The sequence below is a fragment of the Pontibacillus yanchengensis Y32 genome, assembly GCF_000770635.1.
GTDB lineage: Bacteria > Bacillota > Bacilli > Bacillales > BH030062 > Pontibacillus > Pontibacillus yanchengensis.
This window is the reverse complement of the sequence record NZ_AVBF01000013.1, coordinates 1-57,671: the sequence shown is the minus strand read 5'-3', so window position 1 is coordinate 57,671 and position 57,671 is coordinate 1. Positions and strand designations below refer to the sequence as shown.

The window sequence follows — 57,671 nt, the reverse complement described above, 5'->3', positions numbered from 1 at the left end:
TTGCTGTCTTTGATTCCAATAGCTGATTTCTCTATATGACCAAGTGATATTTGTTCGGGATTTTGTTCCTGAGTAACATTGAGATAAATGTTTATCTCAAGTGGTCCATCATAAGATGTTTTATCCTTGCGTTTACATGTTGAATGTTTGTTGCAATATTTTGGTTCTTTGTCTACATTTACATGTAGCGGAATATTTGGTGCTTCCTCGTCCTTAGTTTCTAGAATTTCTTCTTTTAATTCTTTCAAAAGCTCTTTCTTAAGTTTACACTTCAATTTCTTTTTTTTATATTTTTCTTCCTTATCTCTGCACATTTTACTTATCCAACCTTTCTTCATTCTAATAAAAAGACGATATCCCCACAAAAATGTGGGGATCCAAGGGAAGGACTATTCTTCTTCTTTTTTGTTTTTAGCTTTACTATCTTCTTGAGCAACTGCGCTATTATAAGGATTATCCGAAGCATTGCTTTCGTCTTGAGAAACTGCACTATTATAAGGATTATCAGAGGCATTGCTCTTATCTTGAGAAACCGCGCTATTATAAGGATTATCGGAAGCGTTACTATCCTTAATAGCGATTGCACCGTTATCTACATATCCAAGAGAAATTTGTACTGGATATTGAGTTTGTAGGCAACCATGCTTTTTGCCTTTAGAGTCATCATGTTTCTTATATTCGTAATCATAGTCAAATTCGTTATCAAACTCTTTTTTCTTACATCTTTTTCGATCGCGTTTACCCATAATTTTGTCTCCACCTTTATTTTATTTGTACCAGTATCAGAAGATTTTTTTGTCTGACACTTAATACAAGTTATGTTATTTAAATTGTAAAGGTTGGATGGATATAATGTTTGTAGAATAAATGATGCATTACTCTATTACTCATTTTTTAAGAATAGAGTTAGAAGTCTAGCTTATTGTAAGGGATTAATAAAGAGATAGTAACGTTTATAGAATGAATAATATTCCTATTCTAAAAATAAAGGGCATGATTATAACATAAAAACTGCCATAAATCCTTGATGAATAAAGTTTACAGAGAAAAGGGAATTAGATCTCTACTTCATAAAAGAATAGCGTTAAAACCTTTTCCAAATAATAAAAACACTGGATAGGTTGGTTTACTTGTCATAAGGTATAGATATGGAATAAAATAAAATTATGTATTCAATGTGAAATATTTCACAAAAGCTTGCCTAGAAACCTATATTTATTAAGGTTTGTATAAGGGGAATGTCTTATGAATGATTTAAAAAAGTTAGCTAAAGAGCAGAAAGGGTCACGGATATGGCTAATTGTAAGCTCTAGTGGATTAGCCTTGAGTGTCATTGCTCAAGCTTATTTGATAGTTAGAATCGTGGATTTCGTTTTTTTACAACAAGCTTCATTTGAAGTGATTATACCATTGGCCATTTGGCTTGCGATTGCTCTTTTAGCAAGAGTTGGGTTTACCTATCTTAATGGATGGATAGGCGTAAAGATGGCGACGACTATGAAAAGGAAGTTTAGAGAAAAATTGTTTGAGAAATTCTCATCTAATCCTTTACAAGCTTCCATTGCAGGGCAATCTGGTCATAAAGTTAGTGTAACCATGGATTCGGTTGATGAATTGGATAGCTATTTCAGCAAGTATGCTCCTCAAGTAATCCAATCTACAATAGTACCTTTAAGTATTTTAATTGTGGTAGCCATTCAGCATTTTCCATCTGCCGTTATTATGATGGTCACTGCGCCTTTTATACCTCTGTTCTATGCCATCATAGGCATTATGACAAAGAAAAAATCAGAGGAGCAAATGGATAAAATGGCAATATTCTCGGGCCATTTTTTAGATACGTTACAAGGTCTTACAACGTTAAAGCTATTCGGAAGAAGTAACCAAAAAAAAGAGTCTATAGAACAAAGTAGCTTAGACTTCAGGGATGCCACAATGGAAGTCTTAAAAGTGGCCTTCGTTTCTTCCTTAATGCTTGAGCTAATATCTATGCTAAGTATCGGTATTATTGCTTTAGAGATTGGATTGCAGTTAGTTGTGTTTGAAACTATTACGTTTGTCCCTGCATTCTTTATTTTGGTACTAGCTCCAGAATTTTATTTAGCTCTTAAGGATCTAGGAAGTGCATTTCATACGGGTAGAGGAAGTATGGGAGCAGCTAATAAAGTTAATGAAGAATTGCAACAGGACATTCAGCCTGTGCATTGGGGAGATAAGACCCTTCGTCACTTAACAGAACCACCTCATATCATGCTCGATCATGTTGGTTATCAGTACGAGGAAGATGGCTTTGAGTTACTTCCTGTTACGGCTGAAATTCCAGCCTTCAAACAAATAGCGATAGTTGGAAAAACGGGGGCTGGGAAAACAACCCTGTTACACCTATTGGCAGGATTGCTCCCTCCAACCTCAGGTGAATTAAAAGTGAATGATGCCTCATTGAATGAGTATCAAGAAGAAGAGTGGTTAGGGCAAATCAGCTATATATCACAGCATCCCTATATTTTCTCTGGAACATTAGCAGAAAATATAGCGTTAGGTAGTAGAAAAGATGTTACCAGAAATGAAATAGAAGAAGCAGGTCAACAGGCTGGGATTTCAGGGTTTGTGAATGGTCTCGCTCAAGGGTATGACACCATCGTTGGTGAAGGAGGCAGAGGACTCTCGGGTGGAGAGAAACAGAGAGTCGCTTTAGCAAGAGCTTTTTTAAAGAAGCCGTCCTTTATCATATTTGATGAACCTACAACAGGACTTGACCTCTTTACGGAACAGATCTTGCAGCAGTCTATCCAAACCTTATCTAAGCAAGCAACGATGATTACAGTTGCACATCGTCTGCATACGATCCGCCAAGCAGATGAAATTTGGGTAATGGAACAAGGAACTATTGTTGCTAAAGGCACACATGAGGAGCTACTACAAACAACAAGCGTGTATCAAGATATGGTGAATGTGCAAAAGAGGAGCGTAACGCTATGAAGGATTTACAATATGTCATCAAAGAGATTGTGACAGAGAAAAGAGATGTTATTCTTTCTGTGCTATTTGGAGTTATTGCAGGATTGACAGCAGTTGCTCTGTTTGCAGCCAGTGGATATCTGATTTCAAAAGCAGCGCTGAAACCACCTTTCTATACGCTTTCTTTAATGATCGCCTTTTTAAAGTTATCCGGGTTTATGAGAGCATTTGGGCGATATTTGGAGCGGTACTTTTCCCATCGAGCTACTTTTACGATTTTAAGTAAATTGCGCGTGAAGTTTTTTGAGAGAATCGAGCCATTGGCTCCTTCCATCTTGCAGAGGCAACAGAGTGGGGAGTTGTTAGCACGAGTTGTTGGAGATATTGACCGGCTTCAATATTTCTTTTTAAGAGTGTTTTATCCACCTATTCTACTTGTTCTGGTATTTGTAAGTACGATTTTATTTACCACCTTTTATTCTCTATCAATCGCTCTCATTTTGTTAGTAGGATTGATGATAACAGGCGTGGTTATTCCTGCGTTATTTGCATGGAAGCAGCGTAGGATAGAGAGTACGATAAGAGAAAAGAGAGGGAAGTTATCGACCGATGTAACGGAATTTCTCTATGGCTTCCGTGATTTAAAAATTCATCAAAAGCTACCGGAAAAATTGGATCATTTACAGCACAAATCCTCAGACTACCTTAGGGAACAGGAACGAGAAGGAATCGTCGAGAGATTAAATCTATCCCTGCATACGGGGGTTTCTTTACTCATTTCTTGGTTCGTTATTGTAGTGGGGGCTTATTTGGTTACAACGAATCAATTGGACGGTATTTTCCTAGCGATGCTTGTGATGATTTCGTTAACCGTATTTGAAAATGCGACGCCTATGGCTGTGCTACCAGGATATTTGGAGGATAGTCGCAGGGCTGCTACTAGATTGCAGGATGTCGAAGAGGAAGACAGTAGCGAAGAACAGGAGAACAAATGGCATCTTCCTGAGACGGAAGCATTTGATATAAAGGCAAACAATATCTCCTTTGCTTTTCCCGAAGAAGCCCGTTCTTCTATTCATTCGTTTTCCATCCATCTTCCCCCAGGCTCTAAAACGGCAATTGTTGGACCGAGTGGTTCAGGTAAATCTACTCTCTTGCAATTGCTCTTAAAATTTCACTTGCCAGTTGAGGGAGAGGTTTTACTGGGAGGAAACGATATCAAACACGTTGCTCAAGAAGATATTTGGGCCCATACGAATGTGGTCTTGCAAGAAAATCATTTCTTTTACGGAACCATTCGGGACAACCTGTTGCTTGCTAAAACAGAGGCAACAGATGAAGAAATGAAAGCAGCCTTGCAACAGGTGCATTTAGATCAATTCTCTCTAGATCAAAAGGTTCTCGAAAAAGGAGAAAACTTATCTGGTGGAGAAAAACAACGCCTTGCTATTGCAAGGACCTTTCTCAAACAAGCATCCGTATGGTTATTGGATGAACCGACCTCTTCTGTGGATGTCGTTACGGAACACTCCATCTTCCAACATATTTTACGCTTGGCGGAACAAGATACGCTATTGTTGATTAGCCATCGATTGAATGGTTTAGAACAAATGGATCACATCATCGTCATGGACCAAGGTGAAATCGTTGAAGAGGGGACTTATCAGGAGTTAGTGAATCAACAAGGATATTTCTATGAAATGAAACAGATTGAGGATAGTGTGCTTATGCAATAATTCTAGCTTAGAGCTAACCTCTTATTTGGATGTTAAAGGAGGCTGCCTATAACGTTTGGGCAGTCTTTTTTTATTAAGGTTATATGGAATTTATGTTTAGCTGTCATTCATTTCTTGTACATATTAAATTGTTAGTAAGCTTCTTATAATAGAGGAATAGAATACGTGTTCGTCGAACTAATAAAAAAGATGCTTACTTTATGAAGTAAGCATCTAAAGATTATTAGAGAACGTTTGCCAAAGTACGTGATTAATAGATTTTATCGCCATTGAAAATTGAATTTTTCACAACCACATAATCAACATGGCGAATAGCTTCTAGGTTAGAACCTCCGGCGTAAGATATTGCAGATTGTAGGTCTTGTTCCATTTCATTTAACGTATCTTGTAAATATCCTTTGTGTTCCACGAACATTTTCTTACCTTCTACGTTTTTCTTTTCACCTTTTTGAAATTCTGAAGCGGAACCAAAGTACTCTTTATACAGTTTGCCATCTTTCTCTGTTGTTTCGCCTGGAGATTCTTCATGACCTGCGAATAAAGAGCCGATCATTACAAACGTTGCGCCAAACCGAATAGATTTTGCGACATCTCCATGTGTACGAATGCCACCATCTGCAATAATTGGTTTTGTTGCTGCTTTTGCACACCAACGAAGCGCTGCTAGCTGCCATCCTCCTGTGCCGAATCCTGTTTTAATCTTAGTTATGCATACTTTACCAGGGCCGATCCCTACTTTGGTCGCATCTGCACCTGCGTGTTCCAATTCTCTAACAGCCTCAGGTGTTCCAACATTACCAGCAATAACAAAGGTCTCTGGCAGTTGCTGCTTAATATGTTGAATCATTTCAATCACAGCATTGGAGTGTCCGTGAGCGATATCAATTGTTATATAATCAGGCATTGCATTTTCTTCAGAAAGTTGCTTCACAAAACCATATTCTTCTTCCTTGACACCAACACTGATCGATGTAATTAAACCACGGGATTTCATATCATGTATAAAAGCGATTCGTTTCTCGGGTTCGAAACGGTGCATCACATAGAAATAACCTTTTTCAGCGAGGGTGATGGCAATGGTTTCGTCTATAATCGTTTGCATGTTTGCTGGTACAACAGGTAACTTGAATGAATGTTTCCCCAATGTAACGGATGTATCACATTCTGAACGACTATTTACTACACATTTAGCGGGAATCAATTGAATATCTTCGTAATCAAATACATTTTCCATGACTTTCACTCCTAAAAAACGAATGTTAAATTATCGTTTATGTAAATTGTTCGTATATTGTGTAATTTACATCAATTTTTGAAAAATGTCAAAGTATTTATTAATGATTGAGGAGGGGTTATATGTCAGTAGAACAACTATTGCCAATCGTTTTGTTGATTTTGGTGTCCTTTGTGTTACTCATTGTTGTTGCTGCTATTGTTTTTGGCGTGAAGTATCTTAAATCACATCGTCTTAATAGGGAAAATATTAATTCTAGGTTGGAGAAAGTAGAAGAGGAGATAAACCATTTAAAAACAGACCATAATCAATAAGGTGTTATGGTACTTAATGAACTTTTTTATATGTAAATTATGAAAAGTTCAGAAGGTGTATGTTGCCTCATGATAGAAATATATAATATGGAAGTCACTACTAAATGGATAAGAAAGGAAGGTCAATATGAACAACCAGCAATCATTTGTCTACACAACGTACATTTTAACGACTCCTGAAAAACTATGGGAAGCTCTTACATCTGGTGAGCATACAAGCAAGTATTTCTTCGGCAGAGAAATCCAATCTAATTGGAAAGAAGGCTCTAATGTCCAATTTATAACAAAAGAAGGGGAATTAGATGTAGAAGGGAAAGTTCTTCAGGTAGAGAATAATGAACTTCTTTCCTATACATGGCATCATGTAGATGATAAACAAAGAGAAGTACCATTGGTTGTAACATTCAAACTTAGACAAATGAATGAGGTTGTCAAATTGACTCTGGTTCATGAAAATCTTGACTATGATGATTTTAGTAATGAAGAAAATACATTTGGTGGTTTGAATAATGGATGGCCAGCTATACTTAGCAACTTGAAAACATTATTGGAAACAGGGAAAACCTTATCTCCTATGGATATTTGAGCTTTTTGTTAACCTAAAATGCTTATTCAATAACCTTTTAAACCGTTTCTTATTAGAAACGGTTTTTTGTATGATATGTTTTCTGTTAGATAGGGTTAACTTAAAGCAGGGCAGTTGAATAAAGTATAAGAGATGGATGATTTGAGGAAGAGAACTCGTTTAATTTTTAAAGAATGACATGAAACGAAGCGGGTTTATCATACACTATTTTTGGGGTGAAAAGAATGCCTAGAGTAAAATATACAAGTAAGGACGTAGACCTAATGGCGAGGTTAATGAGAGCTGAAGCCGTAGGTGAAGGAAAACAAGGCATGTTATATGTGGGAAATGTAGTAGTTAATCGTGCCAAAGCAGATTGTTTAGATTTTAAAGATCTAAGAACCATTTCAGAAGTTATCTATCAAGTGCAAGGAGGAAATTATTCTTTTGAAGCTGTTCAAAAGGGGAACCTGTTTTACAACAGAGCCAGAGATGCTGAGAGAAGGTTAGCAGAGAAAAATTTAAAATTTTGGAGAGATCACCCAGCTAAATATTCCCTGTGGTATTTTAATCCAGAGGGGCAATGTCCTTCATCATGGTACGGCCAACCGTTTACTGGTCAATTTAAGAACCATTGTTATTACGAACCACAAGCTGGAACGTGTGCAAGTGTTTATGGGGGATAACATAAAATATGAAGTAACTCTAAGGAGCTTGTTAAATCAAGCTTCTTTTTTACTATTGAAACTCCACAATAGTTCTATTATCTTGAAGACTTGGGAACTCGGCCAGTGCTCTGCACTCGACAAAATCGCGGTCGCTCCTATTTTTCAAAAGTTGCTCCTATATCTCAATTCTCGCTCCAATATCTCGAAAGTTGCTCCTGTTTTTCGAATCTCGCTCCGAAAGCAGGAAAAGTCGCTCCAGAGGGCATCTTTACCCTCACCCAATCATCGGAAACACCCCTCTAACTTAAATTGGTGTCGAATCCAAGTCTTCAAAATTACAGCTCGAAAGTTAAATAAGCTTCCCTCAAATTCTGTATCTTTAAAAACAACATTAGATTAGGTTACATAACCTCCAAAAAAATTACAAAATCATCTATTGACTAATGAGTCAACAAGGAGTAATCTTAAGTTGACTCTTTAGTCAATTTAAGATTTGTAAAGGGGGAAGGTCAACGTGAAAGCTGTAGAAATGAATGATTTAACAAAGTACTATAAAAAAAGCCGAGGTATTGAGAACGTTTCTTTATCCATTGAGGAGGGGGAAATATTCGGCTTTATTGGTCCAAATGGGGCTGGTAAGAGTACCGCAATTAGAACGTTATTGAATTTCATCCATCCCACAAATGGAACTGCTGCTATTTTCGGAAAGGATATTGTCTCTGATTCCAAGGAGATTAAAAAACTAGTCGGTTATCTTCCATCAGAAGTACACTATTATGATGACATGAAAGCTATAGATTTGTTACAGTACTCTGCTAAATTTCATGAATATAAAAACACAAACCGCATTCACCAATTAGCAGAAAGGCTTCAACTTGATCTTCATAAAAAAATAGAAGACTTATCGTTTGGAAACAGAAAGAAAGTCGGTATCATTCAGGCGCTTCTTCACGAGCCTAAGTTGTTAATCTTAGATGAGCCTACTGGAGGATTGGATCCTCTTATGCAAAATATATTTTTCGAGTTGTTAACAGAGGAGCGTAATAAAGGAGCTACGATTTTCTTTTCTTCTCATATCTTAAGTGAAGTTCAAAAAATGTGTGATCGAGTAGCTATCATTAAAGAAGGAAAACTTGTAACAGTCGAAAAGGTCGAAACGTTAATTAAGAACAATCTAAAGAAGGTAAGTCTAATCTCGGAAGATAGCCAGATAGCTGATTTTGATCTTGACGGGGTATTAAACAAGGAAACGAATGGAGATCATATTACGTTTCTATATAGCGGTGAAATCAAACCATTATTAAATCAGTTAACAGCATTGGACATGAAAGACTTACTCATTCAAGAGCCATCATTAGAAGAAGTCTTTATGCACTACTATGAGTAGGGAAGGGGAGGTTAAATGATGTTAATCTACAATCGGGAGATAAGAAAAAATGCGAAGGCGTTATTCATTTGGGGGATTATCTTAGGTGGAATTATATTAATGACGCTTAGTATCTATCCTCAATTCACTCAAGATCAAGAAACTATGAATGATTTGTTAAGTGCCTATCCTGACTCGTTTAAACAAGCGTTTGGAATGGACCGATTGGACATTGGTACATTACTAGGCTTTTATGGCATGCAAGTGCATTTTATGACCACTCTAATAGGGAGTATTTATGCTGTTATGCTAGCCTCTAACATGATTGCAAAAGAAGAGAATGAAAAAACTATCGAATTTTTGTTATCTAAACCTATTACAAGAACAAGGATTATGACAGAGAAATCGTTAGCTGTATTAACCAACATTCTCCTTCTAAATGCTATCAATGTAATCGTTTGTCTCATAGGTTTTCAATTTGCAGACGAAGGTATTCCAATGAAAACGTTTATGGTTCTTATATTTGGCACCATATTATTACACATAACATTTGCGGCAGTAGCTTTTCTTCTTTCTGTCATGATGAAGAAATCAAGAACCATTACCTCTGTCTCATTAGGCCTTGTGCTTATATCCTATTTCTTTGGTGTTGTATCTGGTATTACTGAAGAAATGGAAGTATTAAAGTATGCTAGTTTATTTAAATATGTGGATGCTGCTGATATTATCTCTGAAGGAGCAATTGATATACTTTACCTTAGTATTATGATCGGCATTACCATCATTAGTACATGGTTATCTTACGCTTTTTACCTTAAGAAAGATATAGCAACTTAATAACGGAGGTTACTACAGTGTATGCAAACTTTGAAAAATTACCGGAAGAAAAGAAGCAAGCGATTCTCTCAGTATGTATAGAAGAATTTTCAGATACCGGGTTTGAGAAAACGTCTACGGATAGGATTACTTCGCGTGCTGGGATTTCAAAAGGTATATTGTTTCACTACTTCAAGAATAAGAAGAATCTATTTTTGTATATAGTTGATTACTGTCGCCAGCAAATCGGTGATCAAATTATGAAAGAGATAAAAGAAGTGCGTACAGAAGATTTCTTTGAACGAGTAAAGGAAGTTATCTTAATTAAACAACGTGTGCAAATAGAATATTATAGAGAAACGCAATTGGTAACTTATGCCGTACTCCACCCACCTGCTGGAATGGAAGAAGAAATGAAACATTTACTTCAAAAAAACGTGGATTATTATAGTGAAGAATATCTAAACAAATTACTCGACAAGGATTTACTGCAGGAACATGCATCTCCTGAAAAAGTAGTCAACTTAACCATGATGGCGTTAGAACAAATAACAAACAAATACGTTCAAGAATATCAAGCGAATACCATTTCATTAGCTGAGATTCAGCAAAAAGCAAGTCTGGAAATTGATGAGTATTTGAAACTGATCAAATATGGGTGTATGCAAAGTGACACGTAAGCACGTTTTTCGAAACGTGCTTTTTCTATGGTATGATTTAAAGAACATACGTATAGCAAAGGAGAGTTATTATTGGATTTTTTATCTGAAGATATAACGAAATACATAACTGTAAAAGATATCATAGAAGAGTATAAACGTTTTCATAGTCAAAGGGATAAGCAGGGAATGATTAACCCAGATCGGATGCATGTAGAAGATGACGCTAGGACCGCTTTATTAATGCCTGCCTTCTATGAGAATTATTATGCTGTGAAACTAGTGGGAGTTTCCCCATCAAACAATGAGATAGGTAAACCAATGGTTCATTCCACGATGACTTTGTATAAAAGAGATACAATGGAGCCATTGATCACGTTTGATGGAAATAAACTTACAGGAATAAGAACAGCGGCAATTGGAGGTCTAGGAATGAAGTATCTAGCTCCTGAAAATGCTACTACATTAGGAATAGTAGGGACAGGCGTTCAAGCATGGACTCATTTGGAAGCTGCATTGGCGGTACGAGATATCCATACTTTATTTGTGTACAGTAGAAAGGAGGAGAAAGTAGCTGCTTTTTCTGAGAAAGTTCAGGAGTATTTTCCGCATTTGAAAGTAGAAACGCCAAACCTTACAGACCTAATTCATAACGCAGAAATCATAGTTACAGCCACTGGCTCTTCTACACCTGTTCTTCCGGAAGTCGACCCATCCCAATGGGAAGCCAAGCACATTACGGCAGTAGGGTCGTTTAATCCAACCATGCAGGAAATTCCAGACTCTATTTTGGAAGGAATACCTTCTATATATGTCGATCAACCTACTGCACTTAAAGAATCTGGAGATATGATAAAAGCAAGTGAACTTCGTGGTGAAACAGAGTTTACAACTATCGAAGAAGTGGTGCAAAAAGGTAGCATGGAGATTGACCAAGTGAATTTGTTTAAATGCGTAGGGTCATCCATATATGACTTGTTGGCAACGAAGAAGCTTTATGAAACATTACCAAGGTAAATAGAAATAGTAGGGGAGGAATTTATATTAAAAGAAATTATTTTTATGTTTTCATGTTTATTAGTTTATTTTCTCTTTCCATATACTTGTTGCATTCACAGAGTATGGACTTATATGAAATGATAACGAATGTGAAGTGGATGGCACTTATTCCAGCATCTTTTCTCATGGCGTCTGTCCCAGGAGCGAATCAAATCCTTTCCTTGCGTAATGGGCTGAGAAGGGGGACGAAGACAGCTATTATTGCTGTAACTGGTCGGTTTACTGCTTTCGCTATCATGGTTATTGGTGTATCTCTTGGTCTAGGAGCCATTCTTCAAGCATCAACATTCCTATTTAATAGTATTAAATGGATTGGGGTGGTGTATTTAGGCTGGCTAGGATTGAAAACCATCCTATCTAGCTCTTCTGCGTATAAAGATGAAGATGACATAAATGGTGAAGACACCTTCAAAGATGATTCACAAACACCATGGGATTTTGCCAAACAAGAATTCATAGTAGCAGCAGCGAATCCGAAAGCTTTACTATTGTTCACCGTTTTTCTTCCGCAGTTTATCACATCAAACACAGCTTCAGTAGGTGGACAAATTTTAATCGTTGGCGCTGTTTATATAGTGATTGAATTTTGTTGTGCGACTGTCTATGCTTTCATTGGCGGTCAATTGAAAGGTATTGGATTGAGTGCAAGGGTTAAACGGAATCTCGATAGGATTACTGGTGGGATTATGATCAGTTTAGCCGCATGGCTCTCCACACAAAGCAGTAAATAAGAAAGAGCAACGAATTTTATTTCGTTGCTCTTTCTCTTTGAAGTTCTTGCTCGCTCTTAGCAGTGTGTAGAACCCCTATTGTGCTGAAAATTTCACCTCAGCTACTTTCTCTTCAGTAGAAAGATTCATAGCTTCCATTCTATCTTCCGAGAATGTAATTTTTTCTATACTTTAAGAGATAAGGGGAGGAGTATGATATCCTATTATTAGTTTTCACTGTGCTCACGAGAGGAGGAAGTAAATGATAGAACGTAAATCTACACAATGGATTTTATTTTGTACGGCAATAATTGGGGTTGTAGCTATCCCCTTCTTTTATACCATTTACTATCTAACGTTATATGGTTTACTTGTTCTATTTACAGTTCCATTAACTGTAATTCGTATAATCTGGGATGATAAATGTGAGGCTAGGTTTTATAGAAGGTGGTATAAAGCAAGAAAGAGAGGGTTCTGGAGAAATGTTTGCTTAGAGGGGATGAGGATACTTACTTATAATAGTAATAGTGGTAGGCATGACGCAATTTATTGCCTATGGACCTAATCGCTTCAACGGTTGGTTAAACTTGTCTGGATTCTGGTTTTTATGGATCTAAATCTTCCTTATATTCATTATTTTTTTGATAGGTATTGCTTCTTGGTATGAAAACGAAAAAAAGTACGAGCGTATCTATTACAACAAAAATTTCAAATCCTCCCTAATGTAAAATGAGTAACTACCATGATTTATTGAATAAAATCTCTCACTCTAGGGTAATCAAAAATAATATAGCCTATAGATAATGATGAGTGGAGGAATCAATGATGCAAAAAATGAATCGGGGTATGGTAACAGCGTTATCAGCAATCGGAATTGCCCAAGGTTTGAAAATACTTACCAATAAAAAGGTGTCAGGGAAATGGGACTGGAAGCAAGTTGCTACTACAGGTGGGATGCCAAGTTCTCATTCGGCTGGGGTTTCCGCTTTGGCAACCTATTTAGCTGCACATAAAGGAAGTCGTCATACAGAAACAGCTCTAGCAGTAGTGTTTGGTGTCATTGTGATGTATGATGCGCAAGGAATTCGTCGTCATACAGGAGAGATTGCTAAGCTTGTTAATGATTTAGAAGACACATTTGCTAAGCTTTCTAATGATTTTCCAAGCTTTGAATTCGTGGAGAGAGAAAAGGAATTGAAGGAGCTATTAGGTCACCAACCAGCTGAGGTATTAGGTGGAGCGATGTTTGGAAGTTTACTAGGCTTTTTTTCTGCTAAGTTTGAGAATAGACAACGTACAGAAGTGCTATCAGATCAGTCATAAATGAGAGGTTATAGCTTAAATAAGGATAGAATTATAAGACGAAATCTTAAGGATTTCGTCTTTTTTACATTCTTCAACAAAATAGCGCTGAGCTTTTTTAGAGTTGATTCTAAACCCATTTACTGGTGAGGAGGAAGGCTAAGCATTGTTCCTAAACTAGTCACATTTTGTATTACCATTGTGGAAAAATATGTTTTATTATTATATATATATAAAAGAATAGATTATGTTTTTATACTAATCATGAGTGTCTTTAAATGTTCACAACCAGGGCGAAAATATGTGATAAAAATCACATAATGAATGTGGTAATGGAAGATAAACTAGAATTAAAGATAAAAGAAAAAAGTGAAAATGCATATGTGAAATATTGAGCAAACTTCTAGTTGTACATGTGAAATAGTGAACAATGTTAATGGAGGGATCATTATGTCGAAGAAACGGCTTGTGATGATTGGGAATGGTATGGCGGGGATACGAACAATTGAGGAAATATTGAAGCTAGGTCCAGAGATGTTTGAGATTACGATTTTCGGGTCAGAACCCCATCCAAACTACAATCGTATCCAGCTTTCAACAGTTCTGCAGGGAGATGCTGAGGTATCCGACATTATCTTAAACGACTGGAACTGGTATGAGGAGAATAAGATTACTCTTTATACTGGAGAAACCATAGTGAAGGTGGACACCAAGAACCAGAGAGTCATATCTAATGAAGGAAGAATCACTCCTTATGATGAGTTAATTTTTGCAACTGGATCCTCCTCGTTAATGCTTCCATTGCCGGGTGTTGATAAAAAAGGCGTTACAGGTTTTAGAGATATTCAAGATACAGAAACGATGATGGAAGCGGCAAGACAGTATAAGAAAGCGGTCGTAATAGGTGGCGGGTTGCTTGGTCTTGAGGCAGCTCGGGGATTATTGAACCTGGGAATGAAAGTTGATGTTGTTCATTTGGTGGGTCATTTGATGGAACGTCAGCTCGACCCTATTGCAGGTGAGATGTTGAAGCAAGAGCTTGAGAACCAGGGTATGAACTTCCTATTGGAAAAGAAAACAACTGAAATCTTCGGTGATGAGCGAGTAAGAGGGCTTCGTTTTACAGATGGTACAGAAGTGGAGGCTGACCTTGTCGTGATGGCAATAGGAATTGTTCCAAATGCCTTGCTAGCTAGTGAATCTGGAGTACGTGTGAACCGTGGTATTGTCGTTAATGACCTGATGCAAACGAGTATCCCGCATGTATATGCCGTTGGAGAATGTGCAGAGCACCGCGAAGTTACTTACGGATTGGTAGCACCTCTTTATGAGCAGGCAAAGGTGCTGGCTGAGAAAGTTTGTCACCGAAAAGTATTGCCCTATGAAGGTTCTGTCACAGGTGCTCAGTTAAAAGTAGCAGGTGTTGATCTCTTCTCTGCTGGTGAAATAACAGAGGATGCTACATCTACTGTTATTCGATTTCATAATGAATATGCTGGTGTCTATAAAAAAGTGATACTACGTGATAACCAGATTGTAGGTATCGTGATGTATGGGGATACGAAAGAAAGTACACGGCTATTTCGTCTCATGACACTCAAGGAAGATATATCAAACTTGACAGATATGGAGTTGTTGCAACCTATTGGAGCTGAAGGAACACATAGTATTAACGACATGCCAGATGATGAGATGGTGTGTGGGTGCAACGGTGTTTCCAAAGGGGACATCGTATCAGCAATTCATGAACATAGCCTTCATTCGGTTGAGGAAGTAAAAGGCTGTACAAATGCAGGACGTTCCTGTGGACGCTGTAAGCCAATTATTGCAGATATTTTAGAGCATACACTTGGTGAAGAGTTTGATAGTTCAGAACAAAAGGTAGCAATGTGTGGATGTACACCATTAAGCCATGATGAGGTAGTAGATGAAATCAAGGAAAAAGGACTTACTACCATAAAAGAAACGATGAACGTACTTGCATGGCAGAATGAGGAAGGCTGTACCAAATGCCGTCCTGCCTTGAACTATTATCTTGGTATGGTCCATCCGGAATATAAAGATGACCGCAACTCTCGACTTGTTAATGAAAAGATGCACGCAAACATTCAAAAAGACGGAACCTATTCTGTAGTTCCTAGAATGTACGGAGGAGTAACGACAGCGCAAGACTTAATTCGAATTGGTCAAGTTGCTGAGAAGTACCACATTCCTCTAGTAAAAATGACTGGTGGACAACGCATAGCGTTAATGGGAGTGAAAAAAGAAGATTTAACTGCTGTGTGGAAAGAGCTTGATATGCCATCAGGATACGCGTATGGGAAAACACTACGAACAGTGAAAACATGCGTAGGATCCACATTCTGCCGTTTTGGAACTCAGGATTCGATGGGGTTGGGGCAAGAATTAGAAAGAATGTTTGAGCGTCTAGATACACCTCACAAAGTAAAAATGAGTGTATCAGCTTGTCCGCGTAACTGCTCCGAGTCAGGTATTAAAGATGTCGGCGTCGTTGGAATTGATGGAGGATGGGAAATCTATGTCGGTGGTAACGGAGGAACCGATTTACGAGCAGGCGATTTATTGTACACCGTAAAAACGAAAGAAGAATTGCTTGAGATTACGAGAGCCTTTTTACAATATTACAGAGAAACGGGGCATTACTTAGAGCGCACTTCAAAATGGGTAGAACGTTTCGGTCTAGATCACATTAAAGAAGTATTAGAGAACGAAGCTAAGCGGGTAGAACTAAATGCTCGACTTTCACGTACGTTAGAACGGTATGAAGAACCTTGGAGCAAAATACTGGAAGATGATACTGCGCAAAACAATTATTATGGGAAAAGAGAAGTGTTAACTACATGAAAGAGTAGGAGGTAAGGAACATGAACAAAGTCACATTGCGTGTGAAAGTAGCTCAATATTCGGAAATCGAACCACGAATTGGACAAACGATTCAAGTGATGGATCGTAAGATAGCCTTATTCAAGGTCACGAATGGAAAGGTATATGCGATTGATAATCGGAGCCCTCATCCAAAGGGTGGCGTACTGTCCGAAGGTTTAGTCAGTGGTGAATATGTTTTTTGTCCGGTTTATGATTGGAAAATTTCCCTGGTGGATGGCAAAGTACAAGCTCCAGACGAAGGGCAAGTTAAAACGTACAAAGTAGAAATTGAGGGCGATGACATTTTTGTAGTGCTTGAGTAAGTTGATTCTATAAAGGAAGGAAGATCCACATGAAGCAGGGACATGTAATGCTAGTGGGAGCGGGGCCTGGGGATGAGAAACTGATTACGGTGAAAGGGATGGAGGCGATTCGAAAAGCTGATGTGATTTTATACGATCGACTGGCGAACCCAAAGCTCCTGACCTATGCTAAAGAAGGCTGTGAGCTGATTTACGGCGGCAAGCTTCCAAAGCGTCATATGTTACGTCAGGAAGTCATCAACCAAACCCTTGTCGAAAAGGCGCTCGAAGGAAATCTCGTTGTTCGTTTAAAAGGGGGAGATCCAAATGTATTTGGACGCGTAGGTGAAGAAGCAGCCACGCTCGCAGAATATGGTATCTCTTATGAGATTGTTCCTGGTATTACGTCTGGCATTGCAGCCCCTGCCTATGCTGGCATTCCTGTGACGCATCGAGACTATGGTGGTTCTTTTGCTATGGTAACGGCTCATGATAAATCACTTGATGGAAAGCCTTCTGTCAACTGGGAGGGACTTGCTAAAGGTGTGGATACAATCGCGTTTTATATGGGGGTTGCCAATCTTACCTATATATGTGAAAACCTAATTAAACATGGTAAACCAGCTACCACCCCTGTCATCTTAATTCAATGGGGAACATTTGGCCGCCAGAAAACACTTGAAGGAACGCTGACTACCATTGCTGACAAGGCAGAAGCAGTTCAATTCACCAATCCAGCTATCACCTTAGTGGGAGATATTGTGGCCTTAAGAGAAAAGATTGCTTGGTTTGAAAATAAGCCTTTACAAGGCGAACAAATTTTGCTGGCACGTACAGATGTCGGACCAAGTACACTGGCCAATCAGCTGACAGAGCTAGGAGCTGATGTAGTGGAATTCCCTAAAATGAAAAAAGTCACCCTACCAATGAATCCAGTACGAGAGCGTGTACTCGATGAGATTGAGCAATATGGAACAATCTTATTTTCCAATCCAGACAGCCCCACTATCTTTTTTGAGGAGTTATGGAGAGCTGGTAAAGATATTCGTAGTCTAAAAGGGAAGATTTATGGCACGTCCCGAAGAACGGTAAAAGCACTACAAAATTATGGCTTGCGAGCGGACTTTACGGAGCAAGTTCCAGAGGGTGTACAGGAACCAGTATTGATTGTCGGAGAACGTTCACTAGATGGGCAGCAATGGTGCTTTGCTCTGCATTATACTAAATATGAGCTATTTATGACCCATGAGACATTATTGGATGAATCGTACCTACCTATTTTTCAACGAATCCTGGAAGATACCAACTTTACATCAGTATTATTCCCATGCAGTAAATCGGTGAGGATTCTACAGGATAATCTAGAACAAAAAGATAAGATCCTGGCCAATCTTACAGTCCTTTGTTTTGACGAGAAGACGGCACAGAGACTACGAGATTGTCGAATCCAAGACATTACCATTTTAGAAACCCCAGATGCGGAAGGGGTTAAGCAATTTTTCATTCAGAATGGGTCGCTGATACAAGTTTAATTAATAAAGGTGAGTTGGAAAGGAGGATCATGGTATGAAAGCAATCCTTTATATCGGACACGGTAGTCGTACTGAAAATGGAAATCTTCAATTCAAACATTTCATCCATAGAACCATGCAGTTTGTAGAAGCACCTATTCAAGAAATTGCCTTTTTAGAAGCCACTTGCCCTTCTATTGATGAAGGGATTGAACGTTGTGTAGAACAAGGGGCAACTCAGATTATATCTATGCCAGTGTTATTGTCATCAGGCATTCACGCAACAGAGGATATTCCAGAACTATTAGTACTAGCACAAAGACGATACCCTGACGTTTCATTTACGTATGGAAACGTGTTAGGTATTGATGAAATCCTAATAGATATTTTTATCCGTAACTTAGAAGAGAAAGGATTTGCTGGCAACTGTACTGAAGGCGTGTTGTTAACAACACATGGCAGCCGTTCTGAAAAGGTGGTAGAGGAAATGGAAGCGTTGGTAAATACATTACAGGAGAGGACAGGAACTGCTGTGCTCCACACTTGTTTCTTGAAATACGGGGAGCCCTCATATGAAGATGCACTTCTCGCCATGCTACAACAACCTTTTCAAATGGTCTATGTATTGCCCCATTTCTTGTTCACAGGAAAATTAGTAAATGATATAAGTGATGTGGTCACATATTACCAAAAAACCATTGAATCACCAAATCTCGTCATGTGTAATGCGGTTGGATTTGAAGAAGGCGTGGTCAAGTTGTTAGCAAAACGGGTGGAGGAAGCAAAGTGTAGCGATGATGACATTTCTTTATCCGGAGATGCGGAATCTGCATAATCAAAACGTAGGAATAATAACAAAAAGAAAAGTCACCAAAATAGGTACCAACTGTCTTCTCGCTACAAAAGGAATTAATACTGTAATCGCCTTTTTGCAGAAGAACTTCACTCCTTTGCAAAAAGGGTAGAGTTAATCAGAAAGTAGAAATTGCTGTTCATATGGAAAGGCATTGACATGGACGGATGAACGTAAACAATTAAATGGGAAGAAGAGGATCTTCATAAGTGGAGATTCTTTTTTTATTGCAACTTGGACTGCTTTACATACGGTAACACTTTCAAAATAATCAACATTATAAGAAAACCTCGTATAGAATCCCCTTTTCACATAAGCCAATATTTCCTTGAAACAAAGACATTCTGCGGCATGAGAAGTGTTTCCAAATCCAACTGTCATCAGAGCAAGAGCAACCACAAAGGCGGGCAACAATAATACTTTCTTCACAATAAATTCCTTCTTCATAAATTTGGTACAGTAAAGGTGTGCCATTTCCATATTATAATAAAACTAATTTTTCAAAATATAGGAAAATTTGGTTTTTTGTTATTATAAGAAGGGGATTTTTATTTTAAAAGGAGGTTATTATTATGAACGACGAACTTAAGCAGGAGTTAAACCGCCTTAGTTCAGATATTAGTAATTCATTATCTGACGTAGGGGCACACATTGACATGTTAAAAAAGGGGCTAGGCGCATACTTTGATGAATTTGAAGCTATTCATACTCAACTAATTATTCAGAATGTATTGCTTGGTATTATTGCATTTACATTAATAACGGGTGTTTTTGTACTTAATAAAAACCAAAAGAAATAAGAATGATTACGGCCAATGAAATATACCACGCTTGCCATGTAATTTACCACCAAGTGACAAATAATTTACCAGAGAGTGACAAAACCTTTACCACTTCCACATCATTCCTAGCTATTGCTTTTGGGATATCTGCTTGCCGTTAATTTTACAAATTGAAATATATTCGCTTACCCCAATTACTAGACGAACTATCACTAGCTAAATTAGTACAGACGGAAGCTATCGAAAATGTATTAAAAAATATATCAAAGTAGATTTACTCATTATTGATGAATGGTTACTTACCGACTTATCAACTAAGGAAGCAGCTATATTACTAGGAATTACAGAGGCACGGCACAAAGTAGCACCCACTATTTTTTGTTAGCAAATTGATCCAAGCGGTTGGCATCTAAAGTTAAGCAACGAAACGATAGCAGAGGCCATACTAGACCGCATCATCCATAACTCCTATCAAATTATGGGAATGTTTCAATTCGTGAGTAATAAGGATTGAGAGGAGGTGCCTGATATGGTGATCATGACAAATAATGAACTACAGAATATAGAACAAAATTACTATTATTTGATTGAGTATAAGAAATGGCAGCCTTACCCGAAGGAGTTAAAATCTAAACTCTTAACCGTTTATGGAAAAGAGCCTCATCCTCTTACCTAGACAAAACAAGATATCTACTAGGTTTCGAGAAAAATAATCTTTAATTACCTTAAATCTGTATAACTACTAAAAAAGAGTTTCCTACATCCTGCAGTCCTCCAAATTATTCTGTAAGGATTCTTTATTAATGGTACATACATTGGCATTGTGTGGTAAATTCCTTGGCGTAGAGTGGTAATTTACATGGCAAGGGTGGTAAAATCCAGTGGCCGTAATCAATAAGAAAAACCAGGAATGATTAAAATCACTCCTGGTCCTTTTGGTTGCTTTTGAGGTAGAGGTTTTAGGAAGAAAACTAAATGAAATTGTATATGGTTCACATGATATAAGAACAATAATTTAATGCTCTTTTTAAACTATTGGCTAAGTTAGTGGAAAATCACATAATTTATCTCGAACTCGAGTCTTCCTGATAAGGGCGCGAATCCACAATAAACAGTAATTTAACGGTCTTTTTACATACAAAAAACATACTTTCATTTAATTTTGAACTTAAATGACTAAATACAACCTTACGTGGGGGCGGAAGGAGGGATTATTGCAGAAGGATCACTACTGAGTAATCTAAGTGGATTAAAAAAATATTGTCTCATTAAACTTCTGTACTGTTCATGATGCTTCTCAACTAATTATTGTTGTGCTACGCTTACGTTAGGATTTTTTCCAAAAGTTAGGTGAGGAGTTTTAATATTGAAAAGGCCTTTTGGAGTAATCGTTATATCGATTTTGTATGTTGTTTCATTTTTAGCACTTCTTTTATTCTCGCTACCCTATACTCAAACGGGTACTGGCGGATGGATTTTAATTACTGTGATATTAGTGTACGTGATAATTATGATCTCGGAATATCTTAATCTGAAAAAACGAGGATTCTGGATGATGATTGCTTTTCAATCAATGTATATTCTTTTAGGACTCATTGTCCCTTTATATAGAGATTATGAACAACCTATATGGATTTTCGTATTATCTACCCTTATTTTAATTTATACAATTATGAGAAAACGATACTTTCTTCAAAAAGAGACTTAGAATCTCATTTATATATTGAATACGAGTTAAAATAGCACAATATGGATTATCTTAATATCAAGGCTCTGGCATAAAGAAACCATTTATGAAGTAATGTACATAGTCATATATAAATATTATGAGAACCTAAAATAGATATGAAATGGAGGTTCTTTTCTTTGAAGGTTAAATCTTACTTATTAATATTGATAGTGTTCATGATAATAGCTTCAATATTATTTAGTGTGTACTCTCATTATAATAATAAAGCTGAGCAAGAAATTGTGAATAGCTTGAAAATTCATATTGATTCTTTGGATGAATTACAAAGTCGAATTGAAAAGATAAATGATAATAAATTAAATAAAGAAGAAATATCATTAGCTAGCACCTTATTAACTAAACAGTCCTATATGATTGGTGCTCAATTAGCTAATTACGATAAGGAGAAGCATCAGTTCTACCATAATCTTTACGATAAATACATTAGAAAATTTAAACCAGCTTACTCAAATGGAGATATTGGAAAAAGTAAAGGGATAATTGAGGAATATAAAAAAGGTGTAGAAAATTTCTTAAAAGATATAGAAAATTGATTATTCTTAATCAGCTGCAAAAAAGTTTAACTTGCAAATTATCTTGAATTCAAGTGTTACAGTTTTGGGCGCAAACCTGGAATAAGGTTGTGCCCTTCTATTTTTATTAATCGTATAATTAGAGGTTAACAATTGGATATTTATGTTAAAATTTTAATTAGATGAAGAAGTGTACTTAAGCGAACGGGCAGGTTAACAGAATAACTGAATATCGAAACCTTTTGCATATGCCTATCGTCAAACCTTCAGAAGAAATTTTTAATGAAACCACAGAGGTAGTAATGTTTAATCGGACAATCAGAAAAACATTAAGTGGATTATAAAATGGAAAGGAGAGGGATAATTGAACAAAAAGAAAGTCATTATATTTATACTTTTATTAGGGGCGATAATAGTAATATTGGTTGGCTGGGCAGTTTCAAGAGGAAAGATGTATGATTTTAACTATTCAGAAATAGTGGAAAAAATGGAAAGTACGCCATTTAATGCTAGTTTTCCCACTAAAGTGCCTTTTGAGGAAATGTTTCTTTACGATTTTGGTTCTAATAATCAGGAAGTTGAATTCACCCTTTTCAATGTGGATAAAGAGTTCCTAAGAATTAAAATCACTAAAGATGAGATTGAGTACCCAGAAGGAATAAAGAAAGAGAATATCAAAATAGGAAGTGATTTAAAAGGTAAGTATATCCCAGGTAGTAGAGTCATCTTATGGGAAGACGAAGATCTCTTATATGAAATTGCCTTTTTTTATAAACTCACTCCAAGTGAGGTTAGTAAAGAGCAGTTAATCAAAATGGCGGAATCGTTTAAGTAAAATACTACTTATACATTTAGCTATATTTGGCTGAATGCTTTATATCTCTATTCACAGTCTTCTAAGAAGAAAGAGATTAACTGGATATTTGTGCTAAAACCTTAAATAGATAGTGAATAAATGTAATTATGCTTATGGAGCAGTAGAGCTTATTGCGCTTCACACGCTTCTCCTATGTTGGTTTTACCATATCTTGTTGTTTACCTTGGATTCTATCTCATAAACGGCAATCCGAAAGTATGGTTTTTTTTTTTGTGGTATCTTCATCATTGCCTATATTTTTGCTTTAATTATCTTAAATATGTATGTAAAAAGTGGAGGAAATGTTTATAGTGTTTTATACTTATGTTTACTAGGTTTGCCTGGGATTTATATTAGTGGCAAAGGCATAAAGAAAGAACATTCCTTACGAAAAGTTATTCCCTTAATAAACGCGGGATTAAGTGTACTTTGCACTGGAGGGATTTTTCTCATTCCTTATATCTTTTCGTTTGATCCATTTGTATAAAAAATGAGGCTGTTTTTACTAGAAAGAGACAGGGCAAGGATAATTTCATTCACTTTCCTCGAATTGGTGATTGTTCGATATACATTTTTGTTAAATACAAAAAGGAGAACGGGGAGTATTTGTTGATCTAATTAGTAAATATCTTGAATTCAATTCTTCCTGTTAAGGGCGCGAAGTTGGAAAAAGTAGAAAAAGACCTTAGAAAAGTTTTAAACAAAACTTTTCTAAGGTCTTTTTACTAAACAAGAACCAACAAATGCAAAATATAGTAAGATAAATTATTTTTTATTTCATAACTCTCGTGCTATCTAACATAACATAACCTAAAATAATCCCTGAAATAATATGGATGGATGGGAATGCTTTTGTCATTGCAAAAGTGAAAAGTGGCAAGGTAGGGATGATGTTAGTTAATACTAATAGAGTGCCTACAGAAAAATATAAACTAGGAGCACCAATGACGATCAATTTTGGCCAATCCATCCCCCATCTTGTAACATGACGATGATCCCACATACCTGGAACTTTTAATAATAATCCAATGACAATTGGAAAAAGAGTTGAAAACATATAATGAGGTATCGGGTTATATTCGACCTGAGCTAGTTGTTTTAACTCAAAATACCATTTTGAGCCGAAATACAAAACTGAAATAAATAAGAGTGTCCAAAGGAGGTAGTATATAAATCGGTTCATAAGGAGTCTCCTTTCAAGCAAAATTTATGAATTGCTATTATGCTTACGATTATAAGGATGTAAATGTTCCTGATATTAGTTAAGAAATGTAAATTTGAATCTTTACATGGGCTATTATAATTAACGTACTCTTAGAATACGGTGACAATAACCAAACGGAACCTTTCCGTAGTGGATATAAAGTTAATTCATTTATTAATGTTTTTAGGAGGTGTCTTATGAATCTTTCTCGATTTTTAATTGTGTTATCGCTAATTCACATTTTCATATTCATAGCTGCTTGCCATGGAGATAATAGTATTCAATCATTGGAGAGAGAATCTAATGAAGGTGATTTACCAACTGAATACGTAAATAAAGAAACTAAGATTGTTATGAAAACAGAAAAAAGTATTTATTCTATGGCAGCAAATGAGATCAAAATCACAGTTGAAAATCAAGGTTCAAATCCATTATCATTTGGCACCTTTTATCGCGTAGAGAAATTTAAAGAAGGTACTTGGTATGAAGTACCTTTTGAGAAAAAAACTGAGTTTAATGATATTCAACTTTCTATAAAAGCTAATGAATCTTACAACCAAGAAGTTCTAACAAAACTTCTTAATTATCATTTGACACAAGGATTATATCGAATTGTAAAAGAATTTGAATCAGAGAATGAGGATTTCAAAATAGCGGCAGAATTTACAATAGATAAAACTCCAGAAAGTAATCAAGGATAAATTATGCTTTAACAAACTAGGATGTATTATTGAGGATTATCTCGAATTCAAGTCCAACAATACGTTCGGGGCGTGAACCAGCAACAAAGTTATGCTCTTTTTTGAATGGTAAGTACAATTACAGGTTATTTAGAGAGGATATTGATTTATGAGTACCAGAGGTAAAATCACATGTTCACTTCTAGTAATGATTGGTTTAATCTATACTTATATGGCATTTCAAAGTAATGAAAATAAATTAAGTTACTCATTTGTGGCTATTTATGGACTTATTTATGCTTTTTTAGTTACAAAGAAAAATAGTATATAGATACGTATTTAGAATGGTTCGAAGATGATAAGCAGGAATACAACTAGTTTTGATTGAATGTAATTGTACAATATAAACTTATTTCAATTGCTTAACTATACTAGATTAAGAGGTGAATAGTGTGATAAAAGGTTTTGGAGGGATTTTCTTAAGAACAAGCGAAATGGATACGGTAAAAAAGTGGTATAAGGATGTATTAAAAATTGATATAGAGGATTGGAACGGAACGGTTATTTCACCTGCAAAGGGAAATGAAACAGTTTTTGCCTTCTTTGCAGATGAAAGTAATTATTTTCCCAAAGACCAACAAGTAATGATGAACTTTCAAGTGGAAAATATGGAAGAGTGTTTGAACCATTTAAACGAATTAGGAGTACCTTTAGTTAAGGAAAAAGAAACCAATGAATATGGTACGTTTATTTCTATAGAAGATCCAGAAGGTAGATGGATAGAGATTTGGGAGAAGTAGAAGGTATGTAGGGTTTCAGCTGAATAAACTTTAAAGTTATATAAGGTAGAAAAGGACCACCAACTTTGGAGATCCTTTTTTACTTTAGGCATACATTGTTCGATAGAGTCGAATAAGTAGCGGGTGTTAAAATTTCATTAGTTAAATACTTTTCCTTTAGTGAGTTTTCAATAAAAAGAGGTAAATTATTGAAAAAGACGTGCTAAAGCTACATCTGTTAAAGATTCCTCATGTCCTGAGTGGATAAAGCATTCAGAATCATGCTTTTTAATTGTGGTGTTTTATTCTTTAGATCTTCAATAGAGTAAGTCCCGGTGTAGTATTGCACTACCATTCCATCTATTATGGCGACAAGGGTAGTAGTCCCAAGACCTGTATGAAGCATAGGATAGTTATGCTCATGGTCGAGTTGAGCTAAATTTTTTTGCAAGTGATCTGCCATTTCTTTAAAAGCTCCACTAAATGTAACAGGATGTACATCTCCTTGTGAATAACGTCGCATAACTGCTTTAATTAAGTCCATGTTTTGATGGTTGTAATCCCATGAATCATAGAGGAATTGCTCAATAAAGTCTTCCACTGTAGTGCTCTCATTTTGAACCAATACTTGAATATAATCATCCTCTAATTTCTTTAAAATATCATCCATATTGTCATGAGAAATACGGTGCTCCATTGTATGAATCCCTCCTAAATGAAGAGTTGCACTTATGCTTTCCCACACCTAAGCTGATTAAATCTAAGTAAATAGAAGCAACTAACTCTTGAAATTTATTCTTATAAAGATATTTGTTAAAGAGGGTATTTGTTAAATGTTATCAAGTAAATACGAATTAAAAAAGGGGGGGTATAAAATTGCAGACTCCCTTTTGTCTATTTTGAAGAGATATATGAAGACAAGATATACTCTCTCTATCTAAATTTTATTTAAAACGGTGATTCTTTACATACTGGCTAGGTGTTTGTTGATAAACGTTTTTAAAAGCACGATTAAATGTGCTGAGAGAACGGTATCCTACTTCAAATGCTGCTTGAGTGATGTCGTATTTGGATTGAAGTAGTAAAGATACAGCTGTTTTTAAACGGATTTGATGCAGGTAGTTCACTGGGGTTACACCCATATGCTTCGTAAATGTGCGATGAAGATGATACTTACTCATGTTCATGTGCATGGCCATCACTTCTAATGAAAGTTGATTATAGTATTGGTCATGTATAAATTCTATTAACCTATGAACGATATGAGGTTCGTTCGTGTAATGTAGTTGATCATTACGATGCCATCCTTGTGAATGCGAACCCATAGAGTGATCTAATATGGCTGAAGTGAACTCTTCTTCTAAGTTCATTGCTTCTTCAACCCCATGGAAAGAAGCGGATTGGATAAGTGATTTTGCTTTGTGAACAAGGTTAGTTGACACATGTTGTATAGGGGAGAAGTCAATGGAGTGAAGCTTATCTCCTGTTCGATCTTCATAAACTTTTTGAACGATATCTTCATTAAAACTAATTAGCATAATCCTTTTCTGATTTTGATAAGCCTCATGCTGGTGTATATCTCCAGGAGGTACTAGTAAAGATTGGTTGTTCTCTAATTTTAGTTCTTTATGATTATGATAGGTTAGCAAGTTTCCAGACATAGGAACACTCAGTTGAAAATAATCATGGGTATGAGTCTCATCTGCTTCTCCTATTTGGAGGTCGAAAAGTAATACGCCAGTGTGTTCAAGATCTAATTTCATTTCCATGCTTCATACCTCCTTAGCAAGATTTGCTCAATAATAAGCAAGATGTAACGAGTTATAGTATCCATTCTTATGTAAACTGTTCTTACTCGAAATAAGAACAGGAGGATTCTTGATGATTAGTTACTTTAAAAACTTCCATCGTATTGTTTGGATACAAGCCGTGGGTCATGCTGTTACCTCATTTGTATCTATTATATTACTACCTTTTTTAACGTTGTATTTGTATGGGCAATTTGAGGAGAATATAGTAATAGCTACACTGATTATTGGTATTCAGCCTTTAACCGAAATTTTATTTACCTTTCTATTAGGTGGTTGGATCGATCGTATTGGGAGAAGACCTATTATCCTCGTATCGCTGGTATTTCAAATCATCGCTATCGGTGGCTTTGCATTTGCCGAGCATATATGGTTATTTGCGTTATTTGCTTTCTTAAATGGAATCGGGCGGTTTGTGTACATTCCAGCAGCAAGAGCCCAAATCGCTGACATTATCCCAGTAACAAAGCAAGCAGAAACCTTCGCTATAGTAAATACAGCTTCGAGTATAGGGGCATTGGGTGGACCTATAGTCGGAGCGGTGTTGTTCGAATATAATCAGGAGTTGCTTTTTCTTATGATGGCAGGTTTGATACTAGTGTATTTACTAATTGCCATCGCCTTTTTACCGGAATCCAATCCAGCTACGATGGAAAAATCCCACCATATTAAATTCAAGTTAAAGAATCACAAATTGCTTTTTTGGTTCGCTGTTGGTATGTTGCCACTTAGTTTTTTTCATGCGCAAATGGAAACCAATTGGCCAGTGTACTTACAAGAGAATCTCGTTAACTATCTAGTTGTGTTTTCCTTACTTGAGACAATCGGAACTATTATCTTTATCGTATTTGAAGTCTATCTTATTAACCGTACATCTAGTTTCTCAGCATCATTTATGGTTCAAGTTGGTTATGGACTGTATGCATTTTCGGCTATCGGGTTTGGAGTCTTTCAACATATAATAGGCTTTATTGTATCACAAGTACTCTTTTGTTTGGGGTCAATTGTGGTGCTTAATCATATGCAACGAGTGGTAAGCGAGATTGCACCTGTACACCATAAAGGAAGATATTTTGCATTATTTGGTCTGCACTGGGATATCTCAAGATCTATAGGACCTTTAATAGGAAGCGGATTACTGTCGGTACTAGGAGGTGGAAATCTATTTATTGTCGTATCCTTGCTAATTGTATTGGGTTTTTTTAGCCAAACAAAAGCATTTACATCTAAAGGTGGACAGCCATCTATTTTACTTGAAAAATCTTCTAAGTCTACGTAACATGAATTCAAATAAAGGTGGTATTAGATGGAGTTTATTTTTATTCGACATGGTAAAGGTGAGCATACAGAGAATCTACCTAATAGTTTACAAAGGGTCGATCCTTCTCTGACTGTGGAGGGAATCAATCAAGTTAATCTTCTGCGTCAACATCTTCCTATCACAGCGGATGATGTTGTTGTTGCTAGCCCGACTACACGAACATTACAAACCTCATCCATACTATGTGAAAATGTAGCCTGTAAAAAAATTGTCCATCCCTTAGTTGCTCCTAGAATGTTTCCACAAAAATCTGAGTGGAGTACACTTCCATGTGATAGGGTGAAATCTCCTGAGGAAATTAAAAAGGAGTTTCCAGACTTTGAGTTCGTAACAGATGAATTAACAGATCTTTGGAAGAATGGTATAAATACGTTACCTGAAAAGGAATTTAGAGAACTAGCCGAGAATTTCATAGAATGGTGCAAACAACATCCGCAACAAAGAATACATGTGGTATCACATGATGGGACAATTACCTCCTATCGGCATCTACTAACCAACCAAACCTTAACACGAAATGATTTTTTACAGGATGGTGGTTGGATTCGTGTTACTGGATGAGGAGAATTAATTTCATCTTAGCAAATGAAAGAAGAGAGGTTATGGAGATGAACCCTATATTAAAAGACATCCCTACGGAACTGGAAACAGATCGGTTAAAGTTACGCATGCCCAATCCTGGTGATGGGCAAGTTGTAAACGAGGCAATTCGAGCATCACTGCAAGAGTTGCAACCATGGATGGGATTTGCAAATCCCGCACCCACCGTTGAGGATACAGAGGTAAATACCAGAGAGGCACATATAAAATTCTTAAAGCGTGAGCATTTGCGATATTTAGTATTTCTAAAAGAGACTGGAGAATTCGTAGCTTCTACAGGTTTTCATCATATAGACTGGAACGTTCCTAAGCTAGAAATAGGTTACTGGATACATAGCAAAATGAGTGGGAATGGCTACATAACTGAAGCTGTTGGAAAGCTAACTGAATTTGCTCTTAATGACCTTGGTTGTAGAAGGGTTGCCATTCTATGTGACTATGAAAATATGAAGAGTCGAGCGGTTCCTGAAAGGTTAGGGTACACACTTGAAGGGGTGTTACGAAATGATGATCTCTCCGTAGATGGCACAACGCTATCGGATACTTGTGTGTATGCGAAAGTGAAGTAACAAACAATGGAGTGAAAAGGTAGGTAACTATCTTTTCTTAGGGGAGGGACCTTAGTGAACGATATAAAGGAATTACGAAAGTTAGTAGGCACTAGACCATTACAGCTCGGTGCTGCTGGGGTTATGGTACTAAATGAGAAGAAAGAAATTTTATTAATGAAGCGTAAAGAAGATAAGCACTGGTGCATTCCTGGTGGGATTGTCGAGATGGGAAAGCGTGTTGAAGAAGCGGCCATTAGGGAAGTGTATGAAGAAACGAAACTTCACATTCATAATATGGAATTATTTAATGTTTATTCAGGTGAGCAACAACATCATATCTACCCAAATGGAGATGAGGTTTACTTTGTGAATGTCGTATTTACATCCTCTTCTTACACGGGAGTCCCATTAGCTGATGATGTGGAAAGTGAACAAGTTGGTTTTTTTAATATAAACGAACTTCCTGAGCCCATTTTGCCAACAAATCAGGCATTTCTTAAGGATGTACGTCTTACTATTTCTAGAAAATAGTACACTATCAACGTTGGAGGAAGAGAAATGACTGAAAAAATATATATGCTTCATGGATTTATGGGGACTGGGGAACTGCATTTTTCTGATCAAATAGAATACTTCAACCAAACCTATCATGTAGAAGCTATAGATTTACCTGGCCACGGAACCAATGATCACCATCATCTTGATAATAAGGAGTATTTCGAGTATGTAGTCGAATGGTTCACTGAGTATATCAACACTCATGGTTCCGGATATATATTAGGTTTATCTTTAGGTGCATCGATTGCTATCCATACTGCTTTACGACAACCATTTTTAGTGAACGGGATTATATTAACAGGATATTCTCCTTACATAACCGAGTCTCTTGAAGAGGTCATGAATAAACAGTATGAATACTTTATGAACATCAAAGAACATGACAGGGAAATCGCATCTTATTTTGAGGAAATACATGGAGATCAATGGTTTACTACATTAGAACGGGTTTTACATACGATGACCTACAACTATCCATCTGTTTCAGAGGAGAAGATAAAATCTTTATCAGTGCCAACCTTATTAATAAATGGGAGTAACGAGCAGCATGAAATTTCTGCAACTTCCTACATGCATAAGTGCAATCCAGACATGGAGGTAGGACTATTACCTGGTGCTGGTCACACTGCAAATATGGATAAGCCTTGGCTATATAATCAAATAGTGAAGGAGTTTATGGAGAATATCTAGCAGTAAAGTCATGATGGCTAGCAAAGCTTATTAAAGGTGAAAATTTAGAGTGAAGGTGGAAGTGCTATGAAGGTTGAACTTACTAGATTTAAGGTCAAAGAAGGGAAATCACATAAAGTGGATGAATGGATGAAACTTTTGCATGATCGCATGGGGGAGGTCCTTCTTACACTAGGGGATGAGAAAATGCATGTAGAAACTATTTTTCGTGAGTGTTTGAACGGAGAGGAGTTTTTGTACTGGTATTCTGTCCAAGGTGAAGGTGGATCAGATGTAGAAGACTCTGAGCATGATATAGATCGTTTACATATAGAATATTGGGAAGAGTGTATAGATTCTAGCTACAAACATAAGGATTTGAAAACAGAAGTAGTCATGATTCAGGAGAATATAAAAAACGTTATTTTAGAAGGTTCGTAGATCATCTATTCCAAAACAATAAGGCCAATTCTTTATTCTTTTTTTCTCTTATATCCTTCTTGAATAATTTGCATCCCAACTATAAATACTGCAGTAACTGACATCCAAGTGGGAGCTTCGTTAATTCCGTATTTTTCTATTCCTGCAAAAAAACCTATAAAGCCAGTGACTACAGCAATAATGCCCAAGGATATTAACCACAATGGTTTCAATTATATTCACCTCTCGAACTAGATTTAAGTGGAATTATAAAATAATTTGTAAAAAAAATCAAAATTTAAATACAGTCGTACCTATTTATACAAAAGAAGCCGTGATAACGCCGCTTTCTAATCAAGAACAACAGACAAAACTAAATGAGATGGTGTTGTTTTCAGATCAAGTGGTTGGTATAGGGATGAAGGAATAGAAGAAATAGTCTAGTTAACTGAGTGTGCTGCATACCATTCAAATTAATTTCTATGTAACTAGTCATATGATACTCTATGATTAACAAGAATCTTAATTTGAAAGGGTCTACACCTTTGAGAATACTATCAAATCTATTAGCATTTCTCTTATTTATTGTAGGAGTTGTTGTCATTTTCTTGGTCTTGGTACCTGAATTAGAGAAAAACTCTTCTTCTACAGTCACTTTTATAGAGGATGAAGAAGAGGTGAAAGAAGATGTCCCTCTCCCTACAAAGCTTCATCCTAAAGTAGAGAGTGCAAAAGAAAAATTAAAACAATTAGCCCAAGAGAAGGGTATCGATATCGTCATCACAGACGGAATACGATCTAAGAAAGAACAAAACGAACTATACGCCCAAGGACGTTCTGACAAAGGAGACATCGTCACTCATGCACGTGGGGGAGAATCCTATCACAACTATGGCCTTGCAATAGACTACGCGTTGAAACTGGATAATGGCGAAGTGGTCTGGGACATTGAACGAGACGGGAATGGAAATGGAAAAGCTGATTGGATGGAAGTAGCTCATATAGCGAAAGATTTAGGGTTTGAATGGGGTGGAGATTGGCCTTCTTTTAAGGACTATCCCCATTTGCAAATGGATTTTGGACTTTCTATCCGTGAGCTTAGAAGAGGAGAAAGGCCAAGTGAAGACACCTATCCAGATGAAAGCTCATAAGAAATTGGTTGCAAACGCAGCAGATTTCTAAGTGGAAATTCCCTAAATATACAGGGCTCATCCTAATCGGGTGAGCCCATATTTTTGTAGGGCTATATAGTGTCAGGTTGTAATAATAGTTCTTTGCTCCATTTCCACCAGAACTGTTCATAGCGAATCAATTAGTTTATCTTTCTTTTAAGCAAGGGAAGAATTAGATGATAAGGAGGATATGCTATGAGCTTTGATTATGATGTAGATTTTGACAATACTGATTTTAGGCAACATCCTGAAAATTATAGAGTTGGACGTGGCGAACAGGGAGTACTGTTAGTAGAGCCATATAAAAGTGAATTGTTACCTTTCTGGAGATTTAAGACCCCAGACATAGCCAGAGAATCGGCTGAGCAGATTTATCAAATGTTTGAAGACTACAAAGCGAATGATGACTTCGTTGGGATGGATATGGCGAGAAAGTTTATACAAATGGGTTATACAAGATCGCGTAGATATGCAAATTATAAAGGCGGTAAAAAGTATGATGAGAATGGGAATATTCATGAACGACAAATAGACGAACAAAAAGCGGAATCTGCACGTATTTTTGAAGAAAAGTGGAAGCAGATTCGAGCAGATGAGGAGTACCTAAGGAAGAAAAAAGCGCATCAAAAGACATATGGGTAGTTCAATATGACGAATGAGGGTGAAGGTATGCAAATTCGAGAAACCCGTAATAGTGACTTAATTGCCAAATTAAATAAGTCCGTTCATCATTTACATTACCAGTTATATCCTAACTTCTTTAAGCCATTTGATTATCATAAGATGAGAAAGTTTTTTGAAAATATGATGAATAAAGAAAATCATACTTTTTTATTGATGTATGATGGGGATGACCCTATTGGTTATGCATGGTTTGAGCTAAAAGATTATCCAGAGAGCATATTCAAAAAAGGTTATCGAGCTATATATGTACATCAAATTGGAATTGACGAGCACCAAAAAGGAAATGGATATGGGGCAAGTTTAATGCGAGAGATTGAAGACTACGGCAAGTCATTGGGTGTTCCCTTAATAGAATTGGATTATTGGTGTGACAATAAAGAAGCGAAACAGTTTTATGAACGGCAAGGGTATGATGTATATCGTGAAGTAGCACATAAAAGTTTAAATTATTGAAGGATCATCCTGGAGAGACAGGGTGGTCCTTTTTTATTAATAACACAGAGCTAAGTATTCTACAAAACCAAAACCCTTTTTACATCTTTACGGTCTTCTTTCGTTCTGGTATATTTTGGTTTATATTTATAACTTACATAAGAGGTGAAACGTTATGAGAATTAACTTTTTACTACCAGGGATCTTGATTACATTAGTATGGATTTTAGTGAAGCTCATTCAATTTTTTAGAAAAGGTGGAGAGATCAACTACAAAGAAGCATGTGTGGATACGTTGTTTTTTGTAAGTATTATGTTTATTATATCTAAGACAATGTTTCCCTTAGCTATTGGAAGTATGACGAGTATCTCTCCAAATATTAACCTAGTACCCTTTGCCAGCATCCAACAGCAATTATCACATTCCTATTATCTTGTACCATTACGAAATATAGGTGGCAATATCTTATTATTTATTCCATTAGGGTTCATTGTTTCATTAAAATACCGATGGTTATCATCCTTCGGGAAAGTAATTCTTTTTGGAGTAGGTGTATCACTTATAATAGAGACGATACAGATACCTCTTTATATGCGTTCCTTCGATGTTGATGACCTTTTATTAAATGGAGTGGGAACAATAATTGGGTTTGGACTACTAAAACTACTCAGAGTTGAGAAATTCTTTTACCGTACTGTATCTAACTAATAATGTACTAATCTATCTTGAGACAGCGAGGTAATATAATATGAAGTTTGTACTTATCTTTGGTCCTCAGGCAGTAGGGAAGATGTCAGTTGGACAAGAATTAGAAAAAATAACCGATCTGAAATTATTTCATAATCATATGACGATTGATTTGCTTCATACCTTTTTCGGATTTGAAGAAGAGATGTGGAGACTTTCTGATTTGTTTCGCCGAGAAATTTTTACGTCCGTAGCAAACAGTGATATGTATGGGCTAATCTTCACGTATGTTTGGGCATTCGATCAACAAGCTGATTGGGATTTTGTTCAGAATGTATGTGAGACGTTTGAGTCACGAGGTGGAACGGTGTGCTTTGTTGAATTAGAAGCGGAGCTAGATGAACGGTTAACACGAAACAAGCACCCACATCGTCTGGAACATAAACCTACGAAACGGGATATTGAACAATCAGAGTATAATTTAAAAACAACTATGCAAGAACATCGATTGAATTCTAATCAAGATGAAATTAAAAAAGACCATTATGTGAGAATAGATAATACCAATCTATCTCCGAATGAAGTAGCTAAAAAGATAAAAAATGCTTTTCAGTTATAAGATGTTCATATAATGGGAGAAAAATTTTTACTTCAAGGATGTGGAGCAGCATCGATTTGTGATTCAAGCAACCATAGAATCTTACTAACTGGTGCGATGATAGGCTTAAATGAGTTATCTTTTTACGATAGGGGATTATCTTCTTATGCAGTTTAATTCATTGAAGGCATTACAAGCCGGGAATGAGAAACAAAAGAAAGCCTATGCTGCTATTTGTAAGCTAGGAATACTAAGCGATTTGTCTGCGTTTAACCCAATTATTTGTGGGACGATTCCACTCGGGATTGATGTAGAAGATTCGGACCTTGATATTGTTTGTGAAGTTGAGGATTTTGAGCTTTTTAAACAAAAGGTTGCACATCTATATAAAAATGAGACAGGTTACAGAGCTAAGCGTATAACTGTAAAGGGGATTGATACTATTAAAGTGAACTTCTTTTGGGAAGGCTTTGAGTTTGAATTATTTGGTCAATCTGTACCCTCATCCCTCCAGCCTGCTTTTCAACATATGGTCATTGAACATTATATTATGGAGAAAGCCCCTCATATACGTGCTCAAGTGATTGATTTGAAAAACAAGGGGTACAAAACAGAGCCAGCTTTTTGTAAGGTATTAGAGCTAGAAGGGGACCCTTATGAAGCATTGCTGCAATATGGAAAGAAAGAAGGTATAGTATAGGATATAGTAGTTATCTTATTTCAGAGGTGTGAAGGAGATGAAATTAACTCAAGATACACGTTATGTGAAGACATTAAATCTTAAACATGAAAAGATTACATCGTTTCATCATTTTCCATTAAATCTTCCTGTTATTCAAAAGTTTCGCGAGGTTGTATTTCATCCAAATGTTACATATATCGTAGGTGAAAATGGGATGGGAAAATCTACACTCTTGGAAGGCATAGCGATTCTGCTAGGGTTTAACCCTGAAGGTGGGACTAGGAACTTCCATTTTTCTAATTATGATTCTCATTCAGATTTAGATCAGTATTTACGGCTTGCAAGAGGTGTCTATAAACCAAAGGATGGATTCTTTCTTCGAGCGGAAACGTACTACAACTTAGCAACAAATATTGAAGAATTGGATGCGGAACCTGGGGGAAGTAAAATTATCGATTCTTACGGTGGAAAGTCCTTGCATCAGCAATCTCATGGAGAATCCTTTTTTGCTGCATTCATGAGTCGTTTTCAAGGCAATGGTCTGTATATATTAGATGAACCAGAAGCAGCGCTTTCGCCAACTCGGCAATTATCCATGCTCTCTAGAATACATGAACTTGTTGAACAAGGCTCTCAATTTATCATTTCGACACATTCTCCTTTACTCATGGCTTATCCTAGCGCTAAGATTGTACAGCTTACTGAAGAAGGAATGAAGGATGTGCAGTTGGCAGAAACAGACCATTATCAAGTCATGAAACAATTCTTTGAGGATAAAGAACGTTTGTTTCACCATTTATTTGAGTAGGTAAAAAAGCAGACGTTAGGTCTGCTTTTTTACGTATTATATTCTCCATAATAAATCTTATCAATAACAACGTGTGTTTAGTCGTTTGTACTACGAGCCACGTATGGATAAATAGGGTCTCTAAGCTCAAATTCATACGTATTGCCATCAACAATACCTACTATTTTGTCACTGTCGTAAAGGTCTAACATAAATTGAGCCATTTCCTTAGAAGTATGATACTGTGGAATCGCTTCATCGTAATTAAATTCATTTACATCTAGAGCATGTTTGGCAAACTCAGATTCGGTTGCTGCTGGAGCCAATACTTTTGCTTGCATCTTTGCTCCTTGCCCTTGTAATTCCTGTGCAAGCCCTTCTGTAAAAGCACTAACGAAAAATTTAGTGGCACAATAGGTAACAGCATTAGCCACAATGGTATATCCTCCACCTGAGGAGACATTGATCAATTGAGTGCCTTCCTTTTGGGAGTAATCGCGTGCATAAAGGGATGATAGGATCGTTAGTGCTTCATTATTTAAACGAAGCATCGTCTCGATTTTATTTAAATCATGTTCAGAAACAGCATCAAAGTTACCGAACCCAGCGTTGTTCACCCAGGTTTCGATGTCGTATGCTTTTAGGTTTTCATATAATTCATACACATTTTCATTCTTAGCCAAATCCACTGATTGAATGACAACATCGAGCTCCGCATTCATACTGTGAATTTCTGTTTTCAATGCTTCTAGTTTGTCCTCTCTTCTTGCTACAATAATAACGTTTTTACCGCGGGAGGCGAATGCTAGGGCTGTTTCGTATCCTATTCCTGAACTTGCTCCAGTAATGACCGTGTACTTCATGACAATTCCTCCAAATGATTTATAGTATGTTACGCTTAAATCATAAAGGTTAAAGTTTACTTTAAGGCAACTTTTTTGTTCTTAACTATGTAATTCGATATGTTAACTGACTAAAATGCTAGTCGAAACTAATAGTACAAGACTAGGGGGGGAGATAAGATGTATAGTATCAGTGAAGTAGCTGAACAACTGGATATAAAGCCACACACATTACGGTATTATGAAAGAGAAGGAATTATCGAACCGGACCGGAACAAAAATGGAAATCGCTATTTTACGGAAGCTCATGTCAATTGGCTTACCTTTGTAAAAAAACTTCGTGAAACGCAAATGCCCATTACTCAAATCAAAGAATATGCGAACTTATATTTAGAAGGAGAACATACTTCCTTACAACGTCTTCAGTTATTAGAGGACCATCAACGTTCTATTCAAGAACAGATTCACAATCTGAAAACGACAGATGAAATGCTGGAACGGAAAATTTCTTTATATAAAGAGCATTTGCGCACAAAGGAGCCAAATTGATTTTAGCTCACATGACGTGCATGATAGATTCTTAGAAATTAATCTCATTAAGCTTCAAACATGGAAATGGTGACCTAAGACTAAAACGAGTATTCCTGTTATCTTGGAATACTCGTTTTTTTATACAGAATTTGAATATAGTCATAAGGTAAATACTTGAATTTTCAGAATAATAAACGTACAATAAACCTAACATACTAACTGGTTAGTATGTGATTGAAAAAGGGGGAACCTTATGCATTTCGATTACTCCGATAAAGTCAATGCCTACATAGACCAAATTCGAGCTTTTATGAATGAATACGTATATCCAAATGAGAGTGTTTATGAACAACAGTTGCAGGAGCAAGAGTCACGTTTCTCAGACGTCCCTCCGATTATAGAAGAGTTGAAAACGAAAGCGAAAGCGGAAGGACAATGGAATTTATTCCTACCCAATAGTACTTATGGTGCAGGGTTAACGAATTTAGAATATGCTCCTCTTTGTGAAGAGATGGGACGAAGTTTGATTGGTCCAGAAGTATTCAACTGTAATGCACCAGATACAGGAAATATGGAAGTACTGGAACGCTATGGAACGGAAGAGCAAAAGAAGCAATGGCTTGAACCACTTTTAGAAGGAGATATTCGTTCTTGCTTTTCGATGACAGAGCCGGATGTTGCTTCGTCTGATGCGACCAATATTGAGGCGCGGATTGAACGTGATGGGGATGAGTATATTCTTAATGGTCGTAAATGGTGGTCATCAGGGGCAGGAGACCCTAGATGCAAGGTGGCTATTTTCATGGGAAAGACAGATCCAGAAGCCCCTCGTCATAAACAACAATCTATGATTCTAGTACCACTTGATACACCTGGAGTTAGTATCAACCGAATGTTGCCTGTTTATGGGTATGACCATGCTCCTCATGGTCATGCAGAAATTGATTTTGAGAACGTCCGTGTACCAGCAGACAATATTATTTTGGGAGAGGGAAGAGGATTTGAAATTGCTCAAGGGCGACTTGGCCCCGGCAGGATACATCATTGCATGAGGTTGATTGGTGCTGCAGAGAGAGCACTTGATGATTTATGTAAGCGTGTACAGAATCGAGTGGCCTTTCACCAGCCGTTAGCAGAACAAGGAGTGGTGAGGGAGTGGATTGCTGATTCCCGTATTGAAATAGAGCAAGCAAGGCTATTAACACTTAAAGCTGCCTACATGATGGACACAGTCGGAAATAAGCAGGCAAAATCAGAAATTGCCATGATCAAAGTCGTAGCACCAAATATTGCTTTAAACGTCATCGACCGTGCTATTCAAGCTCATGGTGCGGCGGGTGTTAGTGAGGATTTTACATTAGCAGCCCAATGGGCCAACTCAAGAACGCTGCGGTTAGCGGATGGTCCTGATGAGGTTCATAGGCGACAAGTGGCCAAGTTAGAATTAGCGAAACACCAAAAGGAGGAAATACCAAAATGAGCGTGAAACAGTTATTCGATTTAACTGGAAAAACAGCTATTGTAACTGGTGGGGGAAGAGGACTCGGTGAACAAATTTCAGAAGGGTTTGCGGAAGCAGGAGCAAATCTTGTCTTATGTTCCAGGAAGAAAGATGCCTGTGAGGCAGTAGCGTTGCGACTAAAAGAAGAGTATAAGATCGAAACGTTAGCTTTAGAATGCGATGTAACCAATCCTGAAGACATAAACCAAGTGGTAACGAAAGCGAAAGAGATGTTTGGGTCCATTGATATACTAGTCAATAATAGCGGTGCCACATGGGGAGCTCCTTCTTTAGAAATGCCCCTAGAAGCATGGCAAAAAGTGATGAACGTTAATACGACAGGTACGTTTTTAATGGCACAAGCTGTAGGGAAGGAAATGGTTGAACAAAAATCAGGTAAGATTATCAATATTTCTTCCGTAGCTGGTTTAGGTGGTGTAGATCCACGCTTCATGGATACGGTTGGTTACAATGCCAGTAAGGGTGCACTCATTACGCTAACAAAAGATTTAGCGGTGAAATGGGGGCCATATGGTGTGAACGTGAACGCTATTGCACCAGGTTTTTTCCCAACCAAAATGTCTAAAGGTGTTCTGGAGCAAGGAGGAGATTATATTCTAGACAGAACGCCATTAAATCGATTTGGAAGTGAAGAAGATCTAAAAGGAGCAGCCTTATTCTTGGCATCGAAAGCTTCGGATTATGTTACAGGAGATATACTCACGGTGGATGGTGGCATGCACGCACACGCTTAATACAACAAACGAGAGGGATTTTCGCCATGAGAGAAAAAATCATCAATACAAGCATTTCACTTTTTGGAGAACGAGGATTTCGAGAAACATCCATACAAGATATCACGAACGCATTAGGGGTGACGAAAGGAACTTATTACTATTATTTCACAAATAAAGTAGACGTGCTGATGCATATTCATTTGAGATTTATCGATGGCTTATTAGAGCAGCAGGAAACAATCCTGAATAATACAACAACATCCAATCAGGAAAAGCTTTATGACATCGTCGGTATGATCATTCGTAATATAAAATCCGGTGCTCAAAGTGCTCGGGTGTTTTTTCGAGAGATGCGGCATTTAAGTGATGAGCATTTAGCCAAAGTCTTACCAAAACGCGACCAGTTTCAACGGAATGTTCAAGACGTTATCGAACAAGGGATGGAAACAGGGGAATTTCGTAAAGATTTAAGGACAGATATGCTTTCATTTGCTGTTCTAGGCGTAGCCAATTGGAGTTACTTTTGGTATGAGCCTGATGGGGAAGTCACGGAGGAAGAGTTAACGGACATTTATATGACGATGATATTTGAAGGAATCAAAATGGAAAAATAGGAGGAGTAACCTGGTGAGTACTATACGAAATGTAGCTGTTGTTGGAGCTGGGAGTATGGGGCATCAAATTGCAATGCTAAGTGCTTTGGGAGGGTATCAAACGTACCTTCAAGATATCAATGAAGCCTCGTTAGAGAAGGCTAAAGAAACACTAGAAGGAATTATGACCAAGTGGGTGACAAAAGGAAAAATTTCCGAGGAAGACAAGGATGCAGCTTTTAGTCGTTTATCCTTCACACCTAGCTTGGAAGAGGCGGGGAATCAAGCTGATTTTGTCATTGAAGCGGTTGTGGAGAAGCTTGCCGTGAAACGAGAAGTGTTTGCAAAACTTGATGAGATTACGCCTAGTCATGCCATTTTAGCTACCAATAGCTCAACGATTGTAAGTTCATTGATTGCAGATGTGACAAACCGTCCAGAAAAAATATGTAACATGCATTTCTTCTTTCCACCACTTGTAATGGACTGTATTGAGGTTGTAAAAGGCGATCATACCTCAGAAGAAACTGCGTCGATTGTGATGGAAGTAAGCGAGCAAATGAATCGTACTGCTGTTCAATTGAATAAGGAGATATCTGGCTTTATAGCGAATCGATTATTATTTGCTCTTCAAAGAGAAGCAATTAGTTTATATGAGAATGGTTACGCTGATTTTGAAGATATCGACGTAATAACAAAGAAAGCATTAGGGCATCCGCTAGGGCCGTTTGAGCTAATGGACTTATCAGGCATTGATGTTTGTTGTTATGTTATGCAACAGCATTATGAAGAAACTGGGAACGTGGAAGATAAGCCTTCTACAACCATGTTGGAAAAAATGGAAGCAGGAGAACTTGGGCGTAAGACAGGAAAAGGATTTTTTCAGTATGATGAATCTGGAAAAATACATTCATAGTAAGGAGATAGTGTATGCATAAGCATGAAGTGGTAGTTCGTTTTTGTGAAACGGATATGTTAGGTCATGTAAATAATAAAAACTACTTTGTCTATTTGGAAGATGCGCGGATTCAGTTCTTTTATGATGCTGCCGTGATTGGCGAGAAGTGGAATTACGTGTTGGCTTCTACAAAATGTGACTTTGTGAGTCAGGCATTTTTCCATCAAACCCTTATGATTGAAAGCATGATCTCCCGTATTGGAAATAGTAGTTTCCAATTAGACCAGAATATCTTGGATAAAGACACAGGAAACCTCATTGCTAAAGGGGAGTCCACCATTGTTTGCTTTAATTTTGATAAGCAAGCAAGTGAGGCATTATCGGATGAAGTTCGTGCCAATCTAGAACACTATTTAGTGAATGTGTAGAGGAGTGATGATAAGAAATGCAGGACACTATACCTGTGAGACAAGGGGAAGAAGTTGATAGAAACTTGCTTGAGAAGTATATAAAAGAACAGTTACCATTTCTTGATTCCTCGCCACTCGAGGTACGTCAGTTTGGAGCTGGGCATTCTAATTTGACCTATGAGCTTAAGATAGGTAATTGGGAAGGGGTACTAAGAAGACCACCATTAGGGCCAGTAGCACCTAAAGCGCATGATATGGAACGAGAACATCGTATTTTGAAAGCGCTTCATGATAAGTTCGATGTTGCACCTAAACCTATATTACTTGGAGATGATTCCATTCTAGGTGCACCATTTTTCATTATGGAACGTCGACACGGCGTTGTCCTGGATACGGAATGGCCGGAAAATGTAAAAGATAAAGTTTCATTAGGAAAGTCGGTTTCTGAAACGATGGTTGATCAGCTAGTGAAGCTCCACTCTATTGATTATAGTGGTACGGCTCTTGAGGAAATGGGCAAACCAGATGGATTTATGGAACGTCAGGTAAACGGCTGGATTAAACGGTTCGACCGAGCACTAACAGATGACGTGAAGAGTGGAGATAGAGTGAAACAATGGCTAGTGAAGCATATTCCCAGCTCAACAGATGCAACGGTTATCCATTACGACTATAAATTAAACAATGCGATGTTTGCAGAAGATGATTATTCCAAAATGGTTGGTTTATTTGATTGGGAGATGACAACGATAGGGGACCCAATGGCAGATCTCGCGGTTGCTATGACTTATTGGATAGAAGCTGATGATCCTGAAGAGTTAAAACAGGGACTTGGCAAGCCACCTTTAACGGTAGAGGATGGATTTTATTCCCGTGAGGAGTTTATACAACGATATGCCACGAAATCTGGACGAGATGTTCAACATATGGACTTCTATTTAACCTTTGCCTACTTTAAGTTAGCTGGGATTGTTCAGCAAATCTACTATCGCTATAAAAATGGACAAACGAATGATCAACGGTTTGCTCATATGAACCATTTCGTCAACCATTTGCTAGATGCTGCTGAGCAGACTGCGAGGATCTAGTGTGAGTAAAATCCAAGTTGTATTCAAAAAAGAAGATATAGAGCCAACCAAGTGGACGAATCATTCGGTTGCTGTCATTTTCGATGTGCTTTTAGCCACTTCTACGATTACATCTGTTTTAGCAAATGGAGCAAAGGATGTTGTCCCTGTAGTGAATGAAGCAGAGGCAAAAAGAAAAGCTGAAGATCAAGTTGACGCTGCCTATCTACTATCAGGTGAGTATAATGGTGTAACAATTCCAGACTTTCATCATCCCAATCCTCTATGGCTACAAAAACACGTGTACAATCAACGTCTCATTCTCTCCACCACGAATGGAACGGTTGCTATTAAAAAATCAGAGCAAGCTTCTTCTATTTATATGGCATCCTTACTTAATCTTCAAGCAGTGGCGGAATGGCTCACTAAGAATCACAGTCATCACACCATTACGTTAGTTTGTGCAGGCTCTGGAGGTTCCTTTTGTTTAGAAGACTTTTACGGTGCTGGTGCACTGGTGAGTAAATTGGTAGGTAAAGGTACGTGGGAAATGTCTGATTCAGCAAAGGCCGCAAGGTTATTCTATGAACAGTACCTAGATTCACCGTTTTCCTTGTTTCAACAATCAAAGGTAGGCGAAATGCTGCTGAACTATGGTTTAGAAGAGGACTTACATTATGTTGCTAGAGAGAATGTGTATGAGACCGTTCCACTCTACTCTTCTAGAGAAGGACTAATTAAGGAGGTTAACAGCTATGCATCCAGTGGACAGGAAGATTAGTGGTGCACAGTTTCTATTATCCGGTGTGGAGATAGAAGATGTATTTACACCAGAGGATCTTTCCGATGAACATCGAATGATTCAAAACACAGCACTTCAGTTTATCGAAAAAGAAGTGCATGCAAAAAGAGACCAAATTGAAAATCAGGATTTTGAATTAGTAGCTTCCTTAATGCGGGAAGCAGGAAGTATTGGTTTACTTGGTCATAGTATTCCAGAACGTTATGGAGGTCTAGGACTAGATAAAGTAAGTAAAGGGATCGTTGGAGAAGCACTAGGTAGTGGAAGTGGCTATTCTGTTGCCCATAGTAATCATACTTGTATTGCTACGCTACCTATTACGTATTTTGGGACAAAGGAGCAAAAAGAAAAGTATCTTCCTAAGCTTGCCTCTGGTGAATATCTCGGAGCTTATTGCCTTACAGAGCCGGAAGCTGGGTCTGATGCTTTATCTGCTAAAACGACAGCAGTATTAAATGAAGAAGGCACGCACTATCTATTAAACGGCACGAAGCTTTATATTACAAATGCTAGTTTTGCTGACACGTTTATTGTTTATGCAAAGGTTGATGGAGAGCATTTTTCCTCTTTCATAGTAGAGAAGGATTTTCCAGGACTAACTATCGGACCAGAGGAACAAAAGATGGGGATTAAAGGGTCATCTACCTGTTCTGTCATCATGGAAGATTGTAAGGTTCCTAGAGAAAATCTTCTAGGTGAAGTCGGGAAAGGGCATCTTATTGCACTTAATGTGTTGAATCTTGGGCGATTTAACTTAGGATTTGCGACTACTGGGGCTGCCAAAGAAGTGATGAATCTTACCTTAAGGCAAATTACAGAACGTAATCAGTTTGGAAGGAGTATAGCAGATTTTCCAGCATGTAAGGAAAAGGTAGCGGTCATGGCTAGCAAGTTATTTGCTGCTGAATCTGTAATGTATAGAACGGCAGGATTGGTTGAATCAGCTCTAGAAGATATGTACGACGCTGAAGATCACAAACAAGTTGCCAAAGCAATGAATGAACACTCACTCGAATCTGCTATTTGTAAAGTGATTGGTTCCGAGACGTTAGATGAACTCGTTGATGAAGGCGTTCAACTACATGGTGGAGCAGGGTTTATAAAGGAATATCCAATCGAGCAAGCTTATCGAGATGCTAGAATCAATCGTATTTTTGAGGGGACCAATGAGATCAATCGCTTATTAATTCCTGGAGCCTTTTTCAAGAAGGTAGCCAAAGAGAACGTAGATATACAGGCGATTATAGAAGAAGCTCAGCATGGCTTACAACATGATGAGCCACTTGAAGGTGCAACCTCGTTGGATCAACTTAATCATGCTGTGAAAACATTTCGTCGCATGTTCCTAGTGTGTGCAGGAGCGGCCTATGAAACGTTTGGAGAGCATATCAAAGAAGAACAAGAAACACTTATGAAACTTGCTGATATAGCAATCTCTTTATATGCTGCTGAGTCAGTTGTCGGTAGAGCCCAAAAGGCGATGGATAATCGTAATTCAAAAGTGGACTTGAAAGTAAATTTAGCTACAACCTTTGTAGAAGAGTGCATGTGGACAGTCGATCGTTGTGCCAAGCAGCTTGGTTCTAGTTTATTAAAAGGAAATATTCGTTCGCAATTTTTAACGATGGTATCCAATCAACTTACATCATTTATAACGGAAAATCGTATCGAACGAAATCGTTGGATAGCTGAACAAATGAATGAATCAGCCAAATTTATACGTTAGGGAGGAAATAAAAATGATAGAGGGAAATGAACATTTACACATAAACGTGGAAGGTCCTATTTTATCTTGTACGCTTAACAGACCAGATCGGTTAAATGCATTTAGCGAAGAAATGATTACAGGCTTGAAGCGGGCAGTGGAAGAGGCTGATCATAATGAGGCGATTAAAGTTATAACGATCGCAGGTGCCGGTCGCTCTTTTTCAGCTGGTGGAGATGTGAAAGAAATGGGCAAAGCGACTGCTAACCATATTTACGATCATGTGGGGGAGCTCAATGAACTTGTCATGGCTATGAGGAATTGCTCTAAACCTATTGTGGCTATAGTCCATGGGTTTGCGGCTGGTGCAGGCTGGAATGTTGCCCTGGCATGTGATCAAATCCTAGCTGCAGAAGAAAGTCAGTTTGTTCTTAGCTTTGCTCAAGTAGGTTTGGTTGCCGATGGTGGCGGGAGCTATTTTCTAACGAAGAAACTTGGTCCCTATAAAACAAAAGAGCTTCTATTTAATGCTGAGCCGATTACGGCTGAGTACGCAAAAGAACTAGGGTTAGTGAATCGCTTGTACGCAGGAAGTGAACTAGAGGATCAGGCGAAGGCTTACGTTCAAAAGCTTGCAATGGGACCAGGAAGAGCGTACGAAATGATGAAGAAATTAGTGAATCAGGCAGAGACATCTGATCTGGCTAGTGTTTTGGAGCAAGAACGGATAGCCCAAACGTTTATGATTAGTACCGAAGATCATCAAGAGGGTGTGCAAGCTTTTACCAATAAACGAAAACCAACCTTTACAGGAAAATAAGGAGGAAAACAATGAAGGCTATTCAATTTGAAGAGTATGGCGGTCCTGAGGTACTAGAAATGAAGGAGTTTACAAAGCCTCAACCTGATGAGGGAGAGGTGGTATTAAAAGTAGAAGCCATTGGCGTGAACTATGCGGATACAGCAAGGCGTGAGGGAGCGTACGTTGTACCTACTCCTTTGCCATTTATACCAGGAGCTGAAGTTGCCGGAGTGGTAGAAGAAGTCGGTGCAGATGTTACCACGGTGAACAAAGGTGATCGTGTGGTAACGCTTATCGAAAAGGGCGGATATGCGGAGTACGTTACAGCCAATGCTCACACCTTAATTTCCATCCCTGAAGGTGTAGCTTCTGAGACAGCGGTAGCGTTGCCGTTACAAGGGCTTACTGCTTATCATATCATCACAACGATGGGACATTTGGAAAAAGGAGAGACTATTCTAGTACATGCCGGTGCTGGAGGAGTCGGTTCCCTCGCTATTCAACTTGCCAATCATTTTGGAGCAGGAATGGTTATTGCTACAGCGAGTACAGAAGAAAAATTACAACTAGCCAAAGACTTAGGAGCGGATGCCGTCGTAAATTATACAGAGTCTAATTGGCGTGAACAAGTGCTTGAGGCTACAGGTGGCAAAGGTGTAGACGTAGCTCTAGAAATGGCCGGCGGAGATGTGTTTCATGAAACCGTAAAATGTATGAGATCCTTTGGTCGTGTCGTCGTTTACGGGGTTGCGAGTGGTGAGCCAGCATTAATGTATCCTTCTGGATTGATGAACCGTAACTTATCTGTGATTGGGTTTTTCCTTCCACAGATTATGAAACGAAGAGAATTACTGATGAGTAGTATGAAAGAATTATTAATGCTAACACAATCAGGGGATCTAAAACTAACCATTGGAGGCGTTTACCCTCTCTCCGAAGCTGCGAATGTGCATGAATTGTTGCAAGGGAGAAAGACGAAAGGCAAGCTTGTACTTGTACCATAGGACGCATTTTAAGAGAGCAATCGATTTCCATAAAGAGAATGATTCCTTTATGGAAATCGATGCAAGATTTGAATGGAGTTTTGTTAAATGAAAAAGGGTGGCCTATTAATTATCTATAATAGGTCGCCCTTTTTTACAGGGTTACTTACCCTATCAATTTACTACAGGATGTCTATATGGTAAATTGTGGTTATATTTTCAGGTGTTATCACTTGTTATGGTAAGGAGAGGTTTCATGTCTGATAAAGATCAAAAAGATGAGAAGAGTTTGAAAGAATCCTTTTTTGGATATCTAGCAGATGGATGTACGGTTGTTAGTTGCTTAAGTATTCTTTTAGTAATCATGACTATATTAACTGTGCCAACAATCTTGTTAGTACTTTGATTAGAGGTGCTACTAGCAAAATCATAACCTGCCCAAAATAGATATGACATCAGAAGGTGCAACAGGCTGTACCATAGGATGTTTGAACATAATTCTTGTGGTGGTGCAGGTAGTAATTGGCTTCTCTTCTATGTAAAAGTCTTATTCCTATATACATAAAAATGCTTACATATGATCTTGGATGGAATATAGATTATATAGTGAAACGAATTCATCTTCCATACGTAGGAAAAGGTGTTGAAATTTTATGTGAGCATTATAAGGGGGAAGATTAGTGATTCACAATAAGCAAATGTTTTTCATCGGTATGTTCTTTATTGGTGTACTTTCTACTTTTACTGGAGAACTAGTTACATTTATAATGTTATTTTTGATTTTAATTAGTCTGGATCGCCTGAATCAAACGATTGAAAAGTTTTATCATGATTGGAAGGAGAATAAGAATACACCTTCCTAGTATGCCACTGTTTCCAATTCATGATAATAGTTGATACACTATGTAAGCACCTATCAAGCAAAAGAAAGGAAGAAAACAGTTGGAAGAAGAAATAGAGAGTATTCCGCTACCTAAAGAAGCCACATCATATTTTCGTGTTACATATTTATCTGAGTTACTTATTAACCTTATCCTATCAACTGGAGTAGCTGTAGCATTATATTTTTCAGCTTGGTCCATTTGGTATGCAATTCCGCTGTTTGTGATTACGATACTATGGATTATGTATCGATGGGGCTGGTATGCAGAACAGAGAAGAAAGAATGTGTGGTATCAAATTTATGAAGACCGAATTGTCCTTCATAGTGGGGTCTGGTCAAAGAATTTAGTTACGATACCAATGTTCCGCATACAGCATGTTTCTATTAGAAGGGGACCTTTACTACGTCATTATAAATTATCTAATGTTACATTTTATACAGCTGGAAGTGCGTATGATATATCTGGTATGCAGGTAGATAAGGCTCAGGAAGTGAAGGATGTCGTCATTTCCTTAGCGAAGGCGAGGGAAGAATATTGAATCGTCAACACCCCTTCGCAATGGTGCAATATATGTTTACCTTCATAAAAGGATTTATATTTTGGTTAATTGTCATATCCTTTTCAGAGATTCGTAATGGCCAATTCCTTTTCCCTTCGTTGTACTTAATTGGAATGATGTTGGTAGGGTTTGTCATTGGTTTACTACGCTGGCTTAATACGCGCTATGATCTAGATGAAGAACATTTTCATTTGAAAAAAGGGATCATTTCTAAGACGCATGAAACGTACCCGCATATAAAAATATCTGGAGTTCATTATCAATCCAACCGTTTGTTGGAATCCCTTGGACTGACTAGTATTTCAATCGAAACGGCTGGTAAAGCGACAGGGGCTAGTGCAACTCTATTTCTAAAAAAAGAAGAAGCCTATAAGCTTGAGCAAAATATCATTTATTATGCTCAAGAGTCAGGGAATGAAGAGTTGACAGCCAATGATGAAGAGAGTACGGACGATAAAAAGAGAAATGATTTCGTTCTTCCTTGGAAATATCTTATTATCATGAGTGCTACCTCTAACTCCTTTTATATCGGTTTTGCAATCATAATATCGTCTCTCAATCAAGTGTATGATGTCTTATCCTCCATGTTCGAGAATTCCTTTCTGTTTTCTAAGGTTGAGGAGTTTTCGTTATCAGGTCTGTTTCTAAGTAATCCGGCGTTATTTTTTACGATGATCCTTATTTCAGCACTTGGTTCTTGGGCAATCGGAATCATTATCCTGAGTCTTCGTTATGCGAATTTTACAGTACGAAGAGAAAAAAACACGATTCATATTTCCTATGGCCTTTGGACAATGAAGAATATTTCATTGGAAGTCGATCGAATTCAGGCTATTCGTGTGCAAGAGGGAGTCGTTCGTAGATGGATTGGCTTTAGTTCCGTTGCATTTGACAGTATAGGGTTTGATGCTACAGGGGAAGCAGAGGAAGCGGTTCTCCTACCTTTAGTAAAGCGAAATCAAATATGGTCTCTTATCAATAAAATAGTGCCTGAATTTTATGTAGAGCCTAATCTAACGTATTCACCAGCTCGTGCTCGGATTCGTTTCTATCTACGAGGAGCAATACTACCGCTACTCGCTATCGTAGGAGCTGGATTTATTTGGTCGATGTTGTGGTGGTTAGGTGTCATTGCGCCATTGTTAGTCTATCTATCGGAGTTACGCTATCGAGACAACGGTATTCAAACTGTATCGAATAAAGTCATTACGTCTAGTAGAATCATCCAAAAAGAAACAGTTGTTATCCCATGGCCAGGACTGCAGTCTGTTATGAGGCGAGAGAGCTTTTTCCAGCGACGCCGCTCACTTGCTACATATGAGTTGGCTGTTGCAACCGATCAGACAACGTTATTATATAAAGTAGCTGAGCTAGATACAAATCTTTATCCTTCCATCATAGAGTTTTTACAACAAGAGGATTCTAGAAAATGAGGAGGATAAGTGTATATGGAACATGCGGGTTATAGAAGGGGTCCATTATGAATGGGTCTCTTCTAGTTTTAAAGCTGCAGATTATATTATTTTTTTAGATGTCGAGTATAAAACAAGGATATATAGTACTCGGCAATGGGAAAGATATATAGAATTAAATAAAATCATTACAAGAATAGGGTTGAGTACATGGTTAAGGCTGTATTATTTGATCTAGACGGCACACTTTTAAATCGGGATGCTTCCGTAAAAGCCTTTATACATAACCAATATGAACGGTTTCAAGCCTATCTGAGTAGTATTCCAAAGCAAGAGTACGCAAATCTCTTTATTCATTTAGATGACAGAGGATATGTTTGGAAGGATAAAGTATATCAACAAATAATAGAAAAGTACTCACTAGCTGGTATTACTTGGGAAGCGCTTCTTGCGGACTATATTCATCATTTTTGTGAGGATTGTGTTGCTTTTCCAAACCTAGTCCCCATGCTAGAAGAATTAAGGGAAAGAGGTTACAGATTAGGTATCATTTCGAATGGAAAAGGTTCGTTTCAATACAATAATGTAAAAGCATTAGGTATTGAAGATTTGTTTGACCTCGTGTTGATATCTGAATGGGAAGGGGTTAAAAAGCCTAACCCTTCCATTTTCACAAAAGCATTACAGGAATTAAATATCAACGCTGAAGATAGTGTATTTGTAGGGGACCATCCGGAGAAAGACATTCTAGCAGCTAATAGGGTAGGTATGAAAACGATTTGGAAGCAGGATCAACAGTGGAGTCAGCCAGAGGCCGATGGAGTTGTGGGTGATTTAAGAGAGTTACCTTCTCTATTAGAATCTTTGTAATGTTCATGAAAAATGGATGGTGCTTTCTACTAATGGAGGAGCGGGAAACACTTCTCTTTCATTGTTAATCTATTAAAGTGATTTGGTAAAGGTAGGTTTATATCATGTATATTTTGAAACCATTAACACAAGCACAAGCTGAAGAAATAGCATATAAGTGGCATTACGATGGTGACTATTCGTTTTATGATATGGAAGCGGATCAGGAAGACTTGTTGGAATTTTTAGATCCAGCACAACGTGGAGACTCTTATTATGCTGTTTTTGATGATGATCAAATGATAGGCTTTTTCAGCTTCACACAAAAAGATGACCATACCATAGATATTGGATTAGGTATGCGACCAGAAAACACGGGGGAGGGAAATGGGGAAATCTTTGTACATGCTGGAATAGAATTTGCCAAAAGAACGTATCACCCACCTCACATTACTCTTTCCGTAGCAACGTTTAATAAGAGAGCTATAAAAGTTTACGAGAACATTGGTTTTCAAAAAGAGGACACCTTTATGCAGCCTACCAATGGAAGCAATTTTGAATTTGTTAGGATGGTTTATGACTGTGAGTAATATTTATCCCTAGATAAAGTAGAAGTTATTTTATGTAATCCTTAAATGATACATAGGGAAAGGAAGATAACATGATAAAAGCAATTATTTTCGATTTTGATGGCTTAATCTTTGATACAGAAACCTTTGAGCAACAATCATTTGAAGAAGTATTTAACTATTATCAAGAAACCTTTCCTAAGGAAGAGTGGCTTAAAAGCATTGGCAGCTCCGGAGATTTTAACCCTTATGAGGAGCTTTTGAAACGTAATACCCATTTATCTGAAGAAGAGGTAGAAAAGCAACGAGAAGATCATTACCAGCGAATCATTCAAAATAAAGGACCACGAGCTGGTGTTCTCGAATACATAAAAAGGGCCAAACAGTTACAACTACATTTATGTCTTGCTTCAAGTTCATCAAGAAAGTGGATTACTTCGCATCTACAAATGATTGGGATTGATATAAATCAATTTGATTTTATAAGCACTTCTGATGATGTAACGCAAGTCAAGCCAGATCCTGAGCTTTATAACAGAGTACTAGACCATTTCGACTTGCAACCAAGCGAAGCGATTGTATTTGAAGACTCTCCTAATGGGTCACTCGCAGCAATTCGTGCTTCTATTCCTTGTGTAATCGTACCAAATAGTGTTACGCAACAACTACAATTTGACGATCGAATTTCACTTCAACTTACTTCAAAAGAAGAAAAGAGTCTTGATGAAGTCATTGAATTTGTAGAAACTAGCATTGGTTAATCAAGGTGATATGATAAAGAATAGTAATTAAAATAGGAGGTCTTTCATATGAAAGTACTAGGATACCGTTATGTTACAGTGTCTAAGGATAATATGGATATGGTTAACTTTTTTGAGAATACATTAGGTATTCCGAACAGTTGGGAACAGTCAGAAGACTATCAAGGTGGGGTGTTTAAAGCTGGAGATAGTTGGCTCGAGTTCTGGAAAACCAGTGAAGGGATGCCTGAAATGACAATGTTGCAGGTTATTGTTGATGATGCTGATGAATATGCTGAATATGTTAAATCGAATGGTGTAGAAGTGCAAGGTCCGATGAAAGAGCATGGTGAGAAAATGTATTCCTTAACTGCGCCTAATGGTATGCCTGTTACGATTCAATCTTCTGTTACAATGGATTAATAATTAAGTAATCTTATTAAAACGCCTATTGTTGGGCGTTTTTTTGATGAGTAGGAATAAAAGATATCAAGAATGGTAGATAATCCAATGGTAAAATAGTAATATACAGAATAAGTACGAAGCAATAAACCTGCATATAATGAAGTGAACAAGCTAGTAGGTAGAAGGTAAACGGATTATTCCTTAATAATGAAATATATCTTAAACTTGATTACCTTGACGTAACAATGGAAGTAGTGGAAGGGGGATGTGGGTTGGAAACAAATCGAATGGATAAACGCAAAAAGAAACGGAAACGAACGAAAATTCTTATGGGGTTATTTGCTCTTTTTTTGGCACTGAGTGCTTATGTGGTGTATGAATATTGGGCTGGCAAACGTAGTGCTAATTCTGAAATGACGATAGAAACCCAAGCGGATTCGACCGATTTTAACGGTGAAGAATCTCCTAAAGGAAAAACCAATGTCTTATTATTAGGTATTGACCAACGTGGAGATGAAGTGACAAGATCAGATACAATTATGATTGGTCAATATGATGCTGAAACGAACAAAGTGAAACTTGTATCCTTATTAAGAGATACATACGTGAATATCCCAGGTTCAGGTTATCAAAAGTTAAATGCAGCATTTGCTTTGGGTGGACCAGAATTAATGAGAAAAACAATACAAGAGAATTTTGGTATTCATTTAAAGTATTACGCGGTTGTGGACTTTAATGGATTTGTAAATATAGTTGATACACTGGCTCCAAATGGGGTTGAAATTGAAGTTGAAAAGGATATGTATTATAAAGATGGCGCGGGTACAATTGATTTGAAACAAGGCAAGCAAAAACTAACGGGGAAAGAGCTTCTTGGGTATGCTCGTTTCCGGAATGATGCTAGAGGAGATTATGCACGAGTGGAAAGGCAGCAGAAGGTTATAAAAGCTTTGAAAGATCAAACACTTTCCTTTACTGGTATCACAAAACTACCTAGAGTAATCGGAACCATTCAACCATATCTCGAAACAAATATGGGAGCTCCAGCCATTTTAGGATATAGTAAAAATCTCATCATTAATCCCCCGGAGCAAATCGAAACCCTCTCGATTCCTACAGACGTCTATCATACAGATCAGTATGTCAATGGAATTGGAGCGGTTATTTCGCATAATGAGGAAGAAACAAGAAATAAAATTCAGGAATTCCTACGTGGAGAATAAGTAGTGATAATAAACCAATCGGCTCGATTCAAGAGTTGATTGGTTTATTTTTACGTAAGCTTGAATACCTCGTAAAACTATTACGTGCAAAAAGTCTGTAAATCCCATACATTCCCAAAAATAGGGCAAAACAGAATAATTCTAGATTAATGTAATACCATACGCCACTACCAAGGATATCTAATGGAGTACTCACGTCAGGTGTGCTTGCTAAGAATAAATAGTTCGTTCCAATTAGTCGATTAAGTATAAAAATAAATGCGGCGTACACATTTAAATACGCGAACATTTCCAATAATGATCGGAATGTTATCGTAGTAGAGGTGACTAGAATTAAAAACACCCCAGCCCATGCAAGTGCCATGTGATGTAAGAAAAATTTCATAAATCGAAAATGTGGAAATGAATAAAACACTTCAGGCGTAAGCAAGGTGATGATGGCTGGAATAATTCCAATAAAGTAAATGATTTGAATTATCTTTTTATTATATGTAAGAAGCGCAACCATAGCTAGTAAAGAAGCAACTCCACATAAGTGAAGGGGAGCATGATCCTCCATGTTCCAATTTTGATTCGCTAACCCCCAAATCGTATGGCCTACTTCAGCAATTAAAAGCAAGCTAAATAAACTCCATCTTGTAATCTGCTGAAGGCGTGTATTCATAGTAAGATTTTTATGATTAATAAGCAATAAAACTAGTACAGCAAATAATGTTCCTAACATAATAAGATGGCTAGTAGATAACACTTCAAATTTGTTCTGTATTTCTAGATTGAACCACTGGGGCATGTATATCATCCTTTTCAAGGAATATATTACCAATCATTGTATCACGATTAGTTATGAGCTTGGTAGAATTCTTTTATTAACTTCCTATTAAATCATTGTAAATGACTAGAATATGGGCGAAATACATAAAAAAAAAGTAGTCCAGTTAAAGGTACAAAGGAAGGGTTGTACTCAGAAACGGAACTACTTTTATGATGGTGCTTTGCTTTTTTAAGAATAGGATCTCATTATATTTACATGTTAATGATGGTTACTTTGTCACGAACAACAGAAAGAAGGCTTTCTTGTATTCCTTGAACACCAAGGCCAGATGCTTTTACACCTAAGAATGGGAAGTGGTCTGGACCACGCTCGGTTTTCGCATTTAATTGGACAGAACCTACTTCAAGTCTATTAGCGATAGAGATAGCTCTCTCTGTATCTTTAGAGAAGACACTGGCCTGTAAACCATATTCAGATTCGTTGGCAAGACGAATAGCCTCTTCTTGGTCAGATACTCGAATGATAGGAAGAACTGGACCAAAAGGCTCTTCCCAAGCAACGTTCATATCAGCTGTTACATGATCTAGAAGAGTTGGATATAACAAGTTGTCTTCACGCTTGTCACCTGTTACTACCGTTGCGCCTTTTTCTTTTGCATCATCAATAAGATTTTGTACATCATCAGCACTCTTCTGATTGATTAGCGGAGTAATGGTTGCGTTATCTTCTGGCATACCTACAGATAAATCGTCTACTTGAGCTTGAATTTTGCCAGCAAGTTCATCTGCGATTTCATCTTTAACAAGGACACGTTTAATTGCAGTACAACGTTGTCCAGAGTAACTGTACGCACCTTGTACAATCTCTTTTGCTGTTTTATCAAGGTCAGCATCTTCTAATACGATGGCTGGGTCTTTACCACCAAGCTCTAGAACTACTGGAATCATGGACGATAATTCTGAAATATGACGGCCTGTACCTGTTCCACCAGTGAATGTAATCATATCAACACTTGGATGCTGAACAAGGAAATCTCCAATAACAGATCCACGTCCTGTAGCAATCGTAATGAGTTCTTTAGGAAGTCCTGCATCGATTAATGCCTCAACCATTTTAATACCACTAATCGCACCTTGTGTTGCAGGCTTGAAGATGACGCTGTTTCCTTGCATTAATGCAGGGGCAATTTTTGATGCAGAAAGGTTTACTGGGTAATTGAATGGTCCAATAGCTAAAATCGTTCCTAATGGAGCTTTTTCTACCATACCAATTTTTTGCGGAGAACCACCTTTAAAGCCGTCACCACGTTTGACATCTCCATCTAAACGAAATGCTTCTTCTACCGTGTACCGGATGTAGTCTGCAGTACGAGTTACTTCGGAAACTGCTGAACCTTTTTTCTTCGCTACTTCATTCATAATCGCATGTCCAATATCTTCTTTACGCTCCTCAAGAATATCTGCCCATTTCTTGAGAATATCTCCTCGGTCTTGGATAGATTTAGATTCCCATGCCACTTGTGCTTCCACTGTAGATTTTATAGATGCATCAAGCTCTTCCTGTGATAGAGAGGGAACCTGCCCTATTAGTTCATTTTTATGAGGGGAATAAATATCTACGGTTTTATGAGAACTACTTACGTTCCATTCTCCATGAATTAAGGTTTTTACAGTTTGATCTGTTGGTATTGTCATGTATAAAACTCCTTTTCATATTAAATGTTCCATCATATAGTAATAATTTTTAATACGATTAGTATGTGTACCGATCTTAGTTAACTATTGTATGACTGAAAGATGAAATATGCAAAAGAAAAATATTATAACATAATGTAAGGGCTTAAGAAAGCGTTTTTATATAAAAACGACATAAATTTAATAAAATTTTACAAGGTAGGTGTTGGATATAAAAAGGAAATTATGGAAGGTTGAAGAATAAAAAATATTAATAAAACCCCCAGGTATAGAGGAATAACCTGAGGGTGTTTGTCACTTATTCATTTAATGCTTGTACTACTTTCTCTGCAGTACTTTCACTAGACATAGGATTTTGACCAGTTACGAGGTTGCCATCACGAACAGAGAAATCACTCCAGCTGTCGGCTTTAACAAATTCTGCACCTTTTTCGCGTAGTTTACTTTCAAGTAGGAATGGCATATAAGCATCTAAGCCCATTCCACGTTCTTCTTCATCTGTGAAGGCATTTACTTTTTTGCCTTTCACAATTGGGGTTCCATCAGAATAAGTAGCATTCACAAGACCTGCTGGACCGTGACAAACGGAACCGATTACTTTATCTTGATCTGCGTATTTCTGTAATGCATATTGGAGAGCATCGCTATCAGGGAAATCGAACATGGTACCATGTCCCCCTGGTAGAAAGATGGCATCATAATCTTCATCTACAATATCTTTCGTCAGAGCTTCTGTGTTTTCTAACTCATTACGAGCTTCTTTCCAATTTGGCGTTTCCTCTTCAGGAATACTATTAGGATCTAATTCTACTTTGCCACCTGAAATGCTAGTAGTACGAACCTCATACCCTTGTTCTTTGAATGTGTTATAAGGGGCAGCAAACTCTTCAAGCCAAAGTCCTGTCTTATGGTCTTCTGTAATACTTGTGTGATTTGTAACAACCATTAATACGCGTTTTGTTGACATACAATAGATCCTCCTTAAATAAGATAATGAAGTTACTTTGATGGTTTAATCAAAGTACTAAAAATTATAACTCTTTATTTTTGAATAGATGAAGTGAAGTGCTCAAGGAATAGGTTATTATTTTATAGTTGACTCTGCTTAAGTTTGTTGTTGAACAACTAATCAAAATAGCCTTATATAAGATAAGAAGCATAATCTGGAAGGCTTGGATTCGAGATAATTTATATAATTACCATTACTAACTGGTCTAAAAA

The 57,671-nt window shown here is 37.4% G+C and carries 69 protein-coding genes and 1 pseudogene (1 of these 70 running past the window's edge); 58 read left to right on the top strand and 12 right to left on the bottom strand.

What is annotated here, in order from left to right; genetic code table 11:
- Together N782_RS20645 and N782_RS06720 are read right to left on the bottom strand one after the other, a co-directional pair.
- Positions 1-338, bottom strand: the 5' portion of a protein-coding gene (locus N782_RS20645; protein WP_161783079.1) for a hypothetical protein. It extends 139 nt beyond the left edge of the window; the window shows 338 of its 477 coding nt (coding positions 1-338); the start codon lies at positions 336-338; its stop codon lies beyond the left edge, outside the window.
- 51 nt (positions 339-389) lie between these two features.
- On the bottom strand, positions 390-746 hold the full coding sequence (locus N782_RS06720; RefSeq protein WP_052111207.1) for a hypothetical protein: 357 nt from the start codon (positions 744-746) through the stop codon (positions 390-392).
- 499 nt (positions 747-1,245) lie between these two features.
- Here N782_RS06720 and cydD point away from each other — a divergent pair, with 499 nt between their 5' ends.
- The gene (gene cydD / locus N782_RS06715; protein WP_036817715.1) at positions 1,246-2,979 is read left to right on the top strand and encodes a thiol reductant ABC exporter subunit CydD; all 1,734 of its coding nucleotides are present in this window, start codon (positions 1,246-1,248) and stop codon (positions 2,977-2,979) included.
- Complete coding sequence (gene cydC, locus N782_RS06710; protein ID WP_036817713.1) at positions 2,976-4,694, top strand: thiol reductant ABC exporter subunit CydC; 1,719 nt, start codon at positions 2,976-2,978, stop codon at positions 4,692-4,694. The genes cydD and cydC overlap by 4 nt, the downstream gene beginning before the upstream one ends.
- 250 nt (positions 4,695-4,944) lie before the next feature.
- On the opposite strand, the gene guaC is transcribed toward cydC, so the two are convergent.
- Complete coding sequence (gene guaC / locus N782_RS06705) at positions 4,945-5,928, bottom strand: GMP reductase (RefSeq protein ID WP_036817711.1); 984 nt, start codon at positions 5,926-5,928, stop codon at positions 4,945-4,947.
- A gap of 122 nt (positions 5,929-6,050) precedes the next feature.
- On the opposite strand from guaC, the gene N782_RS06700 reads away from it, so the two are divergent.
- The 14 genes from N782_RS06700 to N782_RS06635 all read left to right on the top strand — a co-directional run bounded on the left by N782_RS06700 (position 6,051) and on the right by N782_RS06635 (position 18,921).
- Positions 6,051-6,242 carry a hypothetical protein gene (locus N782_RS06700; protein WP_036817705.1) on the top strand — a complete coding sequence of 64 codons (192 nt, stop codon included), beginning with the start codon at positions 6,051-6,053 and terminating at the stop codon, positions 6,240-6,242.
- 127 nt (positions 6,243-6,369) lie between these two features.
- Positions 6,370-6,828, top strand: a complete 459-nt coding sequence (locus N782_RS06695) for an SRPBCC family protein (protein ID WP_036817703.1) — start codon at positions 6,370-6,372, stop codon at positions 6,826-6,828.
- Between the two features lie 224 nt (positions 6,829-7,052).
- On the top strand, positions 7,053-7,493 hold the full coding sequence (locus N782_RS06690; RefSeq protein WP_036817700.1) for a cell wall hydrolase: 441 nt from the start codon (positions 7,053-7,055) through the stop codon (positions 7,491-7,493).
- Positions 7,494-7,989: 496 nt separating this feature from the next.
- Positions 7,990-8,862, top strand: coding sequence for an ABC transporter ATP-binding protein (locus N782_RS06685; protein ID WP_152600729.1), 873 nt, complete (start codon positions 7,990-7,992; stop codon positions 8,860-8,862).
- Between the two features lie 18 nt (positions 8,863-8,880).
- Entirely contained in the window at positions 8,881-9,678 is a 798-nt protein-coding gene (locus N782_RS06680) for an ABC transporter permease subunit (RefSeq protein ID WP_036817698.1), read from the top strand.
- 17 nt (positions 9,679-9,695) lie between these two features.
- Positions 9,696-10,337: a TetR/AcrR family transcriptional regulator gene (locus tag N782_RS06675; protein WP_036817696.1), complete on the top strand. Its 642-nt coding sequence runs from the start codon at positions 9,696-9,698 to the stop codon at positions 10,335-10,337.
- 72 nt (positions 10,338-10,409) lie between these two features.
- Positions 10,410-11,333, top strand: coding sequence for an ornithine cyclodeaminase family protein (locus N782_RS06670; protein ID WP_036817694.1), 924 nt, complete (start codon positions 10,410-10,412; stop codon positions 11,331-11,333).
- Positions 11,334-11,386: 53 nt separating this feature from the next.
- Positions 11,387-12,106 carry a LysE family translocator gene (locus N782_RS06665; protein ID WP_052111206.1) on the top strand — a complete coding sequence of 240 codons (720 nt, stop codon included), beginning with the start codon at positions 11,387-11,389 and terminating at the stop codon, positions 12,104-12,106.
- Between the two features lie 241 nt (positions 12,107-12,347).
- Entirely contained in the window at positions 12,348-12,650 is a 303-nt protein-coding gene (locus tag N782_RS06660; protein WP_036817686.1) for a hypothetical protein, read from the top strand.
- Positions 12,651-12,910: 260 nt separating this feature from the next.
- The gene (locus tag N782_RS06655; RefSeq protein ID WP_036817685.1) at positions 12,911-13,408 is read left to right on the top strand and encodes a divergent PAP2 family protein; all 498 of its coding nucleotides are present in this window, start codon (positions 12,911-12,913) and stop codon (positions 13,406-13,408) included.
- Between the two features lie 429 nt (positions 13,409-13,837).
- Entirely contained in the window at positions 13,838-16,252 is a 2,415-nt protein-coding gene (gene nirB / locus N782_RS06650) for a nitrite reductase large subunit NirB (protein ID WP_036817684.1), read from the top strand.
- A gap of 20 nt (positions 16,253-16,272) precedes the next feature.
- A complete protein-coding gene (gene nirD, locus N782_RS06645; RefSeq protein WP_036817683.1) occupies positions 16,273-16,596 on the top strand; it encodes a nitrite reductase small subunit NirD in 324 nt (107 codons plus the stop codon).
- 29 nt (positions 16,597-16,625) lie between these two features.
- Entirely contained in the window at positions 16,626-18,107 is a 1,482-nt protein-coding gene (gene cobA, locus N782_RS06640; RefSeq protein WP_036817682.1) for a uroporphyrinogen-III C-methyltransferase, read from the top strand.
- A gap of 34 nt (positions 18,108-18,141) precedes the next feature.
- Complete coding sequence (locus tag N782_RS06635) at positions 18,142-18,921, top strand: sirohydrochlorin chelatase (protein WP_036817680.1); 780 nt, start codon at positions 18,142-18,144, stop codon at positions 18,919-18,921.
- Between the two features lie 132 nt (positions 18,922-19,053).
- Here N782_RS06635 and N782_RS06630 read toward each other — a convergent pair whose 3' ends face one another.
- The gene (locus tag N782_RS06630; protein ID WP_036817679.1) at positions 19,054-19,368 is read right to left on the bottom strand and encodes a hypothetical protein; all 315 of its coding nucleotides are present in this window, start codon (positions 19,366-19,368) and stop codon (positions 19,054-19,056) included.
- Positions 19,369-19,511: 143 nt separating this feature from the next.
- Between N782_RS06630 and N782_RS06625 the strand changes: the two genes are divergently transcribed.
- From N782_RS06625 to N782_RS06605, 6 genes and pseudogenes are all read left to right on the top strand, one after another.
- Positions 19,512-19,739, top strand: a complete 228-nt coding sequence (locus N782_RS06625; RefSeq protein ID WP_036817677.1) for a hypothetical protein — start codon at positions 19,512-19,514, stop codon at positions 19,737-19,739.
- A 101-nt stretch (positions 19,740-19,840) separates the two neighbouring features.
- A pseudogene (locus N782_RS20970) lies at positions 19,841-20,235 on the top strand (ATP-binding protein); the annotation flags it as partial.
- A gap of 15 nt (positions 20,236-20,250) precedes the next feature.
- Positions 20,251-20,397, top strand: coding sequence for a hypothetical protein (locus tag N782_RS21775; RefSeq protein ID WP_202595672.1), 147 nt, complete (start codon positions 20,251-20,253; stop codon positions 20,395-20,397).
- Between the two features lie 690 nt (positions 20,398-21,087).
- Positions 21,088-21,429: a hypothetical protein gene (locus N782_RS06615; RefSeq protein ID WP_036817673.1), complete on the top strand. Its 342-nt coding sequence runs from the start codon at positions 21,088-21,090 to the stop codon at positions 21,427-21,429.
- Between the two features lie 197 nt (positions 21,430-21,626).
- Positions 21,627-22,004: a hypothetical protein gene (locus N782_RS06610; protein WP_161783078.1), complete on the top strand. Its 378-nt coding sequence runs from the start codon at positions 21,627-21,629 to the stop codon at positions 22,002-22,004.
- Positions 22,005-22,347: 343 nt separating this feature from the next.
- Positions 22,348-22,818: a DUF4367 domain-containing protein gene (locus N782_RS06605; protein WP_036817670.1), complete on the top strand. Its 471-nt coding sequence runs from the start codon at positions 22,348-22,350 to the stop codon at positions 22,816-22,818.
- Between the two features lie 793 nt (positions 22,819-23,611).
- Here N782_RS06605 and N782_RS06600 read toward each other — a convergent pair.
- The gene (locus N782_RS06600) at positions 23,612-24,022 is read right to left on the bottom strand and encodes a hypothetical protein (protein WP_036817668.1); all 411 of its coding nucleotides are present in this window, start codon (positions 24,020-24,022) and stop codon (positions 23,612-23,614) included.
- A 218-nt stretch (positions 24,023-24,240) separates the two neighbouring features.
- Between N782_RS06600 and N782_RS06595 the strand changes: the two genes are divergently transcribed.
- The gene (locus N782_RS06595; RefSeq protein WP_036817665.1) at positions 24,241-24,744 is read left to right on the top strand and encodes an immunoglobulin-like domain-containing protein; all 504 of its coding nucleotides are present in this window, start codon (positions 24,241-24,243) and stop codon (positions 24,742-24,744) included.
- 431 nt (positions 24,745-25,175) lie between these two features.
- Positions 25,176-25,523 (top strand): VOC family protein, encoded by a 348-nt coding sequence (locus N782_RS06590; RefSeq protein WP_036817663.1) that lies wholly within the window; start codon positions 25,176-25,178, stop codon positions 25,521-25,523.
- A gap of 217 nt (positions 25,524-25,740) precedes the next feature.
- Here the strand turns inward: N782_RS06590 and N782_RS06585 are convergent, their stop codons facing one another.
- Positions 25,741-26,199: a hypothetical protein gene (locus N782_RS06585; protein ID WP_036817660.1), complete on the bottom strand. Its 459-nt coding sequence runs from the start codon at positions 26,197-26,199 to the stop codon at positions 25,741-25,743.
- 247 nt (positions 26,200-26,446) lie between these two features.
- Positions 26,447-27,271, bottom strand: coding sequence for a helix-turn-helix domain-containing protein (locus N782_RS06580; protein WP_036817658.1), 825 nt, complete (start codon positions 27,269-27,271; stop codon positions 26,447-26,449).
- 112 nt (positions 27,272-27,383) lie between these two features.
- Between N782_RS06580 and N782_RS06575 the strand changes: the two genes are divergently transcribed.
- The 6 genes from N782_RS06575 to N782_RS06550 all read left to right on the top strand — a co-directional run bounded on the left by N782_RS06575 (position 27,384) and on the right by N782_RS06550 (position 31,450).
- The gene (locus tag N782_RS06575; RefSeq protein ID WP_036817656.1) at positions 27,384-28,589 is read left to right on the top strand and encodes an MFS transporter; all 1,206 of its coding nucleotides are present in this window, start codon (positions 27,384-27,386) and stop codon (positions 28,587-28,589) included.
- 27 nt (positions 28,590-28,616) lie between these two features.
- Entirely contained in the window at positions 28,617-29,192 is a 576-nt protein-coding gene (locus tag N782_RS06570; RefSeq protein ID WP_036817653.1) for a histidine phosphatase family protein, read from the top strand.
- 47 nt (positions 29,193-29,239) lie between these two features.
- Complete coding sequence (locus N782_RS06565; protein WP_036817776.1) at positions 29,240-29,800, top strand: GNAT family N-acetyltransferase; 561 nt, start codon at positions 29,240-29,242, stop codon at positions 29,798-29,800.
- 54 nt (positions 29,801-29,854) lie between these two features.
- A complete protein-coding gene (locus N782_RS06560; protein ID WP_036817651.1) occupies positions 29,855-30,313 on the top strand; it encodes an NUDIX hydrolase in 459 nt (152 codons plus the stop codon).
- A 27-nt stretch (positions 30,314-30,340) separates the two neighbouring features.
- Positions 30,341-31,030 carry an alpha/beta fold hydrolase gene (locus tag N782_RS06555; protein ID WP_036817649.1) on the top strand — a complete coding sequence of 230 codons (690 nt, stop codon included), beginning with the start codon at positions 30,341-30,343 and terminating at the stop codon, positions 31,028-31,030.
- Between the two features lie 66 nt (positions 31,031-31,096).
- Positions 31,097-31,450, top strand: coding sequence for a DUF6176 family protein (locus tag N782_RS06550; RefSeq protein ID WP_036817647.1), 354 nt, complete (start codon positions 31,097-31,099; stop codon positions 31,448-31,450).
- A gap of 32 nt (positions 31,451-31,482) precedes the next feature.
- Here the strand turns inward: N782_RS06550 and N782_RS06545 are convergent, their stop codons facing one another.
- Positions 31,483-31,638, bottom strand: coding sequence for a hypothetical protein (locus N782_RS06545; protein WP_237582595.1), 156 nt, complete (start codon positions 31,636-31,638; stop codon positions 31,483-31,485).
- A 14-nt stretch (positions 31,639-31,652) separates the two neighbouring features.
- Between N782_RS06545 and N782_RS06540 the strand changes: the two genes are divergently transcribed.
- The 8 genes from N782_RS06540 to N782_RS06505 all read left to right on the top strand — a co-directional run bounded on the left by N782_RS06540 (position 31,653) and on the right by N782_RS06505 (position 36,493).
- On the top strand, positions 31,653-31,859 hold the full coding sequence (locus tag N782_RS06540) for a hypothetical protein (protein WP_036817644.1): 207 nt from the start codon (positions 31,653-31,655) through the stop codon (positions 31,857-31,859).
- Between the two features lie 115 nt (positions 31,860-31,974).
- On the top strand, positions 31,975-32,580 hold the full coding sequence (locus N782_RS06535; RefSeq protein ID WP_036817641.1) for a M15 family metallopeptidase: 606 nt from the start codon (positions 31,975-31,977) through the stop codon (positions 32,578-32,580).
- A gap of 216 nt (positions 32,581-32,796) precedes the next feature.
- Positions 32,797-33,243, top strand: a complete 447-nt coding sequence (locus N782_RS06530) for a DUF4385 domain-containing protein (protein WP_036817639.1) — start codon at positions 32,797-32,799, stop codon at positions 33,241-33,243.
- Positions 33,244-33,270: 27 nt separating this feature from the next.
- Positions 33,271-33,738 (top strand): GNAT family N-acetyltransferase, encoded by a 468-nt coding sequence (locus N782_RS06525; protein ID WP_036817775.1) that lies wholly within the window; start codon positions 33,271-33,273, stop codon positions 33,736-33,738.
- A gap of 154 nt (positions 33,739-33,892) precedes the next feature.
- Positions 33,893-34,426 (top strand): VanZ family protein, encoded by a 534-nt coding sequence (locus N782_RS06520; RefSeq protein ID WP_036817636.1) that lies wholly within the window; start codon positions 33,893-33,895, stop codon positions 34,424-34,426.
- Between the two features lie 40 nt (positions 34,427-34,466).
- On the top strand, positions 34,467-35,024 hold the full coding sequence (locus N782_RS06515) for a DEAD/DEAH box helicase family protein (RefSeq protein ID WP_036817634.1): 558 nt from the start codon (positions 34,467-34,469) through the stop codon (positions 35,022-35,024).
- A gap of 145 nt (positions 35,025-35,169) precedes the next feature.
- Complete coding sequence (locus N782_RS06510) at positions 35,170-35,703, top strand: DUF4269 domain-containing protein (protein WP_036817633.1); 534 nt, start codon at positions 35,170-35,172, stop codon at positions 35,701-35,703.
- Positions 35,704-35,740: 37 nt separating this feature from the next.
- Positions 35,741-36,493, top strand: coding sequence for an AAA family ATPase (locus N782_RS06505; protein ID WP_036817631.1), 753 nt, complete (start codon positions 35,741-35,743; stop codon positions 36,491-36,493).
- A 77-nt stretch (positions 36,494-36,570) separates the two neighbouring features.
- Here the strand turns inward: N782_RS06505 and N782_RS06500 are convergent, their stop codons facing one another.
- Entirely contained in the window at positions 36,571-37,335 is a 765-nt protein-coding gene (locus N782_RS06500) for an SDR family NAD(P)-dependent oxidoreductase (RefSeq protein WP_036817628.1), read from the bottom strand.
- Between the two features lie 159 nt (positions 37,336-37,494).
- Between N782_RS06500 and N782_RS06495 the strand changes: the two genes are divergently transcribed.
- From N782_RS06495 to N782_RS06405, 20 genes are all read left to right on the top strand, one after another.
- On the top strand, positions 37,495-37,863 hold the full coding sequence (locus N782_RS06495) for a MerR family transcriptional regulator (protein ID WP_036817626.1): 369 nt from the start codon (positions 37,495-37,497) through the stop codon (positions 37,861-37,863).
- A 235-nt stretch (positions 37,864-38,098) separates the two neighbouring features.
- On the top strand, positions 38,099-39,325 hold the full coding sequence (locus N782_RS06490) for an acyl-CoA dehydrogenase (RefSeq protein WP_036817624.1): 1,227 nt from the start codon (positions 38,099-38,101) through the stop codon (positions 39,323-39,325).
- Positions 39,322-40,101: an SDR family oxidoreductase gene (locus tag N782_RS06485; RefSeq protein ID WP_036817622.1), complete on the top strand. Its 780-nt coding sequence runs from the start codon at positions 39,322-39,324 to the stop codon at positions 40,099-40,101. The genes N782_RS06490 and N782_RS06485 overlap by 4 nt, the downstream gene beginning before the upstream one ends.
- Positions 40,102-40,127: 26 nt before the next feature.
- Positions 40,128-40,697 carry a TetR/AcrR family transcriptional regulator gene (locus N782_RS06480; RefSeq protein WP_036817620.1) on the top strand — a complete coding sequence of 190 codons (570 nt, stop codon included), beginning with the start codon at positions 40,128-40,130 and terminating at the stop codon, positions 40,695-40,697.
- A 13-nt stretch (positions 40,698-40,710) separates the two neighbouring features.
- Positions 40,711-41,592: a 3-hydroxyacyl-CoA dehydrogenase family protein gene (locus tag N782_RS06475; RefSeq protein WP_420805581.1), complete on the top strand. Its 882-nt coding sequence runs from the start codon at positions 40,711-40,713 to the stop codon at positions 41,590-41,592.
- A 14-nt stretch (positions 41,593-41,606) separates the two neighbouring features.
- Positions 41,607-42,002: an acyl-CoA thioesterase gene (locus N782_RS06470; RefSeq protein ID WP_036817618.1), complete on the top strand. Its 396-nt coding sequence runs from the start codon at positions 41,607-41,609 to the stop codon at positions 42,000-42,002.
- A 17-nt stretch (positions 42,003-42,019) separates the two neighbouring features.
- Complete coding sequence (locus N782_RS06465; RefSeq protein WP_036817617.1) at positions 42,020-43,072, top strand: phosphotransferase family protein; 1,053 nt, start codon at positions 42,020-42,022, stop codon at positions 43,070-43,072.
- A gap of 1 nt (position 43,073) precedes the next feature.
- Positions 43,074-43,832, top strand: a complete 759-nt coding sequence (locus N782_RS06460; protein ID WP_036817616.1) for a 2-phosphosulfolactate phosphatase — start codon at positions 43,074-43,076, stop codon at positions 43,830-43,832.
- Positions 43,807-45,579: an acyl-CoA dehydrogenase family protein gene (locus N782_RS06455; protein ID WP_036817614.1), complete on the top strand. Its 1,773-nt coding sequence runs from the start codon at positions 43,807-43,809 to the stop codon at positions 45,577-45,579. The genes N782_RS06460 and N782_RS06455 overlap by 26 nt, the downstream gene beginning before the upstream one ends.
- Positions 45,580-45,592: 13 nt before the next feature.
- The gene (locus tag N782_RS06450; protein ID WP_036817612.1) at positions 45,593-46,378 is read left to right on the top strand and encodes an enoyl-CoA hydratase/isomerase family protein; all 786 of its coding nucleotides are present in this window, start codon (positions 45,593-45,595) and stop codon (positions 46,376-46,378) included.
- Positions 46,379-46,389: 11 nt separating this feature from the next.
- Positions 46,390-47,364: a quinone oxidoreductase family protein gene (locus tag N782_RS06445; protein WP_036817610.1), complete on the top strand. Its 975-nt coding sequence runs from the start codon at positions 46,390-46,392 to the stop codon at positions 47,362-47,364.
- Positions 47,365-47,599: 235 nt separating this feature from the next.
- Complete coding sequence (locus N782_RS21470; protein WP_161783077.1) at positions 47,600-47,749, top strand: hypothetical protein; 150 nt, start codon at positions 47,600-47,602, stop codon at positions 47,747-47,749.
- 274 nt (positions 47,750-48,023) lie between these two features.
- Positions 48,024-48,206 carry a hypothetical protein gene (locus N782_RS21770; protein WP_036817606.1) on the top strand — a complete coding sequence of 61 codons (183 nt, stop codon included), beginning with the start codon at positions 48,024-48,026 and terminating at the stop codon, positions 48,204-48,206.
- A 79-nt stretch (positions 48,207-48,285) separates the two neighbouring features.
- Positions 48,286-48,765 (top strand): PH domain-containing protein, encoded by a 480-nt coding sequence (locus N782_RS20640; protein ID WP_052111204.1) that lies wholly within the window; start codon positions 48,286-48,288, stop codon positions 48,763-48,765.
- Entirely contained in the window at positions 48,762-50,219 is a 1,458-nt protein-coding gene (locus tag N782_RS06430) for a PH domain-containing protein (protein ID WP_036817604.1), read from the top strand. The genes N782_RS20640 and N782_RS06430 overlap by 4 nt, the downstream gene beginning before the upstream one ends.
- Positions 50,220-50,408: 189 nt before the next feature.
- A complete protein-coding gene (locus tag N782_RS06425; RefSeq protein WP_036817600.1) occupies positions 50,409-51,068 on the top strand; it encodes an HAD family hydrolase in 660 nt (219 codons plus the stop codon).
- A gap of 101 nt (positions 51,069-51,169) precedes the next feature.
- Complete coding sequence (locus tag N782_RS06420) at positions 51,170-51,637, top strand: GNAT family N-acetyltransferase (RefSeq protein ID WP_036817598.1); 468 nt, start codon at positions 51,170-51,172, stop codon at positions 51,635-51,637.
- A 71-nt stretch (positions 51,638-51,708) separates the two neighbouring features.
- Positions 51,709-52,377, top strand: a complete 669-nt coding sequence (locus N782_RS06415) for an HAD family hydrolase (protein ID WP_036817596.1) — start codon at positions 51,709-51,711, stop codon at positions 52,375-52,377.
- A gap of 48 nt (positions 52,378-52,425) precedes the next feature.
- Complete coding sequence (locus N782_RS06410; protein WP_036817595.1) at positions 52,426-52,779, top strand: VOC family protein; 354 nt, start codon at positions 52,426-52,428, stop codon at positions 52,777-52,779.
- A gap of 269 nt (positions 52,780-53,048) precedes the next feature.
- Positions 53,049-53,984 carry an LCP family protein gene (locus tag N782_RS06405; RefSeq protein WP_036817767.1) on the top strand — a complete coding sequence of 312 codons (936 nt, stop codon included), beginning with the start codon at positions 53,049-53,051 and terminating at the stop codon, positions 53,982-53,984.
- 28 nt (positions 53,985-54,012) lie between these two features.
- Here the strand turns inward: N782_RS06405 and N782_RS06400 are convergent, their stop codons facing one another.
- From N782_RS06400 to N782_RS06390, 3 genes are all read right to left on the bottom strand, one after another.
- On the bottom strand, positions 54,013-54,774 hold the full coding sequence (locus tag N782_RS06400) for a YwaF family protein (RefSeq protein WP_052111203.1): 762 nt from the start codon (positions 54,772-54,774) through the stop codon (positions 54,013-54,015).
- Between the two features lie 233 nt (positions 54,775-55,007).
- The gene (locus N782_RS06395) at positions 55,008-56,444 is read right to left on the bottom strand and encodes an NADP-dependent glyceraldehyde-3-phosphate dehydrogenase (protein ID WP_036817759.1); all 1,437 of its coding nucleotides are present in this window, start codon (positions 56,442-56,444) and stop codon (positions 55,008-55,010) included.
- A gap of 304 nt (positions 56,445-56,748) precedes the next feature.
- Complete coding sequence (locus tag N782_RS06390) at positions 56,749-57,417, bottom strand: type 1 glutamine amidotransferase domain-containing protein (protein WP_036817593.1); 669 nt, start codon at positions 57,415-57,417, stop codon at positions 56,749-56,751.
- Positions 57,418-57,671 lie beyond the last annotated feature (254 nt).

Bases quoted from the DNA above. Each gene is read 5' to 3' on its own strand.
- N782_RS06480 (WP_036817620.1), top strand. From the start codon at position 40,128: ATGAGAGAAAAAATCATCAATACAAGCATTTCACTTTTTGGAGAACGA.
- N782_RS06635 (WP_036817680.1), top strand. From the start codon at position 18,142: ATGAAAGCAATCCTTTATATCGGACACGGTAGTCGTACTGAAAATGGA.
- cobA (WP_036817682.1), top strand. From the start codon at position 16,626: ATGAAGCAGGGACATGTAATGCTAGTGGGAGCGGGGCCTGGGGATGAG.
- N782_RS06570 (WP_036817653.1), top strand. From the start codon at position 28,617: ATGGAGTTTATTTTTATTCGACATGGTAAAGGTGAGCATACAGAGAAT.
- cydC (WP_036817713.1), top strand. From the start codon at position 2,976: ATGAAGGATTTACAATATGTCATCAAAGAGATTGTGACAGAGAAAAGA.
- guaC (WP_036817711.1), bottom strand. From the start codon at position 5,928: ATGGAAAATGTATTTGATTACGAAGATATTCAATTGATTCCCGCTAAA.
- N782_RS06410 (WP_036817595.1), top strand. From the start codon at position 52,426: ATGAAAGTACTAGGATACCGTTATGTTACAGTGTCTAAGGATAATATG.
- N782_RS06550 (WP_036817647.1), top strand. From the start codon at position 31,097: ATGAAGGTTGAACTTACTAGATTTAAGGTCAAAGAAGGGAAATCACAT.
- N782_RS06465 (WP_036817617.1), top strand. From the start codon at position 42,020: ATGCAGGACACTATACCTGTGAGACAAGGGGAAGAAGTTGATAGAAAC.
- N782_RS06655 (WP_036817685.1), top strand. From the start codon at position 12,911: ATGCAAAAAATGAATCGGGGTATGGTAACAGCGTTATCAGCAATCGGA.
- N782_RS06540 (WP_036817644.1), top strand. From the start codon at position 31,653: ATGGTTTCAATTATATTCACCTCTCGAACTAGATTTAAGTGGAATTAT.
- N782_RS06390 (WP_036817593.1), bottom strand. From the start codon at position 57,417: ATGTCAACAAAACGCGTATTAATGGTTGTTACAAATCACACAAGTATT.
- N782_RS06455 (WP_036817614.1), top strand. From the start codon at position 43,807: ATGCATCCAGTGGACAGGAAGATTAGTGGTGCACAGTTTCTATTATCC.
- N782_RS06415 (WP_036817596.1), top strand. From the start codon at position 51,709: ATGATAAAAGCAATTATTTTCGATTTTGATGGCTTAATCTTTGATACA.
- nirB (WP_036817684.1), top strand. From the start codon at position 13,838: ATGTCGAAGAAACGGCTTGTGATGATTGGGAATGGTATGGCGGGGATA.
- N782_RS06470 (WP_036817618.1), top strand. From the start codon at position 41,607: ATGCATAAGCATGAAGTGGTAGTTCGTTTTTGTGAAACGGATATGTTA.
- N782_RS06720 (WP_052111207.1), bottom strand. From the start codon at position 746: ATGGGTAAACGCGATCGAAAAAGATGTAAGAAAAAAGAGTTTGATAAC.
- N782_RS06525 (WP_036817775.1), top strand. From the start codon at position 33,271: ATGCAAATTCGAGAAACCCGTAATAGTGACTTAATTGCCAAATTAAAT.
- N782_RS06495 (WP_036817626.1), top strand. From the start codon at position 37,495: ATGTATAGTATCAGTGAAGTAGCTGAACAACTGGATATAAAGCCACAC.
- N782_RS06505 (WP_036817631.1), top strand. From the start codon at position 35,741: ATGAAATTAACTCAAGATACACGTTATGTGAAGACATTAAATCTTAAA.
- N782_RS06585 (WP_036817660.1), bottom strand. From the start codon at position 26,199: ATGGAGCACCGTATTTCTCATGACAATATGGATGATATTTTAAAGAAA.
- cydD (WP_036817715.1), top strand. From the start codon at position 1,246: ATGAATGATTTAAAAAAGTTAGCTAAAGAGCAGAAAGGGTCACGGATA.
- N782_RS21775 (WP_202595672.1), top strand. From the start codon at position 20,251: ATGGTGATCATGACAAATAATGAACTACAGAATATAGAACAAAATTAC.
- N782_RS06625 (WP_036817677.1), top strand. From the start codon at position 19,512: ATGAACGACGAACTTAAGCAGGAGTTAAACCGCCTTAGTTCAGATATT.
- N782_RS06425 (WP_036817600.1), top strand. From the start codon at position 50,409: ATGGTTAAGGCTGTATTATTTGATCTAGACGGCACACTTTTAAATCGG.
- N782_RS06515 (WP_036817634.1), top strand. From the start codon at position 34,467: ATGAAGTTTGTACTTATCTTTGGTCCTCAGGCAGTAGGGAAGATGTCA.
- N782_RS06450 (WP_036817612.1), top strand. From the start codon at position 45,593: ATGATAGAGGGAAATGAACATTTACACATAAACGTGGAAGGTCCTATT.
- N782_RS06595 (WP_036817665.1), top strand. From the start codon at position 24,241: ATGAATCTTTCTCGATTTTTAATTGTGTTATCGCTAATTCACATTTTC.
- N782_RS06690 (WP_036817700.1), top strand. From the start codon at position 7,053: ATGCCTAGAGTAAAATATACAAGTAAGGACGTAGACCTAATGGCGAGG.
- N782_RS06660 (WP_036817686.1), top strand. From the start codon at position 12,348: ATGATAGAACGTAAATCTACACAATGGATTTTATTTTGTACGGCAATA.
- N782_RS06555 (WP_036817649.1), top strand. From the start codon at position 30,341: ATGACTGAAAAAATATATATGCTTCATGGATTTATGGGGACTGGGGAA.
- N782_RS06520 (WP_036817636.1), top strand. From the start codon at position 33,893: ATGAGAATTAACTTTTTACTACCAGGGATCTTGATTACATTAGTATGG.
- N782_RS06695 (WP_036817703.1), top strand. From the start codon at position 6,370: ATGAACAACCAGCAATCATTTGTCTACACAACGTACATTTTAACGACT.
- N782_RS06575 (WP_036817656.1), top strand. From the start codon at position 27,384: ATGATTAGTTACTTTAAAAACTTCCATCGTATTGTTTGGATACAAGCC.
- N782_RS06610 (WP_161783078.1), top strand. From the start codon at position 21,627: ATGATAATAGCTTCAATATTATTTAGTGTGTACTCTCATTATAATAAT.
- N782_RS06485 (WP_036817622.1), top strand. From the start codon at position 39,322: ATGAGCGTGAAACAGTTATTCGATTTAACTGGAAAAACAGCTATTGTA.
- N782_RS06665 (WP_052111206.1), top strand. From the start codon at position 11,387: ATGTTTATTAGTTTATTTTCTCTTTCCATATACTTGTTGCATTCACAG.
- N782_RS06500 (WP_036817628.1), bottom strand. From the start codon at position 37,335: ATGAAGTACACGGTCATTACTGGAGCAAGTTCAGGAATAGGATACGAA.
- N782_RS21470 (WP_161783077.1), top strand. From the start codon at position 47,600: ATGTCTGATAAAGATCAAAAAGATGAGAAGAGTTTGAAAGAATCCTTT.
- N782_RS06405 (WP_036817767.1), top strand. From the start codon at position 53,049: ATGGATAAACGCAAAAAGAAACGGAAACGAACGAAAATTCTTATGGGG.
- N782_RS06680 (WP_036817698.1), top strand. From the start codon at position 8,881: ATGTTAATCTACAATCGGGAGATAAGAAAAAATGCGAAGGCGTTATTC.
- nirD (WP_036817683.1), top strand. From the start codon at position 16,273: ATGAACAAAGTCACATTGCGTGTGAAAGTAGCTCAATATTCGGAAATC.
- N782_RS06490 (WP_036817624.1), top strand. From the start codon at position 38,099: ATGCATTTCGATTACTCCGATAAAGTCAATGCCTACATAGACCAAATT.
- N782_RS06530 (WP_036817639.1), top strand. From the start codon at position 32,797: ATGAGCTTTGATTATGATGTAGATTTTGACAATACTGATTTTAGGCAA.
- N782_RS06565 (WP_036817776.1), top strand. From the start codon at position 29,240: ATGAACCCTATATTAAAAGACATCCCTACGGAACTGGAAACAGATCGG.
- N782_RS06400 (WP_052111203.1), bottom strand. From the start codon at position 54,774: ATGCCCCAGTGGTTCAATCTAGAAATACAGAACAAATTTGAAGTGTTA.
- N782_RS06700 (WP_036817705.1), top strand. From the start codon at position 6,051: ATGTCAGTAGAACAACTATTGCCAATCGTTTTGTTGATTTTGGTGTCC.
- N782_RS06580 (WP_036817658.1), bottom strand. From the start codon at position 27,271: ATGGAAATGAAATTAGATCTTGAACACACTGGCGTATTACTTTTCGAC.
- N782_RS06445 (WP_036817610.1), top strand. From the start codon at position 46,390: ATGAAGGCTATTCAATTTGAAGAGTATGGCGGTCCTGAGGTACTAGAA.
- N782_RS06510 (WP_036817633.1), top strand. From the start codon at position 35,170: ATGCAGTTTAATTCATTGAAGGCATTACAAGCCGGGAATGAGAAACAA.
- N782_RS06600 (WP_036817668.1), bottom strand. From the start codon at position 24,022: ATGAACCGATTTATATACTACCTCCTTTGGACACTCTTATTTATTTCA.